The sequence below is a fragment of the Niveispirillum sp. SYP-B3756 genome (genome assembly GCF_009495745.1).
Classification (GTDB): Bacteria; Pseudomonadota; Alphaproteobacteria; order Azospirillales; family Azospirillaceae; genus Niveispirillum.
On record NZ_WIDQ01000005.1, the window covers coordinates 57672 to 113101 of the forward strand.

The 55430-nt window shown below is 65.8% G+C and carries 37 protein-coding genes (1 of these 37 only partly in view); 14 read left to right on the plus strand and 23 right to left on the minus strand.

Features of this window, described 5'->3' with window-relative positions:
• From GE253_RS12595 to GE253_RS12640, 10 genes are all read left to right on the plus strand, one after another.
• On the plus strand, window positions 1-779 hold the 3' portion of the coding sequence (locus GE253_RS12595) for a glyoxylate/hydroxypyruvate reductase A (protein WP_153204483.1). The gene continues 148 nt to the left of window position 1, outside the view; the window shows 779 of its 927 coding nt (coding positions 149-927); the start codon falls outside the window, past its left edge; its stop codon occupies window positions 777-779.
• Window positions 780-990: 211 nt separating this feature from the next.
• Window positions 991-1659 carry a haloacid dehalogenase type II gene (locus GE253_RS12600; RefSeq protein ID WP_153204484.1) on the plus strand — a complete coding sequence of 223 codons (669 nt, stop codon included), beginning with the start codon at window positions 991-993 and terminating at the stop codon, window positions 1657-1659.
• Between the two features lie 6 nt (window positions 1660-1665).
• Window positions 1666-2949, plus strand: a complete 1284-nt coding sequence (locus GE253_RS12605; protein WP_153204485.1) for an FAD-binding oxidoreductase — start codon at window positions 1666-1668, stop codon at window positions 2947-2949.
• 8 nt (window positions 2950-2957) lie between these two features.
• Window positions 2958-4487 (plus strand): ABC transporter substrate-binding protein, encoded by a 1530-nt coding sequence (locus tag GE253_RS12610; RefSeq protein ID WP_153204486.1) that lies wholly within the window; start codon window positions 2958-2960, stop codon window positions 4485-4487.
• A 4-nt stretch (window positions 4488-4491) separates the two neighbouring features.
• Window positions 4492-5478 (plus strand): ABC transporter permease, encoded by a 987-nt coding sequence (locus GE253_RS12615; protein WP_153204487.1) that lies wholly within the window; start codon window positions 4492-4494, stop codon window positions 5476-5478.
• The gene (locus GE253_RS12620) at window positions 5475-6338 is read left to right on the plus strand and encodes an ABC transporter permease (RefSeq protein WP_153204488.1); all 864 of its coding nucleotides are present in this window, start codon (window positions 5475-5477) and stop codon (window positions 6336-6338) included. Before GE253_RS12615 ends, GE253_RS12620 begins: the two co-directional genes overlap by 4 nt.
• Before the next feature lie 4 nt (window positions 6339-6342).
• On the plus strand, window positions 6343-8133 hold the full coding sequence (locus tag GE253_RS12625) for an ABC transporter ATP-binding protein (RefSeq protein ID WP_153204489.1): 1791 nt from the start codon (window positions 6343-6345) through the stop codon (window positions 8131-8133).
• Window positions 8130-8441, plus strand: a complete 312-nt coding sequence (locus GE253_RS12630; protein WP_247878632.1) for a (2Fe-2S)-binding protein — start codon at window positions 8130-8132, stop codon at window positions 8439-8441. The genes GE253_RS12625 and GE253_RS12630 overlap by 4 nt, the downstream gene beginning before the upstream one ends.
• The gene (locus GE253_RS12635) at window positions 8423-9814 is read left to right on the plus strand and encodes an NAD(P)/FAD-dependent oxidoreductase (RefSeq protein WP_153204491.1); all 1392 of its coding nucleotides are present in this window, start codon (window positions 8423-8425) and stop codon (window positions 9812-9814) included. The genes GE253_RS12630 and GE253_RS12635 overlap by 19 nt, the downstream gene beginning before the upstream one ends.
• 2 nt (window positions 9815-9816) lie before the next feature.
• Window positions 9817-10965 carry an FAD-binding oxidoreductase gene (locus GE253_RS12640; protein ID WP_153204492.1) on the plus strand — a complete coding sequence of 383 codons (1149 nt, stop codon included), beginning with the start codon at window positions 9817-9819 and terminating at the stop codon, window positions 10963-10965.
• Between the two features lie 105 nt (window positions 10966-11070).
• Here the strand turns inward: GE253_RS12640 and GE253_RS12645 are convergent, their stop codons facing one another.
• From GE253_RS12645 to GE253_RS12670, 6 genes are all read right to left on the minus strand, one after another.
• Window positions 11071-12483 carry an efflux transporter outer membrane subunit gene (locus GE253_RS12645; protein WP_153204493.1) on the minus strand — a complete coding sequence of 471 codons (1413 nt, stop codon included), beginning with the start codon at window positions 12481-12483 and terminating at the stop codon, window positions 11071-11073.
• Window positions 12480-15575 (minus strand): multidrug efflux RND transporter permease subunit, encoded by a 3096-nt coding sequence (locus GE253_RS12650; protein ID WP_153204494.1) that lies wholly within the window; start codon window positions 15573-15575, stop codon window positions 12480-12482. The genes GE253_RS12645 and GE253_RS12650 overlap by 4 nt, the downstream gene beginning before the upstream one ends.
• A complete protein-coding gene (locus tag GE253_RS12655) occupies window positions 15572-18727 on the minus strand; it encodes an MdtB/MuxB family multidrug efflux RND transporter permease subunit (RefSeq protein WP_153204495.1) in 3156 nt (1051 codons plus the stop codon). The genes GE253_RS12650 and GE253_RS12655 overlap by 4 nt, the downstream gene beginning before the upstream one ends.
• Complete coding sequence (locus GE253_RS12660; protein WP_153204496.1) at window positions 18724-19896, minus strand: MdtA/MuxA family multidrug efflux RND transporter periplasmic adaptor subunit; 1173 nt, start codon at window positions 19894-19896, stop codon at window positions 18724-18726. Before GE253_RS12660 ends, GE253_RS12655 begins: the two co-directional genes overlap by 4 nt.
• A 153-nt stretch (window positions 19897-20049) precedes the next feature.
• Window positions 20050-21792: an ABC transporter ATP-binding protein gene (locus GE253_RS12665; protein WP_153204497.1), complete on the minus strand. Its 1743-nt coding sequence runs from the start codon at window positions 21790-21792 to the stop codon at window positions 20050-20052.
• A gap of 1 nt (window position 21793) precedes the next feature.
• Window positions 21794-23359, minus strand: coding sequence for a DUF1302 family protein (locus GE253_RS12670; RefSeq protein WP_173012619.1), 1566 nt, complete (start codon window positions 23357-23359; stop codon window positions 21794-21796).
• A 141-nt stretch (window positions 23360-23500) separates the two neighbouring features.
• On the opposite strand from GE253_RS12670, the gene GE253_RS12675 reads away from it, so the two are divergent.
• Window positions 23501-24856 carry a DUF1329 domain-containing protein gene (locus tag GE253_RS12675; RefSeq protein ID WP_173012620.1) on the plus strand — a complete coding sequence of 452 codons (1356 nt, stop codon included), beginning with the start codon at window positions 23501-23503 and terminating at the stop codon, window positions 24854-24856.
• A 180-nt stretch (window positions 24857-25036) separates the two neighbouring features.
• On the opposite strand, the gene GE253_RS12680 is transcribed toward GE253_RS12675, so the two are convergent.
• Genes GE253_RS12680 through GE253_RS12695 form a run of 4 tightly spaced genes read right to left on the minus strand, consistent with a single transcriptional unit; the run spans window position 25037 to window position 28307 of the window.
• Window positions 25037-25972 (minus strand): hypothetical protein, encoded by a 936-nt coding sequence (locus GE253_RS12680; RefSeq protein ID WP_153204500.1) that lies wholly within the window; start codon window positions 25970-25972, stop codon window positions 25037-25039.
• Entirely contained in the window at window positions 25969-27018 is a 1050-nt protein-coding gene (locus tag GE253_RS12685; RefSeq protein ID WP_153204501.1) for a polysaccharide deacetylase family protein, read from the minus strand. The genes GE253_RS12680 and GE253_RS12685 overlap by 4 nt, the downstream gene beginning before the upstream one ends.
• A 21-nt stretch (window positions 27019-27039) precedes the next feature.
• On the minus strand, window positions 27040-27729 hold the full coding sequence (locus tag GE253_RS12690; protein WP_153204502.1) for a hypothetical protein: 690 nt from the start codon (window positions 27727-27729) through the stop codon (window positions 27040-27042).
• A 41-nt stretch (window positions 27730-27770) separates the two neighbouring features.
• The gene (locus tag GE253_RS12695) at window positions 27771-28307 is read right to left on the minus strand and encodes an RNA polymerase sigma factor (protein ID WP_348770842.1); all 537 of its coding nucleotides are present in this window, start codon (window positions 28305-28307) and stop codon (window positions 27771-27773) included.
• A 268-nt stretch (window positions 28308-28575) separates the two neighbouring features.
• On the opposite strand from GE253_RS12695, the gene GE253_RS12700 reads away from it, so the two are divergent.
• Genes GE253_RS12700 through GE253_RS12710 form a run of 3 tightly spaced genes read left to right on the plus strand, consistent with a single transcriptional unit; the run spans window position 28576 to window position 32752 of the window.
• Entirely contained in the window at window positions 28576-29001 is a 426-nt protein-coding gene (locus tag GE253_RS12700; RefSeq protein ID WP_244559575.1) for a c-type cytochrome, read from the plus strand.
• Entirely contained in the window at window positions 28998-30230 is a 1233-nt protein-coding gene (locus GE253_RS12705) for a DmsE family decaheme c-type cytochrome (RefSeq protein WP_211101436.1), read from the plus strand. The genes GE253_RS12700 and GE253_RS12705 overlap by 4 nt, the downstream gene beginning before the upstream one ends.
• A complete protein-coding gene (locus GE253_RS12710) occupies window positions 30227-32752 on the plus strand; it encodes an MtrB/PioB family outer membrane beta-barrel protein (protein ID WP_153204503.1) in 2526 nt (841 codons plus the stop codon). Before GE253_RS12705 ends, GE253_RS12710 begins: the two co-directional genes overlap by 4 nt.
• Before the next feature lie 21 nt (window positions 32753-32773).
• Here GE253_RS12710 and GE253_RS12715 read toward each other — a convergent pair whose 3' ends face one another.
• From GE253_RS12715 to GE253_RS26510, 13 genes are all read right to left on the minus strand, one after another.
• Entirely contained in the window at window positions 32774-40765 is a 7992-nt protein-coding gene (locus tag GE253_RS12715) for a hypothetical protein (protein WP_153204504.1), read from the minus strand.
• Window positions 40762-42042: a hypothetical protein gene (locus GE253_RS12720; protein ID WP_153204505.1), complete on the minus strand. Its 1281-nt coding sequence runs from the start codon at window positions 42040-42042 to the stop codon at window positions 40762-40764. Before GE253_RS12720 ends, GE253_RS12715 begins: the two co-directional genes overlap by 4 nt.
• Window positions 42039-42491, minus strand: coding sequence for a hypothetical protein (locus GE253_RS12725; protein WP_153204506.1), 453 nt, complete (start codon window positions 42489-42491; stop codon window positions 42039-42041). Before GE253_RS12725 ends, GE253_RS12720 begins: the two co-directional genes overlap by 4 nt.
• Entirely contained in the window at window positions 42488-44605 is a 2118-nt protein-coding gene (locus GE253_RS12730) for a hypothetical protein (protein WP_153204507.1), read from the minus strand. The genes GE253_RS12725 and GE253_RS12730 overlap by 4 nt, the downstream gene beginning before the upstream one ends.
• A complete protein-coding gene (locus GE253_RS12735; RefSeq protein WP_153204508.1) occupies window positions 44598-46283 on the minus strand; it encodes a hypothetical protein in 1686 nt (561 codons plus the stop codon). The genes GE253_RS12730 and GE253_RS12735 overlap by 8 nt, the downstream gene beginning before the upstream one ends.
• A 7-nt stretch (window positions 46284-46290) precedes the next feature.
• Window positions 46291-47313, minus strand: a complete 1023-nt coding sequence (locus GE253_RS12740) for an AAA family ATPase (RefSeq protein ID WP_153204509.1) — start codon at window positions 47311-47313, stop codon at window positions 46291-46293.
• 1 nt (window position 47314) lies between these two features.
• Window positions 47315-48253 carry a hypothetical protein gene (locus GE253_RS12745; RefSeq protein WP_153204510.1) on the minus strand — a complete coding sequence of 313 codons (939 nt, stop codon included), beginning with the start codon at window positions 48251-48253 and terminating at the stop codon, window positions 47315-47317.
• A complete protein-coding gene (locus GE253_RS12750) occupies window positions 48250-50844 on the minus strand; it encodes a VWA domain-containing protein (protein ID WP_153204511.1) in 2595 nt (864 codons plus the stop codon). Before GE253_RS12750 ends, GE253_RS12745 begins: the two co-directional genes overlap by 4 nt.
• Entirely contained in the window at window positions 50841-52454 is a 1614-nt protein-coding gene (locus GE253_RS12755) for a VWA domain-containing protein (RefSeq protein ID WP_153204512.1), read from the minus strand. Before GE253_RS12755 ends, GE253_RS12750 begins: the two co-directional genes overlap by 4 nt.
• Entirely contained in the window at window positions 52451-53389 is a 939-nt protein-coding gene (locus tag GE253_RS12760) for a DUF58 domain-containing protein (RefSeq protein ID WP_153204513.1), read from the minus strand. Before GE253_RS12760 ends, GE253_RS12755 begins: the two co-directional genes overlap by 4 nt.
• Before the next feature lie 5 nt (window positions 53390-53394).
• Entirely contained in the window at window positions 53395-54618 is a 1224-nt protein-coding gene (locus GE253_RS12765; protein WP_153204514.1) for an AAA family ATPase, read from the minus strand.
• Window positions 54619-54622: 4 nt separating this feature from the next.
• The gene (locus GE253_RS12770; RefSeq protein ID WP_153204515.1) at window positions 54623-54907 is read right to left on the minus strand and encodes a hypothetical protein; all 285 of its coding nucleotides are present in this window, start codon (window positions 54905-54907) and stop codon (window positions 54623-54625) included.
• On the minus strand, window positions 54871-55430 hold a 560-nt coding region (locus tag GE253_RS26510; RefSeq protein ID WP_211101437.1), incomplete at its 5' end, for a hypothetical protein. The genes GE253_RS26510 and GE253_RS12770, both read right to left, overlap by 37 nt.

Sequence of the window (55430 nt, forward strand, 5' to 3'; positions counted from 1 at the left end):
CCGACCTGCTGGCCAGCCTGCCCAATCTGGAAGTGTTGTTCTCTACCGGGGCCGGGGTGGACCAGTTGGATCTGACCCAGGTGCCAGACCATATCCAGGTGGTCCGGATGGTGGAACCGGGCATCACCGAAGGCATGGTGGAATATGCCAGTTTCGCCACCCTGGCCCTGCACCGCCATATGCTGCATTATCGCAAAGCTCAGGCGGAGGCGCGATGGGCGCCGATCAAACTGGTGCCGGCTAAAGATCGGCGCATCGGTGTGATGGGGCTGGGCAATCTGGGTCGGGCGGTGCTAACCCGGCTAGGCAGCTACGGCTTTGCGCTGTCGGGCTGGTCGCGTTCACCCCAGCAGGTGGATGGTGTCACCTGCCATGCCGGGGCGGAGGCGATGCCGGCCTTTCTGGCGGGCTGCGATATCCTGATCTGTCTGCTGCCGCTGACAGCGGAGACACACGGCATTTTGTGCCGCAAAACCTTCGATCTGCTGCCCGATGGTGCCGCGCTGGTGAATGTTGGCCGGGGTGGTCATCTGGTGGAATCCGACCTGCTGGCAGCCTTGGATGCCGGAAAACTCTCCGGTGCGGTGCTGGATGTGACGGAACCGGAGCCGCTGCCAAACGATCATCCCTTCTGGCGGCACCCCGCTATCCTGTTGACACCGCATGTCGCCAGCATGACCCAGCCGGAAAGTGCGGCTCGTGTCCTGATGGGCAATATAAGGCAGCATCGCCAGGGTCTGGCGATGCTGGGAACTGTGACGCGCGGGCGCGGATATTAAGGAAAAGGTGATGCGGCAGACTGTGCCGCAGACCCTGCTGAAAAGGCGGATAAATACCCATCCGCCCTCCCCAATCGGGGGGAAGTTCCGCCCCTCCCATGCGCTAATTGCCTTGTCGCGGACGCCGTTTCAACGAGTGATCCGCCGGACCGATCCAAACCGCGAGCGGCCCTGAACCCGGCCATTCGCCCGATGTGAAGGACAGACAGCCATGGCCCCCTTCCGGCCCAAATTCATTACCTTTGACTGCTACGGCACGCTGACCCGCTTTCGCATGTCCGAGATGGCGCGGGAGATCTTCCCCGATCGTATCAAGCCAGAGGATATGGACCGGTTCTGCAAGGATTTCACAGCCTATCGGCTGGATGAGGTGTTGGGCGCCTGGAAGCCCTACCGCGACGTGCTTCACAATGCCGTGGAGCGTACCTGCAAGCGCTGGAAGATCGAATTCCGTCCAGAAGAAGCGGCGCGCTTTTACGAGGCGGTGCCGACCTGGGGGCCACATGCCGACGTGCCGGCCGGTCTGGCCAAGGTGGCCAAGGAAATCCCGCTGGTGATCCTGTCCAATGCCGCCAATGAGCAGATCCACCAGAACGTCGCCATGCTGGGCGCGCCGTTCCACGCCGTCTATACGGCCGAACAGGCACAAGCCTACAAGCCGCGCCTGCAAGCGTTTGAATATATGCTGGATCAGCTGGGGGCCGACCCGAAGGACATCATGCATGTCTCTTCCAGCTTCCGCTATGACCAGAACTCCGCCACCGATCTGGGCTTCGGTGCCCGCGTCTTCGTGGCACGCGGGCATGAGCCGACCAACCCGAATTATCGGGATTTCGAAATCCCGCATATCGGCATCCTGCCGGCTCTGGTGGGGTTGTAACCCATCATGGCGGACCGGAAGACCCTCTCCTATTGGCTGGATACGGCACCCGGCTTCACCGGCGGGGCAACCGGTCCGGTGGAAGGCCGGGTGGAAGTCGCCGTCATCGGCGGCGGCTTCACCGGCCTGTCCGCCGCCCTGGCCCTGCGCAAACGCGGGGCCAGCGTGGCGGTGCTGGAAGCCGGCCGTATCGCGGGGGAGGCTTCCGGCCGCAATGGCGGCCAGTGCAACGCCGGCACGGCGCATGACTTTGCCGGTCTAGTCGCCCGTTTCGGGCGGGAGACGGCAGCGCTTTATTACAATGCCCATGTGCAGGCCGTCAGCGATGTGGAACAACTGGCCAGGGAAGAAGGCATCGATTGTGCTTTCCGCCGGGTCGGACGGCTGAAGCTGGCGGCCAAGCCGGAACATTATACCAAGCTGAAAAAGGCTTATGAAAGCCTGGCCACCATCGACCCGCAGGTAACCCTGGTGCCGCGGGCAGCCCTGGCGGCAGAGATCGCTGGCGACACCTTCCATGGCGGCCTGCTGCAAAGCACCAGTGCGCAGCTGCATGTCGGCAAATTTGGCGTCGGGCTGGCAGAGGCGGCCAGCCGCCGGGGGGCGTTGATATATGAACAGGCCGCCGTCACCGGCCTGTCACCCCAGGGCAAGGGCTGGCTGGTCACCACCCCGCGCGGCACGCTGACGGCCGGGCAGGTGCTGGTGGCCACCGGCGGCGCCAGCCCGCAGGGGCCGTTCGGCTGGTTCCGCCGCCGCATCATCTCCGTCGGCAGTTTCGTCATCGCCACCGAACCGCTGCCGCCGCAACTGGTGGACACGCTGTTCCCCGGCCGACGCAATTATGTGACCAGCAAAAATATCGGCAATTACTTCCGTCTGGCCCCGGATAACCGGCTGATCTTTGGCGGGCGGGCGCGCTTTGCCATCTCTGATCCTTTGTCGGACCAGAAAAGCGGCCGCATCCTGGAAGCCACCATGCGCCAGTTGTTCCCCGACTTGCGCGATACACGCGTGGATTATTGCTGGGGCGGCATGGTGGATTTGACAGCCGACCGGTTGCCACGCGCGGGGGAACAGGACGGGCTGTTCTACGCCATGGGCTATAGCGGTCATGGCGTACAGATGTCCGTCCATATGGGCGAACGCATGGCCCGCGTAATGGCGGGGGAGCGCGCCGCCAACCCCTGGGCGGGGCTGGATTGGCCGGCAGTACCGGGCCATCTGGGCAAACCCTGGTTCCTGCCGCTGGTCGGTCTTTACTACCGTATTCAGGACATCCTGCATTGAGGGGTTCCATGGGCCTTTCGCGGCGAACGCTGCTGACAGCCGGCATGGCAGCCAGTGCCCTGCCCCTGCTGCCAGCCTGGTCACAAGCAGCAGCGGCCCCCCGCACTGGCGGCCGCATCCGGGTGGCTGGCATGTCCAGTTCCACCGCCGACACGACGGACCCGGCCAAGGGGGCCCTATCCACCGATTATATCCGCCATCACATGCTCTATTCCGGGCTGACGGAATATGGCGCCGACCTGCGGCCCCGGCTGGCCCTGGCCGAGGCAATGGAAAGCAGCGACCAGATCAGCTGGCGGGTAAAGCTGCGCGACGGCGTGCGCTTTCATGATGGCAAACGGCTGAATGCCGAGGATGTGGTGTTCAGCCTGACCCGCCATCTGGACCCGGCCGGTGGCTCCAAGGTGCGGCCGATCGCCAGCCAGTTCGCCGAGATAAGGGCCACCGGCCCGCTGGACCTGACCATCACCCTGACCGGCCCCAATGTCGATCTGCCCGCCATGCTGGCGCAGTCACATTTCCTGATCATCGCCGCCGGGGCGAAGGATTTCAGCCGCCCCAACGGGACCGGCCCCTATCGGATCAAAAGCTTCGTGCCGGGTGTCAGCACCATCGTCACCCGCAATGAGGATTTCTGGAAGCCCGGCAAACCCTATCTGGACGAGATCGAGCTGATCGGCATCCCGGATGAAGTATCGCGCGTCAACGCGCTGCTGTCCGGCGATGTGCAGATGGTCATCGCGGTCAATCCCCGCTCCATCCACCGCATCCGGGAGAGCGGTGCGCATGAGATGCTGGAGACACCCAGCGGGCTCTATACCAACCTGATCATGCGGGTTGATGGCGGCATTACCGGCAACCCTGATTTCATGCTGGGCATGAAATATCTGTTCGACCGGGAACTGGTGAAGCGCGCCCTGTTCCGTGGCTCCGCCATTATCGCCAATGACCACCCGATCCCGCCCTTCCACCCGTTCTTCCGGGCCGACCTGCCGCAGCGGAGCTTTGACCTGGACCGGGCCAGATATCATTTTGCCAAGGCCGGTCTGGGCCCGGCACGCCTGCCCGTCTATGCTTCCACGGCGGCGGAAGGCTCAGTCGATATGGGCTCAGCTCTGCAGGAATATGGGGCCAGGGCCGGGCTGAACCTGGCCATCAACCGGATGCCGGCGGATGGTTACTGGTCCACCCACTGGATGAAACATCCGCTGAGCTTCGGCAACACCAACCCGCGTGCCACGGCCGATCTGGTGTTCAGCCAGTTTTACAAATCCACCGCCGCCTGGAACGAGACGGGCTGGAAGAATGAGCGGTTCGACCGGCTGCTGCTGGAAGCCCGCGCCACGGCAAACGAACCGCTGCGCGCCCAGATTTACGGGGAGATGCAGGAGATTGTCAGCAATCACTGCGGCACTGCCATCCCCGTCTTCATCAATCTGTCGGATGGCTATGACAAGCGGCTGAAGGGGCTCTACCCCGTGCCGGTCGGCGGCTTCATGGGCTATGCCTTTGCTGAACATGTCTGGTGGGAGGGTTGAACCGATGGCTGCATCCCCGACATCCTCTGAAAGCGGTAACGCCTTCCTGTTGCTCCTGCTGGCCAAGCGGGTGGCATCCGGCCTGTTGACCCTGTTCCTGGTGTCCCTGGTGGTGTTCATCATCAGCGGGCTGTTGCCCGGCGATGCGGCGCAGGAAATGCTGGGGCAGAGTGCGACACCCGAAGCGGTGGCAGCGCTCCGCCAGCAGATGGGGCTGGACCAGCCGGCCGCGCTCCGGTTCCTGCGCTGGCTGGCCGGGCTGCTGGGGGGTGACCCCGGCTTCTCCATGGTTGCCAACATGCCGGTGGCGGACATCATCGCCAGCCGCCTGCCCAATTCCTTGATCCTGGCCGCCCTGTCCACCCTGGTGGCCGTGCCGCTGGCCCTGACCATCGGCATCACCTCGGCCATGCGCCAGGGCGGGCGGCTGGACCGGGCATTGAACACGACCACGCTTGCCATGGTGGCGCTGCCGGAATTCCTGATCGCCACCATTGCGGTGCTGTTCTTCGCGGTGGAACTGCGCTGGCTGCCCTCCATCGCGCTGGTGCCGGCCCAGGGCAGTTTCCTGGACCTGCTGCGGGCATTGGCCATGCCCATCCTGTCGCTGTCCATCATCGTGGTGGCACAGATGGCGCGAATGACGCGGGCCGCCATCATCGCCCAGTTGGGCCTGCCCTATGTGGAGATGGCGCGGCTGAAAGGCGTATCACCAGCGCGGCTGGTGCTGGTGCATGTGCTGCCCAATGCCATTGCCCCCATCGTCAATGCCATGGCGCTTTCGCTCTCCTACCTGCTGGGCGGGGCGGTGATTGTGGAGACGATCTTCAATTATCCAGGCCTGGCCAGCCTGATGGTCAATGCCGTCACCAGCCGCGACATGCCGCTGTTGCAGGCCTGCGCCATGATCTTCTGCTGTGCCTATCTGTCACTGGTTCTGATTGCCGATACCGTCGCCATTCTGGCCAACCCGAGGCTGCGCAACCGATGAGCGTCACCGTGGATGAGATAAAGGCCGGGAAGGCCGTATCCCCCGGATGGGTGGCACAATTGCCGCTGTCCGGCAAGCTGGGGCTGGGGCTGGTGATCTTCTGGATCGCCACCGCCATTGCCGGCCCCTGGCTGGCCCCCTATGATCCCGGTGCCTTCACGCATCAGGATGTCTTTGCCAGCTTTGGTGCCGCGCATTGGCTGGGCAGTGATTATCTGGGCCGCGATGTGCTGAGCCGTGTGCTCTCCGGTGCGCGCTATTCCGTGGGGCTGGCCGCCGCCGCCGCCATCGCCGCCAGTTGCACCGGCACCGGGCTGGCCCTGATCGCGGCCCTGGCGCCGCGCTGGCTGGATGAGCTGTTGAGCCGGTTCATCGATACGCTGATTTCCATCCCATCCAAGATTTTTGCCCTGGTGCTGGTGGCAGCGGTCGGGTCTTCGCTGCTGCTGCTGTTCCTGATTGCCGCCTTTATCTATATCCCCGGTGCCTACCGTATCGCCCGGTCCCAGGCCGTCAATCTGGCGCAGATGGATTATGTGCAGGTGGCCCGCACGCGCGGCGAAAAGGCGGCCTATATCGCCATCCGGGAAATATTGCCCAACATGCTGCACCCGATGCTGGCGGATTTCGGCCTGCGCTTTGTCTTCATCGTGCTGATGCTGTCCGGCCTGTCCTTCCTGGGGCTGGGGGTGCAGCCGCCCGATGCCGATCTGGGATCGCTGGTGCGGGAAAATATCTCCGGCCTGGGTGAGGCAGCCCCCGCCATCCTGGTGCCGGCGCTGGCCATCGCCACCCTGACCGTCGGTGTCAATCTGCTGATCGACGCGCTGCCCCGGCGGCACGGATCGAAGGAGGGTTAGCGCCATGGAACCGCATGTGGAGGTCAAGGGTCTGCGCGTCACCGCCGGGGGCAAGGATGACAGCGCCATCACCATTGTGGAGGGGGTGGATTTCACCATCCCGCGTGGCGGCGTGCTGGCCCTGATCGGGGAAAGCGGATCGGGCAAGACCACCATCGCCCTGACCCTGATGGGCTATGCCCGCAGCGGCTGCCGCATTGCTGGCGGCCGCATAAGGCTGGGCGAGACCGACATCATGGCTTTGGATGAAGAGGGCCTGACCACGCTGCGCGGTGATCGGGTGGCCTATATCGCGCAAAGTGCCGCCGCCTCCTTCAACCCCTCCAAGCGCATCATGGATCAGGTGGTGGAACCAGCCCTGATCCACGGGCGGATGGACCGCAAGAGCGCGGAAGCCAAGGCCGTTTCCCTGTTCAGGGCGCTGGCCCTGCCCCAGCCGGACAGCATCGGCAGCCGCTATCCGCACCAGCTTTCCGGCGGGCAGTTGCAACGGCTGATGGCGGCCATGGCGCTGATCACCGGGCCGGAACTGGTGATCCTGGATGAACCGACGACCGCCCTGGACGTGACCACGCAGATTGAGGTGCTGCGCGCCTTCAAGCACGCCGTGGCCAGCCAGGGGGCCACCGCCATCTATGTGTCGCATGATCTGGCCGTGGTGGCGCAGATGGCCGACCATATCCTGGTGTTAAACAAGGGAAGGGTGCGCGAAGCTGGCGCCGCCACCCAGATACTGCAAAGCCCGGCGGATGAGTATACCCGCACCCTGATGGCAGCCGCCCGCCCTGCCCCCAAGCCGGCCCCGGTAGCCGCCCCGACCAAGGCGCCCTTGCTGGAAATCAAGGGCCTGTTCGCCGGCTATGGCAAGGTGGATAGTGGGGGCCGGCCGGAAATCCCCGTGCTGCGCGATATCAGCTTGTCCATCGCCAAGGGTGCCACCCTGGGGGTGATCGGCGAAAGCGGGTCCGGCAAATCCACCCTGGCCCGCGCGGTCGCGGGCCTGATCCGGCCTGCCAGCGGGGCGGTGAATTTCGATGGGCAACGCCTGCCCGGCGGGTTGGAACAGCGCAGCCGCGACCAGTTCCGCCGCATCCAGCTTGTGTTCCAGAATGCTGACACAGCCCTGAACCCCGCCCATAGCGTGGCCGACATCCTGGGCCGGCCCCTGCGCTTCTATCACGGGCTGAAAGGTGCGGCGCAGCGCCAGCGCGTGGCCGAACTGCTGGATTTGATCCGCCTGCCCGCCAGCTTGGCCGACCGCGCCTGCAGCGGCCTGTCCGGCGGGCAGAAACAGCGCATCAACCTGGCCCGCGCGCTTGCCGCCAAACCCGACCTGATCCTGTGTGATGAGGTGACATCGGCCCTGGATACGGTGGTGGGGGCGGCCATCCTGGATTTGCTGGCCGAGCTGCGCCGGGAGCTGGGTTTGGCCTATATGTTCATCAGCCATGATATCGGCACGGTGCGCGCCATCTGTGATGACATCATGGTGCTGTATGGCGGCACGGCGGTGGAGATGGGGCCGCGTTCCGCCTATCAGGCCCCGCCCTTCCATCCCTATACCGATCTGCTGGTGGGCTCCGTGCCGGAATTGCGGGCGGGATGGCTGGAGGAACAGGCGGCAAGGCCCGCCCCGCCCGCCATCGGGCCGGCGCTGGAAGGGGCCGATCTCTGCCGGTTCCTGCCGCGTTGCACGGTGCGTATTGACGGGCTATGCACCCATTTCACCCCGCCGCGCCAGCACTTGGCCGGCGGCAGCGACATTCTGTGCCATCACCCGGAGGCGGTGAATTGACCCAAGGACGTTTCGTGCGGCTGGCCGAACAGGGCCGCGCGCCGCTGACCCTTTATGTGGACGGCCAGCCCGTCACGGCGATGGAGGGCGACACGCTGATGGTAGCCATGCTGGCCACCGGTCGGGTGCTGCGCACATCGGAATTTGGCGATGGCAAACGCGCCGGTTTCTGCCTGATGGCTGCCTGTCAGGATTGCTGGGTCTGGACGGAGGATGGCGGCCGCCTGCGAGCCTGCTCCACCCCGGCCAGCGCCGGTTTGCGTATCTCCACCAACCAGCCGGGGGCATCATGGCCGACCGCGAAATAAACCCCCGCGTTGTGGTGGTGGGAGCCGGCCCTGCCGGCGTGCGCGCCGCCCAAACCCTGCTGGCAGCAGGCATCCGCCCGGTGGTGATTGACGAGGCCGCCCGCGCCGGCGGCCAGATTTATCGCCGCCAGCCGGCCAATTTCCGCCGCAACCATCAGGCGCTTTATGGCACGGAGGCGGCGCGCGCCCAAGCGGTGCATGATGGTTTCGATGCCATCGCATCGGCGGTGGATTATCGGCCCGACACGCTGGTCTGGAACATTGCCGATGGGCAGGTCTGGACCGCCTCGGAAAAGGGCTATGCCACCGTGGCCTATGACGCGCTGATCCTGTGTACCGGGGCCACCGATCGGCTGATGCCGGTCAACGGCTGGCATTATGCTGGTACCTATAGCCTGGGCGCGGCACAGGTGGCGCTGAAGGCGCAAGCCTGCGCCATTGGGGCCAATGTACTGTTCATGGGCAGTGGGCCGCTGCTTTACCTGGTGGCCAGCCAATATGTGAAGGCGGGCGCCAAGGTTGCCGCCGTGCTGGACACCTCCCCCTTCAGCAATCGGTTACGCGCGGCGGTGGATTTGATCGCCCAGCCCGCCATCCTGGCCGATGGCGTGGCACTGACCCGTGCCCTGGCCAAGGCCGGCGTGCCGGTGCTGACCGGGGTGACGCCGCTGGAAATTACTGGCGATACCGATGGTGGCGTCAATGGTGCGCGCGTGCGGCTGGCCGATGGCACAGAACGGCATTTCGCCGCCGACGCCGTAGCCCTGGGCTATCACCTGCGCCCGGAGACCCAGTTGGCCGATCTGGCCCGCTGCGACTTCGCCTTTGATGCCAAGACACGCCAATGGCTGCCCAGACGCGACCCGGATGGGCGGGCCAGCGTGGCCGGGGTCTATCTGGCCGGCGATGGTGCCCGCATCCTGGGCGCACGCTCAGCCGAGGTCAGCGGCAGGCTGGCTGCCTTGGCGGCCCTGGCCGATCTGGGCCGCCCGGTGGACCCGCTGACACTGACCCATCTGCGCCGTCAGGTAGCGTCTTACGCCCGCTTCGCCCGTGGCCTTGCCACCGCCTTCCCCTGGCCGCACGAACAGGCGGCCAACCTGCCGGACGAGGCCATTGTATGCCGTTGCGAGGCCGTAACGGCGGGCGATCTGCGCCGGGTGGTGAATGAAACCGGGGCGAAAGAGGCCAACCGAGCTAAGGCCTTCAGCCGGGTCGGCATGGGCCGCTGCCAGGGCCGCTATTGCGGCCATGCCGGGGCGGAGGTGATTGCCGCCTGCGCCAATATCCCGGTGGAACAGGTGGGCCGCCTGCGCGGGCAGGCCCCGGTAAAGCCGTTGCCGGTCGCCATCGCACCGGAAGGGGAGGAGTGATCATGGCGAACCCGGTTTCCGTCAGCGATGTGCTGATCATCGGCGGCGGCCTGATGGGCGCGTCTGCCGCCCTGTTCCTGCGCCAGCGTGGCCGTTCCGTCACCCTGCTGGAAAGCGATCTGGTGGGGCGGCAAGCCAGCGGCACCAATTTCGGCAATGTGCGCCGCCAGGGCCGCCCCCTCCACCAATTGCCCCTGGCCAACCGCGCCCTTGCCATCTGGCGCCGGGCCAATGAGTTGCTGAGCGCGGATGTGGAATATCTGCAATCCGGCCATATCCGCGTCTGTTATCGGGAGCGGCCGGAAAACATCGCCAAGATGGAGGAATATGCGGCCGAGGCCCGGCATGTCGGGCTGGATCTGGAATTGCTGACCGGCAATGCGCTGCGCGACCGGTTTCCCTTTTTCGGGCCGGATGTGCTGGCCGGTTCCTATTCTGCCATGGATGGCCATGCCAACCCGCGCCTGACCGCACCGGCCTTCGCTCGCGCCGCGCAACGGGCCGGCGCGCAGGTGTTTGAGAATACCCGCATCATCCATGCCGCCAAGCAGGGCACGGATTTTGTGGTGACGGCGGAGGATGGCCGCACCTTCCAGGCACCTGTGTTGCTGATCACCGCCGGGGCCTGGGGCAACAAGCTGTCCCAGCAATTCGGGGAGCCGGTGCCCATCACCCCGCGCGGCCCGAATATGAGCGTGACGGAGCCCGTCCCCTATGCCATCGCTCCCGCTGTGGGCGTGATGACCCCGGTGGAGGAGGAGACGGTCTATTTCCGCCAGGTGGCGCGTGGCAATATCATCCTGGGCGGCAGCACGCGCGGCCCGTCTTACCCCGACCAGTACCGCGCCTATGTGCTGCCGCAGAACACCATGAAGCAGCTAAAACAAATCCGCCGGTTGGCCCCTGCACTGGCCAACCTGAACATCATCCGCGTCTGGTCAGGGATTGAGGGCTATCTGCCCGACAGTTTGCCGGTGATGGGCCCATCGGCCACCACCAGCGGCCTGTTCTACGCCTTCGGCTTTTCCGGTTCCGGCTTCCAGATCGGGCCGGGCGTGGGGGAGACGATGGCCGAACTGATCGATACCGGAACGACGTCGATAGACCTCTCTCATTACGATATCGCAAGGTTCCAGAAGGTGGAGAGCTGAGGTTTCAACAGCACAGATGATCCACCAGTCGATGGCTGGTGCCGGCGGCTTCGCCCGCGAACCGCAAAGCCGGCCGACATCTGTTTGAACTTGTATGGACGGCCCTTACCGCGCCGCCTGCCAGCCCCCGCCCAGCGCCTCTAACAATGCCACCGTCGCCGTCAGCCGGTTCTGGCGGACGGTGAGGGCGGATTGGCGGGCGGACAGGGCGGCCGTCTGGGCGGTGATCACCTCGCTATAGCCCACCGTACCCGCCTTATACTGGTTCAGCACGATGCGTTCGGCCTCCGTCGCCGCCGCGACGGCCTGATCGCGGGCATCGATCTGGCCTTGCAGGGCATTCAGGCTGGAAAGCTGGTCTTCCACCGCCTGCAGGCTGGTCAGCACCGTCTGGCGATAGCCGGCCACCTGCTGGTCATAGGCGGCGATGGCCTGGGCTTTGGCGGCGTCGCGGGCGCCGCCATCGAACAGGTTTTCCGCCAGTTGCGGCCCCACCGACCAGACGAAGTTGGAGGCGCGCAGCAGATCGCCCAGGGCCGAGGCGGTGAAACCGCTGCTGGCACTCAACGTGACATTGGGGAAATAGGCGGCACTGGCCACACCGATTTTCGCATTGGCCGCCGCCATCCTTCGTTCCGCCGCCACAATATCCGGCCGGCGTTCCAGCAGGCTGGCCGGCAGGGCCGCCGGGACCGCCGGCACCTGGGTCGGCAGATCGGCCACGGGCAGGGAGAAATCGGCCGGCGGCTTGCCCACCAGCACGGCGATGGCATGTTCCAGGGCTGCCCGCTGGGATGTCAGCGCGATGGCATTGGCCCGCGCGCTGTCATATTGCGCCTGGGCCTGGGCCACATCGGCCGAAGAGCCCAGATCGGATGCACGGCGATTGCGGGCGATTTCCAGGGAGCGCTGATAGGCGGCCACCGTGGCCGCCAACAGCTTGGACTGGCTGTCCAACGACCGCAGCTGGAAATAGGCGGTGGCCAGCGCCGTCTGGGCCGACAGGCGGGCCGCTGCCAGTTCGGCCGCACTGGCCTGGGCCGTTGCCCCCGCCTGTTCGGAAGCGCGGCGGACCGAGCCCCAGATATCCGGGGCCCAGCTTGCCCCCAGCGTCAGGCTGCGGCTGTTGCGGTAACTGGTTGTCTCCCGCCCGGTCAGCGTGCTGCTGCTGTTGCTGCGCGCCCGGCTGGCCGCGGCACTGGCGCTGACCGTGGGGAAGAAGGCGGCATCGGCGGAATCCACCGCGGCCAGCGCTTGGCGATAGGCTGCCTCTGCAGCGGCAAGGTTCTGGTTGCCCACCTCCACCTGCCGCATCAGCCCGTCCAGTTCGGCGTTGGCGAACAGCGCCCACCATTGGTCCTGCGCCACGCCGGCAGGATTGGCCTGCCGCCAGCCATCGGGCTGTTCCTTGAACTGGCTGGACAGCTGGGCCTGCGGCTTCTGGTAATCCGGCCCGGCGGTGCAGGCCGCCAGCGGAAGGATCAGGCCCAGGGAGAGGATCAGGGGATGGGGTTTCATGCGCCGGTCTCCGGTGCCGTCACGTGGGGTATCGGGCGGTCGTCACGCCGTCCCCGCAGCCGGTCGAGGTAAAGATAAACAATGGGGGTGGTGAAAAGCGTCAGAAGCTGGCTGATCACCAGCCCGCCCATGATGGCAATGCCCAGCGGCTGGCGCAGTTCGGCCCCGTCGCCGGACCCGATGGCCAGCGGCACGGCCCCCAGCAAAGCCACCATGGTGGTCATCAGGATGGGGCGGAAGCGCAGCAGGCTGGCCTGCCGGATCGCCTGCTTCGCCGTCAGCCCCTGATGGCGCTGCGCATCCAGGGCGAAATCGATCATCATGATGGCGTTCTTTTTCACGATACCGATCAACAGGATGACGCCGATCAGGGCGATCAGGCTGAATTCGGTATCAAAGGCCATCAGGGCCAGCACCGCCCCCACCCCCGCCGATGGCAGGGTGGAAAGGATGGTGATGGGGTGGATATAGCTTTCATAGAGCATCCCCAGCACCACATAGACCGCCACCATCGCCGCCAGGATCAGCAAGGGCTGGTTGGACAGCGAGGATTGGAACGCCTGGGCCGTGCCCTGGAAGCCGCCATGCACGCTGGCCGGCATCCCGATATCGGCCGCCGCCCGGTCAATCACCTGCACCGCATCGGAGAGCGATTTACCCGGCGGCAGGTTGAAGGAGATGGTGGATGCTGCGAAATGGCCCTGGTGGTTGACGGCCAACGGCGTGGTGCCGAAACCATGGCTGGCAATGGCCGACAGCGGGATCATGGTGCTGGGCTGGCCCGCCGCAGCGGTCTTGGCGATGAAAATCTGGTCCAGGGTGGAGGGTTCCTGCCAGAAGCGCGGGGCCAGTTGCATCACCACATGATACTGGTTCAGCGGGTTATAGATGGTGGATACCTGCCGCTGCCCGAACGCATCATAGAGCGTATTGTCAATCTGGCTCATGGTGATGCCCAGGCGGGCGGCGGCATCGCGGTCGATGACCAGCGCCACCTCCTGCCCGCCGGTCTGCTGGTCGGAATTGACATCCGCCAGTTCCGGGGACTTGCGCAGCGCCTCCGTCAGCCGGGGCGTCCAGGTGCGCAGATCGTCCAGATCGTCGGCAAAGAGCGTATATTGATACTGAGCATTGCCGGGGCGGCCGCCGACGCGGAAATCCTGTGCGGCCTGCAAGAACAGGCTGGCGCCCGGCACCGGGGCCAGCTTGCCGCGCAGCCGGGCGATCACCTGATCGGCGGACATCTTGCGTTCCGCCAGCGGCTTCAGGGAGATGAACATATTGGCGGAATTCAACTGGCCGCCGCCGGTGAAGCCCACCACGGTTTCCACCGCCGGATCATCCTTCACGATGGCAACGAAGCGGCGCAGCTTGTCCTGCATCGCCTGGAAGGAGATGGTCTGGTCGGCCTGCACCATACCCATGATGCGGCCCGTATCCTGCTGGGGGAAGAACCCCTTGGGGATGGCGCCGAACAGATAGACATTCAGCGCCACCGTGCCCAGCAGGGCCAGCAGCACCAGACGCGGATGGGCCAGCGCCCGGTCCAGCCCATGGCCGTACCAGCCTTGCAACCGGTCAAAAAAGCCGCCCTGGCCGCGTTCATGCGCGGCGCGCGGTGACAGAAGATAGGCGCACATCATCGGCGTGGCGGTCAGGGAGACCACCAACGACACCATGATGGCGGCAGACAGGGTGACGGCAAATTCATTGAACAGCCGCCCCACGATCCCACCCATCAGCAGGATGGGGATGAAGACCGCCACCAACGACACGCTCATGGAGACAACGGTGAACGCCACCTCCCGCGCGCCCAGCAGGGCCGCCTGGAAGCGGCCCATGCCGGCCTCCACATGGCGGGTGACATTTTCCAGCACCACGATGGCATCATCGACCACGAAACCGGTGGCGATGGTCAGCGCCATCAGGGACAGGTTATCCAGGCTGTACCCCATCAGGTACATCACGCCAAAGGTGCCGCAGAGCGAGACCACGGTGGCAACACCGGGGATGAAGGTGGCGCGGATATCGCGCAAAAACGCGAACACCACCAGGATCACCAGCCCCACGGCGATGGCCAGCGTATGTTCCACATCCTTCAGCGAGGCGCGGATGGTGGTGGTGCGGTCCATCGCCACGGCCAGATCAATATCGCCGGGGATCATCTGCCGCAATTCGGGCAGCATGTCGCGCACCCGGTCCACGGTTTCGATGATATTGGCACCGGGCTGGCGGAACAGCACCATCATCACCGCCGGCTGGCCATTGGCCAGCCCCAGGTTGCGCAGATCTTCCACGCCCTGCGTCACCTCTGCCACATCGGTCAGCTTCACCGCCGCCCCGTTGCGATAGGCGATCAGCAGGTCGCGGTAATCGTCGGCCTTGCGGGCCTGATCATTGGTCAGCACCTGGAAGCGCTGGCCATCCTGTTCAATCGCCCCCTTGGGCGTATTGGCATTGGCCGCCGACAGGGCGCTGCGCACCTGTTCCAGGCCGATGCCATATTTGAACAGGGCATTGGGGTTCACATCCACCCGCACCGCCGGCAGCGAACTGCCGCCGATATTGACCTGCCCGATACCCTTCACCTGCGACAGTTTCTGTTGCAGCACCGTGGCCGCCTGATCATAGACCTGACCCGCCGTCATGCTGGCCGAGGTCATGCGCAGGATCATCACCGGCGCGTCGGCCGGGTTGACCTTGCGATATGTCGGATTGCTGCGCAGGCTGGTGGGCAGGTCGGCGCGGGCGGCGTTGATCGCCGCCTGCACATCGCGCGCCGCCCCGTCAATATCCCGGTCCAGGCCGAATTGCAGGATGACGCGGGTGGAGCCGGTGGAACTGGAGGAGGTCATCTCCGTCACATCGGCGATCTGGCCCAGATGGCGTTCCAGCGGCGTGGCCACGCTGGTGGCCATCGTCTCCGGGCTGGCGCCGGGCATGGAAGCCTGGACGGAGATGGTGGGGAAATCCACCTGCGGCAGCGGCGCCACCGGCAGGGAGAAGTAAGAAAGTATCCCCGCGAGCGCGATGCCGATGGTCAGCAGGGTGGTGGCGACCGGCCGGCGGATGAAGGGTTCCACCAAGCTCATGACGCGACCTCCCCTTCCGCCGCCGTGGCCGGCTTGGTGCCGCGCAGACGGCGGGACAGGCTGTCAAAGGCCAGATAGATCACCGGGGTGGTGAACAGGGTCAACACCTGGCTGACGATCAGGCCGCCGACGATGGAAATACCCAGCGGCTGGCGCAGTTCCGACCCCATGCCTGTGCCCAGCATCAGCGGCAGCGCCCCCAGCAAGGCCGCCATCGTCGTCATCATGATGGGGCGGAAGCGCAGGAGACAGGCCTGATAGATCGCCTCCGCCGGGGCCATGCCCTGGTTGCGCTCCGCATCCAGGGCGAAGTCGATCATCATGATGGCGTTTTTCTTGACGATGCCGATCAGCAGCACGATGCCGATAATGCCGATCACCCCCAGATCGCTGCCGGCCAGCATCAAGGCCAACAGCGCCCCGATGCCCGCCGATGGCAGGGTAGAGAGGATCGTCACCGGATGCACGAAGCTCTCATACAGCACGCCCAGCACGATATACATCGTCACCACGGCGGCCAGCACCAGGAACAGCTCATTGGCCAGCGAGGCGCGGAAGGCGAGCGCCGCCCCCTGGAAGCTGGTGACGGTGCCGCTGGGCACACCCAACTCGGCCTCCGCCTTCTCAATCGCGTCCACCGCCTGACCCAGGGCGACCCCGGGGGCGGTGTTGAAGGAAATGGTATTGGCGGGGAACTGGCCCAGATGGCTGATCAGCAGGGGCGCCACGGTTTCCTTCACCGTGGCGAAGCTGGAGAGCGGCACCTGACCGCCGGTGCTGGAGGTCAGCCGGATGCTGTCCAGCGCCTCCACCGACCCGTGCAAAGCCGGATCGGCCTGAAGGATAACCCGGTACTGGTTGGACTGGGTGAAGATGGTGGAGATGATGCGCTGGCCGAAGGCGTTATAAAGGGCCGCATCGACATTGGCCGCCGTGATGCCGTAGCGCGCGGCACTGGCCCGGTCGATGGTGATATAGACGGCCAGCCCCTGATCCTGGGCATTGCTGCCCACATCAGCCAGTTCCGGCAGGGTGGAAAGCTTTTCCACCAGCTTGGGCGTCCAGGCCGCCAGCGCGGCCGGATCGGCATTTTGCAGCACGAACTGATATTGCGCGCGCGAAACGGTGCTTTCCACCGTCAGATCCTGCACCGGCTGCATATAAAGGCTGATGCCCGGTACGGCGGACGTCGCCTCGGTCAGCCGGCGGATGATGGCGCTGATATCGGCGCTGCGTTCTTCCTTGGGCTTCAGGTTGATCTGCATCCGGCCGGTATTCATGGACGCGTTGGTGCCATCCACCCCGATGAAGGAGGAGAGGCTTTCCACATCCGGATCTTTCAGCACGATATCCGCCAGCTTCTGCTGGCGTTCCGCCATGGCGGTGAAGGATGTCGTCTGGTCGGCCTGGGTAATGGCCTGGATCAGGCCGGTATCCTGCAGGGGGAAGAAGCCCTTGGGGATGGTGATATAGAGAAAGGCCGTCAGACCCAGCGTGCCCAGCGCCACCAGCAGGGTCAGCCGCGCATGGCGAAGCACCCAGCGCAGGCAGACGGCATAAAGGTCCAGCACCCGGTCGAACCAGCCCTTGGGCTTGGCCGCCTCCTGCTCCCCCTTCTTATGCGGGCGCAGAAGCACGGCGCACAGCATCGGCACCAGAGTCAGGGAAACGAAGGCCGAAATCAGGATGGTGACGGCCAGGGTGATGGCAAATTCCCGGAACAGCCGACCCACCACATCGCCCATGAACAGCAGCGGGATCAGCACCGCGATCAGGGAGACGGTCAGCGACAGGATGGTGAAACCGATCTGGGCGGAACCTTTCAGCGCCGCCTGCAGCGGTGTCTCCCCCTCCTCCAGATAACGCGCGATATTCTCGATCATCACGATGGCGTCATCGACCACGAAGCCGGTGGCGATGGTCAGCGCCATCAGGGAGAGGTTGTTGATGGAGAATCCGGCCAGATACATCACCGCAAAGGTGCCGACCAGCGACAGCGGCACCGACAGGCTGGGGATGATGGTGGCCGGCACATTGCGCAGGAAGACGAAGATCACCGCCACCACCAGCGCCACCGCCAGCCCCAGTTCCACCTGCACATCGGCGACCGAGGCGCGGATGGTGACGGTGCGGTCGGTCAGCACCGTCAGTTCCAGCGACCCCGGCAGGGAGGCCTTCAGTTCCGGCAGCAGCTTCTTGATATTATCCACCACCTCAATGACATTGGCGCCGGGCTGACGCTGCACATTGACGATGATGGCCGGTTCCTTGTCCTTCCAGGCGGCAAGGTAGGTGTTTTCCGCCCCATCCGTCACCTGCGCCACGTCGGACAGGCGGATGGGCGCGTTGTTGCGATAGGCCACGACCAGATGCCGGTATTCATCGGCACTTTTAAGCTGGTCATTGGCATTGATGGTGTAGGAACGCGACGGCCCGTCAAACGTGCCCTTGGCAATATTGACATTGGCGGCGGCAATGGCGGTGCGCATATCCTCCAGCGTCAGGCCATAGGCGGCCAGCGCGTGCATGTTGGCCTGGATGCGCACGGCCGGGCGCTGGCCCCCGCCCAAGCTGACCAGCCCGACGCCGGGCAGTTGGGAGATTTTGCGCGCCAGCCGGCTATCCACCAGATCGGCCACCTGCGGCAGTGGCATGGTGGCCGAGGTGATGGCCAGCGTGATGATCGGCGCATCGGCCGGATTCACCTTGGCATAAATGGGCGGGGCCGGCAGATCGTTCGGCAACAGGTTGGAGGCGGCATTGATGGCGGCCTGCACCTCCTGTTCGGCCACATCCAGGCTGGTTTCCAGCCCGAACTGCAAGGTGATGACCGAGGCCCCGCCGGAACTGGCCGAGGACATCTGTTTCAAACCCGGCATCTGGCCGAACTGGCGTTCCAGGGGGGCGGTGACCGAGGAGGTCATCACATCCGGGCTGGCACCGGGATACAGCGTCTGTACCTGGATGGTGGGGTAATCCACCTCTGGCAAGGCGGAAATGGGCAACATGCGATAGGCGACAATGCCCACCAGCAGGATGGCCACCATCAGCAGGGTCGTCGCCACCGGCCGCAGGATGAAAATCCGCGACGGGTTGACACCGCCACCCGTCCCGCTGGCCGACCCGCCGGATTCAACCGGGGTGTCTGTCATTTGCCAGCCCCCTGGGCCTTGTCCTGACCAGTCGGTCTGTCGCCCGCCACCTTGGCCACCATGCCGTCACGCAGCTTGTCGGTACCGTCGGTCACCACCTTTTCCCCCGGTTCCAGCCCGGCGGTGATGGCGACCTGCTGGCCAAAGGCGGCACCAGGGGTCACCGGCCGGACGGAAACCTTGTTTTCCCCATCCAGCACATAGACGAATGGCCCCTTGGCCCCCTGCAACAGGGCGGCCGAGGGGATCAGCGTGGCATCGGCCCGCGTCTCCACCCGCATTTCCACATTGACGAACTGGTTGGGGAACAAGGCCTCGTCCCCATTATCGAAGCTGGCGCGCAGCTTCACCGTGCCGGTGCTGGTATCGATGGCATTGTCCAGCGTGGTCAGCCGGCCTTCAGCCAGCTTGGCCTTGCCGGCCCGGTCATAGGCGGTGACGGCCAGCGTGGCACCCTGGCGCAACTGCACCCGCACCGCCGGCAACTGATCTTCCGGCAGGGTGAAGATGATGCTCATCGGCTGCATCTGGGTGATGGTGACGATGCCATTGGCATCACCCGTAGTAACATAATTGCCGGGGTCGACCACCCGCAGGCCGACCCGGCCGGAGACGGGGGCGGTGATGCGGGCATAAGTCAGGTTCAGCCTGGCCGTATTGATCTGGGCCATGTCGCTGGCGACCGTGCCCTCATATTGCTGCACCAGGGCTTCCTGGGCGGTCAGTTGCTGGCGGGCGATGCTGTCCTGCTGCACCAGCACGCGGTAACGCTCCAGATCCAGCTTGGCATTTTTCAGCAGCGCCTGATCGCGCTGCAACTGGCCCTGATACTGGCTGAGCGACAATTCATAGGGACGGGGATCGATCTGGGCCAGGAAGTCGCCCTGCTTCACCGTCTGGCCTTCCTGAAATCCCACCTCCACCAGTTGGCCGGAAAGCTGCGGGCGGACGGTGATGCGCGACAGCGGTGTGACGGTGCCCAGCCCCCGCACGGTGACCGGAAGTTCCCCCTTGGTCACCGGGGCGGCGACCACGGAAGGCACCATGCCGCCACGGCCGCGCCCGATATCCGCCGCCGGCGGGCGGTGCAGGATGACCCAGCCCAGAAGCCCCACCACCGCAACGCCGCCCAACACCCAGGCACCAAGCCGGAGCCGCCCATTCACCATCTTGATCACCGGTTTTAAACAATCTTATGAGATTTCATACGCGGCCAAGTCTTTCACCCTGCATTACTTTTATTTAACATGGGTAGTGGCGGCCCTCCCCCATCCCACGGTGATGGTGGCGTAAAGGCAGGGAAAGCGTATTTCAGGCAGCGATCATTGCTGGCCTTGCCATAAGGTTGCATAGATGCCTTGCTTGGCCAGCAAGGCATCATGCGTGCCCTGTTCGACCAGACGCCCCTGATCCAGCACCAGGATCAGGTCGGCATCCTTCACCGAATGCAGCCGATGGGCGACAACCAGCGTCGTGCGGCCCTGGGCGAACCCGTCGAGAAAGCCCTGCACCGCCCGTTCTGTCAGCGAATCCAGCGAGGCGGTGGCCTCATCCAGCAGCAGGATGGGGGCATCCTTCAAAATGGCGCGGGCCAGCGCCAACCGCTGGCGCTGGCCGCCCGACAGCCGGGCCCCGCCCTCCCCTACCGCCGTGTCATAGCCATCGGGCAGACTGGCGATAAATTCATCCAGCAGGGCGGCGTGGGCAGCCATCCGCACCGCGTCCCGGCTGGCACCGGGGCAGCCATAGGCGATGTTGGCATGGATCGTATCGTCAAAGACGCCGCTTTCCTGGCTGACCAGGGTGACATGCTGGCGCAGCGAGGACAGGGTGACACCCCTGATATCCTGTCCATCGATCAGGATACGGCCGGCATCCGGGTCATGGAAACGCGGGATCAGGTTCAGCAGGGTGGATTTGCCCGCCCCCGACCGGCCCACCAGCCCCACCTTGGCCCCCGGCGGGATATCCAGGCTGAGGCCGGTCAGCGTCGCCGGGCCGTCCCCATAGCCAAAATCCACGCGCTCGAAGCAGATCGCCCCCTGCGGCCGGGGCAGGTCAACCGCGTCGGCCGCCTCCGCGATCACCGGGGCGGTGTCGGCCAGATCGAACAGCCGGGCCAGGGCGGCATCGGCATTGCGCCGGGCCACCATTGCGGCGGCCAGCCGGCGCAGCACCAGGGAGATGGCGACAAAGCCGCTGGTGAAGGCCACCAGCGTGCCCGCCCCCGGCCCGGCACCGGACAGGCCCGCCCCGCCCAGCAGGATCAGCGCCGCCAGCCCGATGCCGCCAATCAGCTCCATCAAGGGGGTGGAGAGCGCATGGACATGGATTTCACCGGCATAGGCATTGGTGGTGCGGTCCATGGCGGCCCAGGCACGCGCCACCTCCGGCCCCTCCATGCGGTAGGTCTTCACCTGCCGGATGCCCTGCAGCAACTGGCCAAGCCGGGCGGCCATGCGGACGATTTCCGCATTCAGCGTGGCGGAATGGGCGGCGGCACGCCGGCCCAACTGACGGATCGGCAAGGCGCCCAGCGCCAGCGCCAGAAATGTCATCAGGCTCAACCGCCAATCGACCCAGAACATCCAGCCGACCAGGGCCAGCATGGTGACCAGATCGCGCCCCACCGCCCCCAGCCCCGGCCCCAGCATATTCTGCACCAGCAGCGTATCCCGCTGCACCTGGGCAACAATGCCGGTGGAGACACGGGCCTGAAGATAGGCCAGATCGGCCCCGATCAGCCGCGCCACCACCTGTTTCTGCAAGGTGGAGACGGCGCGCGTGCCGGCCACGGAGAGCGATATCATCTGCCCATAGCCGCCAACACCACGCAGCGCGGCGAACAGCACCGCCGCCCCCGCCAGCAGCGCCAGTTCCCCGCCGGAGACGCTGGCAGCAAAGGCACGGTCGACCACGCGTTTCAGCAATTCGGTCTGGGCCAGGGTACCGGCCGTCACCAGCCCGGTGCCCAGCACCCAGACCAGCAGACGCCCCCGCGACTGCTGCCAGATATCGGCGAACAGCCGCCCCCATAGCCGCATGGCCGCCCTTGTATCCGGCATCTCAGAAAGTCCGCGCCAGGGTGACGGCCAGATAATCCCGGTCGGCCAGCCATTGCCGGGCGGGGGAGCCGATGAAATGAGTCAGGCTGATGCTGGCCTTCCAGACAGAACGATAGGTGGCGGTGACGCCCAGGAACAGGTCGCCCGCCCCTTCATTCTGCACCCGGTAGCTGAGGCTGTACCCGCTGAGATTATAGCCCAGCCCGATGGGCACGGTCAGGTCCAGGTTGGGCAGCACCCGGAAATAGCGGGGTTCGAACAGCACACGCAGCTTGGATGCCACCGGCTTCCATTGCGGGCTGACCAGTGTGGGCTGATGGTCCAACACGGCATCCAGGGTCGCTTCCGCATTCAGGTCGGCGCTGTCCCACAGCGCCGTGCGGCCGAACGGGGTGGTCAGCGATAATTGCCCATGCAGGGTCTGCCCCGTGACAAAGGCATTATCGCCGGCCGTATCGGCATAGCTGGAACTGGCCAGATAGAGCGGCATATGGCGGCGATAGGCCAGTTCACCGGACACCATGCCCTCACCGGCAGCGGCGCTGAAACTGGCGCCATAAAGCTGGATACCGCCGGGATAGACCAGTTGATAGCGCCCGACGCTGCTGCCGGTGGCGCCGGGGCGGACCCAACTGCGATATTGCGGGTCCATGGCGTTGTAGCGCAGGGCATAGAGCCCGTAATCCACCCCATCGAACTGAATATGCAGGGAGGCACCATATTGCCCCCTGGCCGAGGGCGTGACATCCGGGCCACGGGAGAGAGAACGGCCGGGCGCGATATAAAGCCGGTCGCCACCCGCCCCCAGTTGATCCAGATAGCTGAAATAGGTGCCGCTGCCCGACAGCCGCGCCGGCCGCCATTCCAACTGATGATAAAAGGACAAGGACAGATCGGCCGCCGGCTGCAGGGTCAGGGCGACCTGCCCCACCGGGCGATAGGCATCGCTGCTATAGGCACTTTGCGTGCCGATGGGACGGGTATAATCGACCGGGGCCTGGGAGGCAGCGATGGAATTGGCGTCATAAAACAGGCTCTCCCCCCAGAGTAGAACCTGCCGCCCGGCACGCAGGGTCAGCGGCATGTCGGCCAGGGTGACGCTGCCATAGGCGAAGGCTTCACGCAGTTCGGCATGGCGGCCGTAAAGGTCGGCCACGGCGGGGGCAAAGCGGCCGGGGGCGGCGGTCGACGCATTGCCGGCGGGCAGTTGGGCGGCATCCGTACCCTGGCGGTAAACCCGGTCATACCAGGCCATGGCGCTGGCATGAATACCCCAATCCGCCTTAGCCATATCCAGGGCGGAGACCAGATCCAGTCGGTTGGAGATCAGGCCCGGTTTGAAATTGCGGTCGCCATCATCCCAGTTCAAATCCGCCAGCAGGGCCGCATCCTGGCCGTTGAGGCGGCTGGCCAGCGTATAGCGCAGCATATTGTCCCAGCGGATGGTCAGCCCATCCTTGGCATAAAGCTCCGCCGCCACGGCGGATGAAGGGGGCAGCAGAACCGCGCCGGCCAGCAGCAGCGGCTTGATCCGGCATGATAAAGACGGGCGGAAATGAGTTGCCACTTGTGTCACTTCCCACCCTGGGTAATGATCGCCCCGCCCTGTGGCCCGACGCCGCCGCCGGGCCGCATGGGCAGAACCGGCAAAAGCAACGGGCCGTTGCGGCCTACACGCCGGAGAACAGGGCGTCCGGTGCCGAACCCTATGCGAATATTCGCTGTCCTGTCCATTATCCTGCTGGCCAGCTTTTCCTCTGGCACTGTTTGGGCACAAGTGTCCGAACAAGAAGCAGGGGCGCTGAAAACCACGCTGACGCCCGTGGGGGCGGAACGGGCTGGCAACAAGGATGGCAGCATCCCCGCCTGGACCGGCGGGCTGGTCGATCCCGCCTATGCCGTGACCAGCGGCCCCCGGCGCGATCCGTTTGCCGGCGAGAAGCCGCTGTTTTCCATCACCGCCGCCAATTGGCAGGACCATGCCGACAAGCTGCCGGAAGGGGCCAAACAATTGTTCCGGACCCATCCCGGCTACCGGATGGATATCTACCCCAGCCACCGCACGGCGGCGGCCCCGCAGGCGGTCTATGACAATATTTTCCGCAATGCCACCAGCGCCCGCCCGGCGGCCGGCGGCATCCAATATGGGGTGGAAGGTGCCATTGGTGGCATCCCCTTCCCCATCCCGAAGGACGGCTTCCAGGCGGTGTGGAACCATCTGCTGGCCTATTGGGGACCAGCGCGGGAAGTGACGGTCAGCACCTATGTGGTGCCGGCGGGCGGGGCGGTGGAACTGACCAGCGCCTATCGGGAGATTGCGGATTTCCCCTATTACTATCCCGGTGCCAAGCCGGCCGATCTGGACGGCTATTACTTCAAAAGCATCCGGCTGGCGACGGCCCCGGCCTCGCGTATCGGGGAGGGATATCTCTACTGGCAGTCGTTGGATATCAAACGGCGGGAACTGGCGGCCTGGCGGCTGTTGCCGGGGGAAAAGCGGGTGCGCAAGGCCCCGCCCATTTCCTATGACGTGCCGGACCCCAATGCCGCCGGCTATATGACGCAGAATGAATATTACATCTTTTTCGGCGCGCTGGACCATTACAGCTTCAAGCTGGTCGGCAAGGCGGAGATGTATATTCCCTATAATAACAACCGGCTTTACACGTTGCCGCTGTCCGGCCTGCTGGGCAAGGACCACCCCAACCCGGATGCGCTGCGGTACGAGCTGCACCGGGTCTGGGTGGTGGAAGGCACGCTGGCCCAAGGCGCGCATGATGTGGTGCCGCGCCGCCGGCTTTATCTGGATGAAGACACCTGGATGGCTGTCTATGCCGATGGCTGGGACGAAAATGGCAAGCTGTGGAAATTCGGTCAGGCGACCATGTATCTGATGCCGGACGTGCCGGCGGTCGTGATAGGCAGCCAGTTCGTGCATGATTTTGAACTGGGCGGTTATGCCTTCACCTTCGCCTTCAACGAGGCCCCGCAGCATTACCAACTGACCGCCCCCCATCCCGCGACATATTTCAGCCCGGAGGCGCTGGCCGCCCGGTCGCGGTGAGAATTCATTCAGAAATTTCCCTTTCATTTTCAATATAATAACCGTCATTCCCGCGAAGGCGGGAATCCAAAATCCGTGCTGTCGTATGGAGTCCCGCCTTCGCGGGAATGACGGTGGTGAAGGGGCAAAGTTTCGAAAAACATTATAACCTTCAGGACAGACACTGAGCGCGGGCCTGTCTTAAAAATTCTCATAATCAGCAAAGCAAATGCGCATTCCCTGGGGCGGCATCGGCTGTCCCGGCTTGGGGGCGGCGGTCAGGAACCAGCCCTCTGGCGGGGGGCCCAGCACGGCGCGCAACTGGTCATGCAACGGGTCGCGCCGGTCGACCATGAAGCGGATGGAGCCGGCGCCGATGCTGCGGCCGAAGCGGCGCAGTTCGGCCAGCAGGGCCGGCAGTTCCGCCGGGGTGACGGGTTCCATCCCCCCCACCTTCAGCACCCCGCCGGGGGAAAGCAGCAGAAGACGGCCCCGGATGGTGACGACATGCGCCCCCATGGCCCGCCGGCTGGCCAGATAATCCCCATCATGCCGTACCCGCCAGAAGGATGGCTGCCCGGCAGCATCCATCGCCGGTGCCGCCACCATCGCCGGCGGCAGGTCGGCCGCCGCAACCCCAGCCAGGGCCAGCGGGGCCCAAAGCCGGCGGCGCAGCCTCGCCCCCAGCCCGCCCGCTGGCCCCAGCGGGATTTCAAATGGATCAATCCGGCCGATCTCCTGATGGCCCAGGCGGCGTTTCAGCAAGGCCCCGCTCATCGGGTTGCAGAAGCCAAAGGTCAGGTCGCCGCCATCGCGCCAGATTTCATCCATCAAGGCTTCATAGAGCATGGGCGTGGCCCGCCCGTTGCGCAGGCCCTTGGCGATGAAGATGTCGCATAATTGCCAGCCGCTGAGCACCTGTGCCGCAGCCTCAATGCGGAAATGGATGGCACCGATACAGCCAACGGGCTGGCCTTGCTCATACAGCACATAGCCCTTGCCCGGCCCCGCCGGGCCGCCGGGGCCATATTTGCGCTGCCAGCGTGCCGGGTCCAGCCGCTGGCCCGTCACGCCATTGATGACGGCGACCATATGCGGGATGGTGGAAGGGGTCAGGGGGGCGATGCTCAGGCTCATGCCGCGTAAGCCTCGTGCCCATAGCCACCGGCGGCCACGATGGCGCGCTGTGCCCTGGCACTGATGAAGGGGTTCACGCCCAGCCGGTTGATCAGGCGGGGATCGCCAACATCCTCGGCGCGGGCATAATCGGTCAGCCCCTGGCGGCGATAGCCCGCCTGTTCGGCCAGATCGGCCAAAGCCGGGCTGTAATCCCCATCCGGCCAGGCGAAATCATGCACCGGCTGGCCCGTCACCCCCTCCAGCCAGCTTTTGCCCAAGGTCAGTTCGGCGGCCGCCTCTGCCGTGGACAGGGTGGAGAAGTTGCAATGGCTGACCCCATGGCCCCCCAGCCGCACCAGCGGATGGCGGCCCAGCCGGGCCAGTTCCCCTTCATCCAGCAGGCGCCAGTAATCCGCCAGGTCCGCCGGCAGGTGGGTCTGTGATACGCCATTGCGGCGATGTCGTTCCAGGACGGACAGCAATTCGGCCAGGAAGGCCGGCGGGCTTGTCTTGCACAGGCGTTTCAGCGGCACGCCATCGCGTTGGCGCCGCCATTGCCGGGCACTGTCCTGCACGAAAACATCCCCCGCCACCGTCAGCGGGCCGGGATATTCCCACGCCGTCAGGTCCAGCCGATCAGCCCATAGAAAGGGTTCATGCTCCCCACCCGGCAGGAAGTCCCGCGCATGGGCCAGTTCCCGCACCGCCCGGATGGCGGTGACATATAGCGTCGCCGGCACCCCGGCCGCCGACAGCACTGGCAGCGCATGGGTGAGGAAATTGCGATAGCCATCATCAAAGGTGACGGCCACGCGCGGACCCGCCGCATCCGGCCGGTCAAACAGATCATCCAGCGGCACGAAGCGCAGGCCGGGCGTGGCAGCCAGCATGGCCAGATCGGCGGCCAGCCGGGCGGCAGAGACAAAGCGCGTGTTGAAACGCCGGTCGCCGGTGCGGGTGACACCGTGATAGATCAACACCCGCCTGGCATTGGCCGGCATCGGCCGCGACCGCCAGCCGCGCAGTTCAAAGCGCAGGTTCACCAGCCGGGATTTCAGCATCATCTTCCCTTTCGGGTGAAAGGATCAGGCCGTCAGCCCGATATAGGCCATGCTGGCCAGCCGCTGCATGATGGCGGCCGACATGTCGCCCGCCATCACCATGGACAGCCGGTCATCCTGCCAGACACAGATGCGCAGATCGGCCCGTTTGAACTGATCAAACCGCACCGTACCGTCGGATTGACGCAGATAAATGGTGACCAGTTTGCCCTGCGCATCCCGATAGGCGATGCTGGCCGCATCCTCCTCCAGATGCACACCGGCCAGCGTATAGCCGGCCCGGCTCAGGTCCGGCACCTTCACCTTCAACTCCATGATCCGGCTCAACGCCTCATTATAGGGCGTCAGGTCCGCCGGCGTGCCGGGCAGGCTGGCGGTGCGGGCATCCAGCGCCAGCGCCACCACATCGCCCGGCACCGCACCGGGCCGCAGCCAAAGGGCCCCGCCACCGGCCAGAACCAGGGCCACAACAGCGGCGGCGGCAAACCGGCGCCAGTCGCCCCAACCCTGGCGGGCGGCGGGAATGGCGTTTGCCCGGTCGATCAGGTGCTGTGGCACCGGCCGGTCGATCAGGGGGCCGTAAAGCTGTTTCATCATCGCCTTCTGGGCGCGATAGTCGGCGACGCGGGCGGCCAATACGGCATCCGCCTGGATCATCGCTTCCACCGTGCGCGCACGGTGGGGCGGCAGCTCGCCATCGATAAGGGCGTGCAACTCTTCCTCCGTGATCGGTGGATCTATGGGTCGATGCTCGCTCACGTCTTGTCTTTCGGTGCCACGGGCAGCGGTATGACCTCCGCGCCTTCTCCTTGTAAAACCGACCGCAACCGCTCACGTGCCCGGGCCAGACGGGACATCACGGTACCGATCGGGATTTTCAATTCCTCCGCTATCTCGCGGTAACTTAGTTCCTCCACACTCACCAACAACAATATTTCACGGTGTTCGGGCGCCAAACGATTGACCGCCGCGATAAAATCCCGCGCCGCGCCGGTATCGACCGGCGGGGCGCTCAACTCCACCGCATCGACCAGTTCGGTAATATCCTGCTCCGTGCCCCGCGTGCGGCCCTTGCGGATCTCATCGGTATAGAGATTGCGCAGGATACGACGCAGCCAAGCCGACAGCAGCGGCATTTCCCGTAACTGCGCCGATTGGCGCAGTGCCCGTTCGATGCAATCCTGCACCAGATCGTCAGCCTGGGCGACATTGCCCGCCAGCGTCATGGCATAACGCCGCAACGCCGGAAGCTGCGCGATCAGCGCATTGGCAAACTGTTTGGGGCGTGTCACGGCTACCGGCTCTCCGACACGGATCGGGTACGGGGTTGGGGGGGTACGACGTACCGTCGCCGCATCAGCATATAATCACCATCCACCGGCTCCCAGGGCTGAATGCCCCGGAAAGTCACGCCTCACCCTCTCAGACGGATAGGGTGGCGGGCTTATTCCCGGGCGCTTCGATTTTCGCGCGAAAATCTTTCAAAAGTTTTTTCCGATGGTCGGGAATAAACCGCACCGCCCATCCGTCAGAGGTCCGGACCCAATGGGGAGAAGCCGGATGTTTGTGGGGAAGACGATGATGAAGGCCGCTGGAACGCTGGCCATGCTGCTGGCGCTGGGGACAGCCGGTGCGGCGCAGGCTGCCGGTGATGCCGCCGCTGGCGAACAGGTCTTCAAGCGCTGCGCCGCCTGCCACACGGTGGAAGCGGGCAAGAACAAGGTGGGGCCCACCCTGTTCGGTGTTGTCGGCCGCGCGGCCGGCTCGGTGGATGGCTACAGCTATTCCCCCGCCGTGAAGGCCGCCGCCGCCAAGGGGCTGGTCTGGTCGGAAGAAACCTTGACCGCGTACCTGCAGAACCCGCGCAAATATCTGGATGATTATGCCGGCGATGCCTCGCTGGCCAACAAGATGCCCTTCATGCTGCCCGATGCGCAGCAGCGCGCCGATGTGGTGGCCTATCTGAAAAGCCTGGGCGGTAAATGATGATCGGCCGCCTGCTCCCCGCTTTGCTGCTGGCCTTTGGTCTGGGTGTTGCCGCCCAGGCCGAAACCGTCGGCACGACACCCGATCCCGCAGCACTGCGGGCCGAAATGGCGCGCATCCATGCCGGCAAGGTCGATGACAAGGCCATGCTGCGCATTGATGCCGATATTGCGGCCCTGCATAGCGGCATGGGGGTGACCCTGCCGGGTGCGGGGGCAGGCCACGACGCCGAAACCGCCAAGCCGGCGACGGAAAAGGCGCCGGCGACCTGGAAATGGCTGGATGGCATGGCCGCGTCGCAGGAACGCGCCGGCCAGACGGAGAGCAAGGCGGCGGCGGTGACCCAGGTTGCCGCCGCCGATCCCGTTCCAGCAGCGGCCCCGGCGACCGATCGCAGCTTTGTCGGGCAGGAGACCTGCACGGCCTGCCACCAGCAGGAAAGCATGAACTGGGCCCATACGGTCCATGCCAAGGTCTTCAACCTGAACCCGCAGAATGACCGGCAGGCGCAGAATTGCGAGGCCTGTCACGGCCCCGGCTCGGCCCATGTGGAAGACCCGTCGGACCTGACCAAGATCATCGCCTTTTCCAAGAAAAGCAAAACCCCGCTGCCGGAACAGAACGGCCAGTGCCTGACCTGCCATGAAGGCGGCCAGCGGATTTTCTGGCATCAGAGCATCCATGACAGCAATCAGGTCGGCTGTTCGGACTGCCATAACCCGATGACCAATTTCGGTTCGCGCGGGTTGACGGCCAAGGAAAGCATCAACGAGACCTGTTTGCAGTGCCACAAGGCACAGCACGCCGAATTCTCCCGCCGGTCGCATATGCCGCTGCTGGAAGGCAAGCTGTCCTGCACCGACTGCCACAACCCGCACGGCTCCAACACCGCCCCGCTGTTGAAGGCCGACAGCGTGAATGAGGTCTGTTACACCTGCCACGCCGAAAAGCGCGGGCCGTTCCTGTTCGAACATGCCCCGGTGCGTGAAAGCTGCCTGAACTGCCATTCGCCGCACGGGTCGAATTTCGAGGCGCTGCTGACCGCCCCGCGCCCGGTGCTGTGCCAGCAGTGCCATTCCCAGTCCAGCCATCCCGGTGCCCTGCTGACGGCGGGCAACATGGCCGGTGGCGCCATGCCGGACCCCAGGCTGCTGGCCACCTCCTGCTCCACCTGCCACACCAACGTGCATGGCTCGAACTCTCCCTCCGGCTCCAGGTTCGAACGATGAGGAAGCGGCTGACATCTTCCCCCGCCCGCTGGCTGCTGGCAGCGGCCCTGCTGGACATGATGGATCTGGCTGGCGCCGCCCAGGCGCTGGCCGACAGCTCGGCCACCGGCTATGGCGGCCCCGGCAATGTGCTGAACCCGCAGGGCCAGCTTTACAACCGGGGGCGTGACGTTAACGGCCTGTCCGTGCTGGATGATGTGACGCGCACGCCCACCGGCCTGATGTACCCGCTGCCCTTCCTGACACCGGAAATGAAGCAGAGCGAGGCCAACCCCGACTGGTGGCTGCTGCGTTGGACGGAAGCCGGCTATATCGGCACCTTCGGCAAGAACAAGGGGGCGGCAGCGCTGAAGGAATATGGCGCCTGGAACAGCGGGCCGGTGCTGACCAGCATCGGTTTTGCGGCGGAAAACCGCAAAACCGCCCTGCATGTCTCAGCCCTGGGCCAGAATGTCGGGCGGGAGGATCAGTATTATCAGCTGGAGGTCGGGCGCTATGGCGTGTTCAACACGCTGTGGTATTTCGATTCCATTGCCCACACCTATTCCACAACGGCCAAATCATTGTGGGATGGGGTGGGCAGCAACCGGCTGACCCTGAAACCGGGCCTGACACCCGGCAAATCCACCGCCGCCCAGGTCAATAATGTGGCGGCTGCCGCCGATGCGCTGACCTTGAAAATCACCCGCGAGAAGGCGGGCAACGCGCTGTCCTATACGGTGGATGAGAATACCGAGCTGTTCATGCGGGGCTCGGTGGAAATGCGTAACGGCACCCAGCCGATCAGCGCCACCTTTGGCTATCCGTTCCAGAACGGGGCCACCCAGATCGTCCAGCCGATCGATTACCAGACCTATGACATCACCGCCGGGGTTCGGTACAAGGAAAAGAATTTCCTGGCCAATTTCGCCTATGCCGGTTCCTTCTTCCATAATCAGAACCGGGAACTGGTCTGGGACAATCCGGGGCTGAATTCCATCAATGCGCCCGGCATGTATATCCCGCCGGTGGGCCAGCTCAGCCTGCCGCCGGATAATTATGCCCATAGTTTCAAGGGCGATGCGGCGCTGGTCCTCTCGCCTTCCTCCCGCCTGACGGGCAGCCTGTCTTATACGATGATGCGGCAGGATGATGACCTGCTGGCCCCGACCATCGGTAGCGGCATCATTGCCAGCGGGCGGGACAGCATCAATCTGGACCAGTGGAACAGCACCGGCGCCCTGTCGCAGCCCTCTGCGAATGCCGCCATCAATGTGCTGAATTACATGGTGCAATATCAGTACACTGTCTCCCCCGATCTGGGCCTGTCGCTGGAAGCACGCGGCCGGAACGAGGAGAACCGCACCAATTACGTCGCCTTCAACCCGCAGACGGGCCAATATGGCTATATCGCCATTGATGGTGGGCTGGCCCCCTTCATCCCGTCGCAAAGCGGTATCTATCGCCCCAATCAGGCCGGCAGCCGGGTGCAGATCCGGAACATGCCGTTCGCCAATGATCGTCTGACCCTGAAGGCCAAGGCCGATTACCGGCTGGACAAGCATCTGAAGCTGGACGTCTCCTACACCAACGATGCCGTCAACCATTCGGTGCGGGAGGTGACGGACAGCAACGATCATATTGGCCGCCTGCAGGTTTCCACCACCGGCTATGAATGGGGCACGGCGCGCCTGTCCTATGAATATGCACGGCGGACGGGCAGCGATTATGTCTCCAACCCCTATGGCGGTTCCTACTCCACCTCCCTGCCGGGTTACATCCCGGCAAGCTCTGCCGGGGACGTAGCCTGGGTGCTGTCGGACCTGCGGAAATTCGACATGGCCGACCGCACCCAGCATGTGGTGCGCGGCCAGAGCAACTATATCCTGAGCCCCCGCAGCGACCTGCAGGTGACCGGCAGCCTGAAGCTGACCGGTTATGATGCCGCCTATGGCCTGCGCTCCACCCGCGCCTGGGATGCCAGCACGGCCTATAGCTACCAGATGTCGGCGGCGACCAAGTTCACCAGCTTCCTGACCTATCAGAACCAGAACCGCGACGTGGCCAACATCAATGCCAGCGGCCAGGGCGCGACGGGGGAGGCCGGCGGCCGGGCCTATCCGCTGGCCAATAGCTGGAAAGAGACGGTGGGATCGGACATCTACACGGCCGGGCTGAACGGCCTGCATAGTTGGGGCGATTTCACCCTGAACCTGGATTATGTCTTCGCCCATGCCAAGACGGCGATGAATTACCGCTTCGCCAGCACCGAGGCATTTTTTAATGTGATGAGTGCCGCGCAGGCCGGCAGCGGCTTCCCCGCCATCACCTATAACAGCCATATGGTGAAGGCGGAGCTGCGGCACCAGTTGACCGAAACCGTCTCCTACCGCGTGTTTTACCGCTTCAACCAGGAACGGGTGGTGGATTTCCACTATACCGGCCTGCAGGCGGGAACGACGGGGGACAATACCTATCTCGGCGTCCGGCCGGAGAATTATGCGGCGCAGACGGTGGGGTTTTTCGTACAGTACACGTTCTGAAGCGGGGCGATCCCCCGCCCCTTATGGGGGCGGGGTTTGGGGGGAAACGGTCACCCGCAGCGCGGCAACCATATCGATTTCCATAATATCCTGGCTGCCGATCACCATCAATGTACGGCCAGCCCGGACCACCCCCCGCACCGAGCCCACAAAGTCCAGATCCTGCCTGACCGGCTGGGCGGAGAAGCCCGACGACAGGGCCAGATGATTACGCTCCAGCCCGATCAGCAGGTTGGGGTTGGCGTTCCCGTGTAAGGTGCGCAGTTCGGTATATTCACGCCAGCCGGAAATATCGACCGGTTCCGCCAGGGTAAGCGCCCCGTTGGGCGCCTGCGGATCGAACAATGTCCAGCCGGCGCGATCACCCTGCTTCCAGCCCAGCCGCAAGGTACTGCCCGGCCCCGGCTCCAGCGCCTGGGCCTCCAGGTCATCGGGCAGCAATTGCGGCAGGGGCAGCGGCGTTGGCACCTCATCCTCCAGCCCGACCAACGCACTGCGCCCCAGGTAGGAGACCCGGCCCTCCCGGTCGGCAACCAGCACACTGGGAGCCGCCGTGGGCGGCAGGTCGGCAAAGGCTGGCAGATAAAGACCCGCCGGTTCAGCCGCCGCATCAAAGGCAATGACACCCGCCAGGGTCGGCACCAGATATTCGACCGCCCCGGCCTTGTCCCGCCGGGGGACCGGCAGACCGGTGGCAACCTCATCCGTGAAGCGCCCCTCCTTAAGGGTGCGGCTGCCGATACGCTGGCGGCGATCCACCGCCTGCATGGTCAGCCCATCGGCATCCTGCTCGTACTGCCAGAGCCCGTCCGTCCCCAGATCGTCGCGGCAGCCGGCCCCGCCATCAACCGCCTGCAGCGCGGCATTCAGCGCCAGGGTCCGCCGTTCGGCAAATTCCAGGCACAGGCGGCGGTCATTATCAGCGCCGCGCGCCACGGCGATGCGGCGCACCGCGCGATGATCGATGCGATCATTGGCCGGGCGCTGCAAATCGTTCAGCCCCTTGCCCGCCGACCGGTACCAGCCGGCCCCCTCTGTCAGCACCTCCAGCCCCTGGGGGGTGAAGGCGCGGATCTGGGCGATCATGTCCAGTGACAGCCGGCCGCTGGAAAGGCTGACCGGATCATCCCGATAAGTGGCGGCCAATTGACCGGGCTTGCCATCGACATGGCCGGTCAATTGCCATTGCCAATGATTATCCCCCGTCGCCGCCACAAGCACCGGGTCGGCAAAGGGATCCTTATCCGCCGGCTGGAAAGCGGGCCGGGTGGCAGCCGGGTTCAGGGTGCCGTGATAGACCTGCGCCGTATTGGCATTGCACCGGACCCAGCTTTCCCCATCGGCCCCGGTTTCCAGATCGCTGACCCGGCAATCATTGGCGGGGCTGGGCAGGATGACCAGTTGATCGGGGTCGAGCCCCAGACTGCCATCGGATAACTGCTGGAACGGCACAAAGCCGGCCGCCGTGGCCGCCCAGGGCTGTCCCTTCACCAGGGTCATACGGTCCACCGTATCCAGGGCCAGCCGCTTGCCCTTCCAGGCAAGATCGGCCCAGCGGTCATTATTGCCAAGGTGCTGGAACCGCAAGCCGCCGCGCTGTTCCTGAACCAGCCGCAGCCGCGCGCCAGCATAGGGGACGGACTGGTCGGCGCTCTGCCGCAGGGCAGCCTTCTCCGCCTCCCCGGCGATCGGTTGCCAGGCACTACCATCATCGTGCATCACCGCGTCATCGGTGATCCAGTACAGTCCGCCGGGAATATCCAGCCCCGCCTCCCGCAGCGGACGTTCCAGGCAGAAAAGCCGGGCATCACGAGACATACCGGGGACTGTCAGGCGCAGGCCGGTCCGCAATTCCAACCCCACACCGGGATGATGCATCACGGGGCCATCCTCCCACAAGGTGGCGGCCCGGCCCTGGCAGATCACCATGTCGCGGATACGATCATGGGGCAGGCGCCCCCCGCTGATCATCGCCGGCAACACCGGCGCCTTACCGCCCGAAGCCACATAATCCCCGGTCACACGGCCCGCGGCATCGCGCTGCCAGTGCCACCAGGGCGCCCTGGCACGAACCGTGATGTCTGCCATATCCGCTGCGACGCAGTTCTTATAGGTGGTTCCATCGAACTGAACACAGCGACCAGCGGAACGGGCCGCCAATAAATCGGCACTGTCCACCGGCTCCCCCATGCGCAGCACGGGGCTGAGCGGTCCGCTGCCGCCGGCCCGCATGTCCAGCAGCCGGCTGATCGTGTCGAAGCCGAGATCATTCTGATAAAGGGTGTGAACCTCCAGCCCCGCGTCGGTGCCCAGGAAAAGATCGTTGCCCCGGATATGGACGGTATTCACCCGGTCAAAGGGAAAACCGTTTTCCAGGGTGATCGGCTGCCAGACCGACCCGCCGGACAGATCATCCAGACGCAATTCCGTCACCACCCGCCCGGCAATCACGGCCATGCGCAAACGGGGATGGTCGATCAATTGCCGGTTCAGCTGCGGATTGGCGCCATCGGCCAGCGGCACGAAACCCTGTGCCGCGGCGTCCCAGCCAAAGGTACCGCCATTGCCCCGCGCCAGCAGCATCCGGACCCCCGGTTTGGGCCGCATTGACCAGATGGTGTCGATGGCCGGATCGATCGGCTTATGGGCTGCCTGTCCGGTGCGGACCGCCTCCATCGTGCCGACGGTCAGCCCCGCCCCATCCACCACCACCAAGCTGTTGCTGTCGATCCAGCCGGCGGCGCGGATCAGATCATCGTTGAAGGCAAGGCCCTGGCCCGTGGTAACCAGGGACGGTCCCTGCACCATCACCCCCTGCGGGGTGGCGCGCCAGCGCCAGCGCGGGGAGCTGGCAAGCTCCCGCGTCAACAGGTCGGCCGCCGTTGCCGGCTGCCACCTGCCGGCCATGCGGCGGTACCAGGAAGCGCCATCGGCCATGAACAGGTCACCCCCGTCGCGGCCAAACAGGCGCCCGGCAGAGGGCAGACGACCCGACCAGCCGGGATCTGCCCCCGCCAGACCATCGGCCGGCAGGATGCCCAGGGAGGTCTGCACCTGCACCTTTCCATCCGCCAGCGCCACACCGGCGCGCCGGTCCCAGCCGAAACCAGCCGCACCATCGGCCCCCTGCGGCTGCCCCGCCACGCGCAGGCTGGTTTCAACCCGTGCCTGACGCAGTTGTTCGGTCCAGGTGGCATCTCCCTGGCTGATCAGGTGGCGACCATCATCCGCAACCATCGCGCCGCCGGTCAGGGGCACCCCACCCCGGTCAAACAGGAAGCGGCCATGCGCGGCGGCAACCGGGGCCGGCATGTCCTGCGGCTGGAAGCGGTTTTGCGGGTCGGTCAAGGACAGGCTTCTTCCCTGGAAGCTGAGAATGCCGTAGCGGCTGGCCAGCCGTGTCATCCCCCCGGTATCGGCCACGGCCATGCCGGGACCGGCGAAGATGAACCGTCCGTCCCGTACCAGCTGTTCCGGTGTCAGCGAGGCCAGACCCGTCATCCCGACAAGCTGGAAATGCCGGCTGGCGCGTTCCCATTTCAGCCAGCCGGCATCCAGGGCCGGCAGGGGCTGCGGCTGGGGCGGAATGGTGATGCCCAGCGGCACCATTCCCCCGGCCGTGCGCCCCTGCATGGTGCTGCCATCCGCCTGCAACCCAAGAATGGGATTAATTGCCGGAACACCATCCAGGCGCGGGCCGATCCGGTTGCGCCAGGACGGCCAGACATCATTCACGCTGGCAGAGGCGACCGGCAGCGCATTGGTTGTGGTCAATGGCTCCAGCCCCGACGCCCCCATCCGGGTTTCCAGAATCCGGCCATCGGCCAGACGGATGGTCAGGCTGATCGGCAACTGATCATCAATGCTGAGAATGGGTGAATTGCCCGGCAACGCCAGCGACAGGTCCGATCGCAGGCAGGCATCTGGCTTTGTTCCGGGACAATTGCCCGCCACCAGCCGGGTGAGCATGGGGCCGGCGCGTAACCACCATTGGTCGGTACGCGTAATCCGGAACAGTTCCTGCACCTTTGTCAGATCGATATCCGAGGCCAGTGGCGGCTCCAGCCAAATTTCACCATGCACCTGGGTGCGCAGCCGCCGGTCGCTGCCCAGCATGGCCGCGCTGCTGCCGTTCGCAACTGTCAGCGCCTGAATGCCCACGGTCTTTGGCAGTTTGAAAAAGGTAGCGGCATCTTTCAACGCGCCCTTTTCAAACATCTGATTGGCACCGCGCAGCCAGATATTGCCGTTGCCATCGACGCCAAGGCCCGCCACGCCGGTCGCCTGCGCCACCAGGGTGCCGGCAGCATCAAGCGCCACCACCTGCCCAGCGGCATCGCGCAGCCACAAGACCGTCCCTTGCCGCCGTGTCTCCACCACCGGCCCCAAGGCCCCCAGTGCGCCGGGGGCTTGGCGTTCGCTGCGGGTATCAACATCATGCAGCCGCCAGCCGCGCGCTGTCTGGAACAGAACCAGGGGGCCATTCTCAAAGGCCGCCGTCACCGTGGCCGGGTCCAGCGGCATGGCCGGTTTCGTCGTCAGGCGGCAGGTGCCGTCAGACTGGCAGGCCTGAACGGACCCATCCGGCAGAAGCCGGACAACCCGGCCATCATCGGCCAGCATGGTGGGCTGTCCCGCCACGGGCACCACCGCATCAAACAGGTTCTGCACGGGGATCGGGCTGGCGCCATCATCGGGCAGGGTGGCACGCGCCACCCACCAGCGTTTGCCGCCATCCTCCTCCACCACCAGCCTCCGCCCGCGCAGCACCAGCGTGCGGCTGGCGTCGGACTGGGGCAGCAGGATGTCGGGGGCAAACCGCCCGGTGGCGGGGTCGAACCGCTTGATCCGGTCCCCCATCAAGAATACCCAGCGCCCGCCATAGGACATGGCATCCAGCATCCCGTCCGCCGACTGGCCGAACGGGGCGACCGACGGAAGACGGAGTTCGGCCAGCGTGGCGGTCTTATCAGCGCCATTCCAATTGCCGAGATAAGTGCGACCGTCCGGCAGTCGGGCTGTCACCGCCTGACCATCCCCATCGGGTTCCAGGTTCAGGTCACGCAGGCCCCGCAGCGGCCCGGCCTCCGATCGCATTTCGACGCGCGACCAGGCATGATCGGCCAGTTGATAAAGCAGCAGCCCCTCTGGCACGGCGAAGGCCAGCCGGTCCCCCAGGTTGAAGACGCGCAGCAAGCTGTCGGTTGCCGGCATACCGGCCGTTGCCGCCAGCAATTGGGTCTGCTGCCCCTTCGCCCATTCGATCACCGCACCATCAGCGGCAATCCAGACCAGCCGGCCGGCTGTTTCATCAATGGCAACGCTGCGGAATTCCCGCCAATCCTCCGGCAGGGCCACCGCTTGCGTGCTGCAACTCTGCGGCCGGGAAATCTTGTCCAGCGGCACAAGCTGGACATGGCCCGCCCCGTTCCCCGCCACCAGGACAAGGTGATCATCGACCACATGGATGGCGGTGATGGCGCGCGACAGCGGGCGCACCGGATACCAGCTCCGCGCCATCTCATTATAAAGACGCAATCCATCATCGGTCAGCGCCATCAGCCAGCCATCGCCGATCATGCGGGCATCCAGCAGGTGCTGGGCCCGGCCACCGGCAGACGGATTGCGGAACAGGCACTGGTCCGCCTCCGGTTTTTGCGGCGAGGTCTTGCTGTGGAGCCGCAGATGCCGGGCCCCATCCTTCTCCCGCACCGTCAGGATGTTACTTCCCAGGGTTGCGGACAGTACACGCCCCCCATCTGGCGCAATTGCGCCGCCATCCAGATGGAGCCGGCCATCCGACAAGGTCAGCGGGCTCCAACCCATCTGATCGACAATCTCCACCGGGGCATCACCGGGGAACGACCAACGATAGATTACAGTGCGCAATGACAGGTCATACATATCCACGCTGGAACGGCCGGCCAGGAAAAGGCGCGGGCCATACACCAGCACATCGCTGGGGGCCGCCGCCTTCAGCTGAATCCGCTGGGCACCGATCAGTGCGGTTCCATCCGATGCCCCTGGCTTGACCTCGCCCAGGCGTCCCTGATCCGTGGTGAACAGCAGCCGGTTGCCACGCCCCGCCAGACTGTTGACATTGCCCTGGTCAATGCCGGTGCCCATCGGCCCCACCCAGCGCCGCTGCACATGATCATAGCCGATGATACCGGTGCCTGTGGCAAAGGCCGTTACATCTTCCACAGTGGCCACATCGCGCAAGGACAGGCGATCCAGTGCCGGGATGGCGGCACCGGTCAGCGGCTTGTCCCTGTCCACATCCAGATGACGCAGGCTGCCCGTGCCATCGATGACGGCTATGCCGCCGCCGGCCCAGGCGCGGGCCTGACGGATGGGGCTGGCAACCGCCGGGCTGGTCCCCGAGGACATGGAGGCCTGATTGCCGCCCAATGCGGACAGATCGACGGCCTGTGCCGTCACCTGCCCCCCGGCCGAGACCAGTCCGAATATCCGCTCGCCTGACACCAGGGTCCGGGTACGGCCATCGGTCAACCAATCCGGCAGCAATTGCACATTGATATCGGTATAGAGCCTCCGACGGACATCATGCAGCAGGGCCTGGCGCGGCCCGGTCAACAGGATGCGGTCGCCGGCAGCATAGGCGGCATTGAAAAGCTGGGGATCGCCGGCGGTGCCCCCAGGCTGAAACAGCGTCTGTGGATTGCCGTCCGGGGGCAAGGCGTAGAGTTCCCCATCATCCGTCAGCGCCATCATCTGCCGGTCAGCGCCAACAAGCTGCACCACCTGCTTGCCCGGCAGCCCCCAGTTCTGCTTCACTGCCCGCCGGGTCACCTGGGCGACACCCCCGGTATAGGCATAGAAAACACTCCCCTGTTCGCGCCGTGCCGCCAGCACCGGCCGATCATCCAGACGCGTCCAGTTATGCCGGGCCATGTCATAGACGAAAACGCCCTTGCGCCCCGCCACCAGCAGGGAACGGCCCTGGATATCGGCAAAGAACAGGCTGGCCATATCCAGATCGGCATAACGGTTGCGTTCATCCATCAGGATCACCGGTTTGGCCGCCGGCCCGTCCAGCGTCTGCACGCGCAGGCACCCTTCACCGCCGATCTGGCAGGGATGCTTTTCCAGCACCAGAAGCCGCCCATCCTCCAGCACCAGCAGATCGCTGACCGTGGCCGCCAGGATGGGAGAGCGCACGGCGCGGGGTTGCCCGCCGTCAGGGTCAAGGAAGGTCAGCCCCTTCTCCCCGCCAATGGCGAAACGGTCCTTCCACCAGACGGCGACATTGATCTGGCCCGACGGCATTGAGGGTGCGGCGCCACCCAGCGGCAGCCAGTAACGCTGTTTCAGATCATAAAGGCCGCCGCCCTGGGCCTTGGTTCCCATGAACAGCCATTGGCCATCGGTTGACAGGGAAGCTGTGGTGGCCGCCCCTGCCTCCACCGGGCGGCCATCGCTGCCCATGAAGCGGCTGTCGCCGATCAGCGCCTGCCAATGGCTGTTCAGGCGGCGCGCCAGGGCGCCTTTTTCGCTCAGCGCCCATAGCGATGCGGGATCAGCGCAGGCTGCCGCCGACACCGCATCGCCACCGCAGCCGGCGCGCAATTGTACGATGTCACTGCCCAGCGAGGGCAATTGTTCCACCGGGCGTTCGCGTGACCAGAGACCGGTCGCCTTATTCAGATGATGCAGGGCGCCGCCGGTCTGGCTGACGGTCAGGGTTTCCAGCCCCGGATGCCAGGCGGCGGTGATCAGGGTTTTTGCCGGCAGGTCACGGCGCAGATTGTCCAGAATGCGTTCATCCGCGACCGGGGCCACGACAACCGGGTCCAGCCAGCCCAGCCGCCGCACCACAACCATGCCGGCATAGGCCACAAGGCCCAGCACCACCACCAGCAGCGCAACCATCATGAAGAAGGGCAGGTCCGCACGGGCCCGCAGCGGCAGGCGGCGGACGGCGGCCGCCACCTCCCGGTCCCGCGCGCGCTGCCAGGTCTGGATACGGGACAGGAACGGCTGGTCAGTCATGGCGTGGCCTCCGCGGCCCCGGCGACCCAGGCCAGACGATGGGTCCGGCCGGTCAGATGATCATGGTCGCCCGGCGTCAGCAAAGACGGGTCGGGCAAGGGTGGGTCAGACAGGTGCGCGGCCAGTTGCCAGTGCGGCAGGTCCGGTGCCTCCGCCAGCCAGGCGTCGGCAAAGGCGGCAACCGGGGCCGGCAGTCCTGCCGCACGGCCAAAGGCCAGGGCTGACAGGCTTTCCAACGTGGCATGGGCCAGTTCCTCCTCCCCCGTCTCCACAGCGGCGAACAGGGCGATCAGCACCGACAGCCGGCCGCAGGCAGGCGGGCCGGCTTCGGGTGCGGACAGTTCCCGACCAAAGCCCCGCAGGCCCCGTTCCGCCATGGTGCGGATCAGGTCCAGCAGGCCGCAGCGTTCCATGATGGCCGCCGCCACCGGCCGCAGCAGGGAGAGGTCACCCGCCTTGCCGGATGCCAGCCGGCCCCGCAGTGCCGTCACCAGAACCTGCACCTCCCCGGCCAGGGTGGCGGGTGCCAGCAGGTCACCCGGAACCGGCGTGGCGGTCAGAGCAGTCAGGTGATCGGCCATCAGCAGGGTCAGTTGTTCCATGGCCGCGCGAACCGCGCGCGCATCGCCCTGATCCTGCTGAATGCGCAGCAATGTTTCCAGCAGATCGGCCAGGATGGTGAGGCGCGCGGCAGTGCTGCCATCCGCACGCAGGCGCATGGCCATGCATAATTGCGTCAACGCCAGCAGACGGGACAGCGGCAGGCGCGCTTGCGGCTGCTCCAGCACCATCTGTCGGGCCTGTTCTGCCAGCATTTCCAGCTGGTGCGGGCGCAAGCGCGTCCGCACGGTCAGCCTGTGCCACCGGTCAATCATCCGACGCCCGACCGGATTGGCCAACAGGTAGCGTGCCGCCAAGCCATGGGCGCCCTGCAGCAGCGGTCGCCTGGAAAGGAAGCCCGCCAGAGCCACCCCCAGCAGCAATAGGATGACCGGCCATACCACCAGCGACTGGGGAAAGCCCCAGGTCCAGAGATAGCCCTTCAACGGCAGATAAAGCCGGTCATGCAGCCAATAGGCTGCGTATCCGGGCCCCGTCTCGTCAAACCAATGCCGGCGGGTGCCCACCATCAGCAGAACCAGCGCAGCCGACAGGCCCAGCGTGACCAGCCAGCGCCGTGCCAGCCTGCGACCCAAACCCTGTTCCGCCGCCGGCAGCGTGGCCCGGCGGAAGCGGGATGGCGTTGTTCCGGCCAGGGCTGTGATCTCTCCCATCATGGCCGCCCCCTGTTCGGATCTTTGAGCAGCTCGCTCACAGCGAACATGATCGCCTCCGCATAATGCGGGAAGATCAGGGCCAGGATGCCCAGAGTCAGCAGGAGCAGCAGAAAGCCCGTGAGGATCGGGTGGACCTGTACCCACAGGGAAACGATCAGGATGCGCAGGCGGATGGCCGGCCAGCCCCAGACGATCCGCCGGGCCGTGCGCTGCATGGCCAGCCGTTCCACCAACTGCCGCTGCCGCAGTTCCAGCAGCAGGGCACGGTTGCGCCGCAGCCGGTTTCTCCAGCCAATCAGATCGGCGCTGGCCGCCTGCTGCATCCGGACGGCGTCCGCCAGCCGGGCCGCCGTCACGCCCGGCACCGGCGCTTTCGCCTCTGCCGCCGCCAGGGCCTTGTCATGATCGTCCAGGCGCTGCCGGAACGACATCCCGTCGCCCGTGCTCATCGCCCTGCCCTCATTTCAAGCAGCCTGTCCTGAAGCCGGCGGTGGGTTTCCTTCAGCCGGGCCACGCGTTCGGTAACGGAATCCTCCAGCTTGGCCAGGGTGGCGTCGGAGGCCTTGATGGCCTCGTAAACCTGTTCCTCCAGTTGTTGGCGCACCTGCTTGAAACTGTCGCTTTCGCTGTGCAGTTCGGCCTTGACCTGTTCCAGCGCATGGGCACGCTGGGTCAGTTCGGCCGTCGCCCGCTCGATATCGTCGATATCCCGGTAAAGCTTGTCGAAACTATCCAATGCGGCGGCGGTGCGGGCGGCGGTTTGCCCCGCCTCCTGCGCCAACTGATCCAGCAGGTCTCCCAACTGCCCGCCCAGATGCGCCTGTGTTCGCGCGGCGGCATCGGTGAAGAGGCCGATGGCCGCCGTTTCCTCTGCCGCCACGCGTTCGGCCAGGGTCGCCCGGCCCGCCTTGGTGGCCAGATCGTCGATCAGGCTTTCCAACTCCAGGCGGTGCCGCAGTTCCAGATTGCGGTTCAGCCAGCCAATCCGCTGGCGCAGGGGCACAAAGGCCGCCCCATCCAGCACCTCCACCACGATGGCGCCCGCCGGGTTGGGGCGGAACAGGTAATAGGGCTCCTGGGGAATGGCCTGGGCGCCACGGTCGCCATGGAACCAACTGGACAGGGTCTGGCGCAGATAGCTGTCAATATCCGCCTGATCCCAGCTATGCAGCGGCGGAAACAGGGTCTGCTGTTCCGGCACGAAGACCAGGCTGCCCGGCCGCGCCGCATCATAGAAACGGGCGAAGAAGGGATCGACCCGGAATAGCATCGGCCCGGCCTGCCGCTGTTCCCGCCAGAAATATTCCGGCAGGAAGGAGGAAGGGGCCGTCTCTTCCGGCTGGATCAGCAGGTAATGGACGCCATCATCCGCACCCGTGGCCTGGAAGCCATAGCGGATGCGGCCATCATCAATATCCTGCAAGGGAAAACGCCGCAGCGCATCGGCCAGGGCTGGCAAGTCCCGGTCGGCAAAGCGCATCAGAACGGGTTGCGGCCGGGTGAGCCCGGCGAGATAGGCGGAGAGTTCGGTATAATAGGCGATCTTTTCCTGCACCCGCAGCAGGTCCATTTCTGCACCCACCCCCGGATAATCAGCCCGCAATTCCAGCTCATAACCCACCAGCGGTTCAACCGCCCGCACCCGTTCCGCCAGCTTTTCCACCATGGCGTCAGAATTGACGAGGCTGTGGATGCGCACCAGTTCCGCCGAAGCCGACGACGGGCTGGCCGCCGGCCACAGCGCCGTCTTGTCCCGATAGCGCAGCCGGTTCAGCGGATAGAGATCAACCTCCCGCCGGCCATCCTGAACGGTGACGGTGATGGCCAGCGCCGGTTCCCCGCGCGCCACCTCCATCTGGGGAAGAAGGGCCGGCCGGATTTTCTGGAAAGCGGCCAGGGCCTGCGGATCAGGCGCCGTGCCGGGCGGCAGGAAGATGCCGAACCCATCGGCCTCATAGCCTTCCAGCACGATGGCGGCCGACAGGAAGCCGCTGCCCAGCAGCCCCTGGAAAGAGGAAACCCGCGCCTCGTCATCGCGCAGATGGAACAGGAAGAATCCATCCTCGGCACCTTCCGCCGTGCGCGCCGCAGCGATGCGCACGGCGGTGGCATGGGTGTTCAACTGGTCGAACTGGCGCCAGGCTTCCGCCTCATCCCCGGCGGGCAGCAGCAGCAGCACTTCTCCATCCAGAGGGCTGACCGGTTCGCCGCGCCGATGCATTGCGCTGTCCAACAACAGCGTCGGGGTGAAGAGGAACGGATCCTTGAAGATATCGGCATCCGGATCAAGATGCGCCACCTCGTCATCATAGGGGCCCATGATGGCGGTCAGACGCTGGCGCATCCGGTCGAACATCTCCTCCCGCCGCTTGCGCTTCTCCGGCGATCCGATCTGGACCGAGGGATCAGGCACCAGAATGCGCAGATAGCCGCCGCCTTCGAATTGCAGGCGCAGCCGAGCCTCCCGGGCCGTATCGGCGAAGCCCGCCTCAACCAGTGCGGCCAGAACCTGCAACGCTTCCGTAGCGGTCAGCGAAGGCAGGAGAAAACAGCGTTCAGCCACCAAAGATGGCCTCCTGAAGATGAGTGAGCCAAAGTCCGATCAGGCCACCGGCCAGCCGGTGCATATCCACCCCGCCGGCGGCAGGGTCGCCATCCGGCACAGGGGCACCCGGTGGGGGCAGGTTGTCCGCGAGGTGACGCAGGGGCCCCGCCTCAAATGACAGGGCCCAGCCATCCAGGTCAGCCACCCGCTGCGGCACCCAGAGGATGCTTGCCGACTGCCGCCGGCCGGTCATCAGCCGCAGCGTCTGCCCCGCCATCATGACGGCCGACCGCGCCTCCCCGCTGTCAAGGCCGGCTGCCGGGCGGGGCAGCATCAGCATGACATGCACGAAGCCGTAATCCTTCAGATCCAGCCGTCCGGCTTCATTGTCCCGGCCGGCGCCCGCCGGCATCCGGGCCAGCGCACATGCCGCCCAGCGCGCACCCGCGCGCAGGGTTTCCACCGCGTCGTCGCCCTCCCCCACCGGCGGCTCCAGCCCCGGCGGATAGGCCCGGCGCCGATCCAGCAGACCCGGCAGCCAGTCCAACGCCCAGACGAAGCGCAGCCGTTCTTCCGGTGTCAGATTGGCGCTTTGTGGCAGGGACAGAGCCTGCGGCAGGCTGGCTGCCCCGTGGGCCAGCCCGCCCATCCGGTCGCCATCCAGCCAGATGAAATCGCTGAGCCGCAGACCGCCCCCCTGCAACAGCGGGGCAAGCCGTGCCACCATGTCAATCCAGGCGACCTTGGCCAGCCTTGCCGCCGTGTCACGCGCACCCAGCGGCATGGCCCCCACCAGCAGCACGTCACGGCGGTTCTGTTGAAAGGGCGGCCGGTGGCGCACCATGAAACCGCTATTCACCAGCCGATCCAACATCATCAGCGGCTCATTGGTATATTCGCTGACCAGCATGTCGTTCAGATCGTCCATGCTGCGGGACATCCGGATGCCAGTCACACCGCCTTCGCGGGGGCGGACCCCGCCGGACTGCATGTCGGATCGGCGAAGCTGCTGGGCGCGGGTCCGCTGCACCTGCATCGGCCCCAGCACCGGTTCCAGACGGGTCAGCAGGGCCACCGTCTCTGGATCGGCCTCCGACAGGCCACGCCCGGCCGCACCAGCCCCCAGCCCGCGCGACAGGGCCGCCGCATCAATCCCGCGATGCTGCCAGAAGAAGGCCGGCGGCCCGCCGATCCCCATTGTCAGGTCGCTCATCGCCGCTTCCAGCGCGCTTTCATAGTCGGCCAGAAAGCTCTCCCCATCCGGCATCAGCGCGTGCCCGTCGCCGCCGAACAGGCAGCAGCGATCGATGCGCTTTTGCGCCGCCAGCAGCAATGGCAGCACCACGCGGTCCAGCATGACAAAGGGAATGGCGGGGGCCACCACCGTGGTGGGTGAACGCCGCCGATCCCGCCCGCCCTGCGGTTCAGCATCCGGCAAGGCCCCGCGTGCCAGCCTGTCGATCACCCGCGACCAGTCGATCAGCCCGCCCCGGCGGGTGCCGATGGGCGGCGGGCCGCCATCCTGCAACAGAGCGCGCGCCAGCCGGCCGGCCATGCGCGGCGTGATGCCGGCGTGGCGGTCGTGCAGATAATCCACCAGCACCGGCAGCAGGGCCGCCACCGATGCGGGCAGTTCCGCCGCAGCCGCTTGCAGGACCGGCTGCCAGACCGGGGGGGCGAGGATCGTTATCTGCATCCCCTGCTCACTCCACCGGATAGGGCAGCTTTTCCATTTTCTGGATCACCATCGGATCGACGGAATCCAGCAGGTGTTTCCAGAACAGGGCCAGTTCGGGGCGGCCGATGGTCAGCGGCTTGTCGGTCTCCGCCCCTTCCTCCACTGCGCGCAGCAACCGGTGCATGGTCATCATATAGCTGAACTTCACCAGCCGGCGGTTGGACACTGCACTGGCATTATATTGCCGCGCCGTCTTCACCAGATGGGAGAGGTTGCCCAGCAGGGTCTGGTTATCGCGCTTGATCGTGTCGGCCCGCGTCAGGCCACGAATTTCCCGCCGCAGGTCGGCCAGCTTGTCCAGCAGACTGGTGAGGTTGGGCGTCTGGTGCGTGCCATAAGTTTCCAGCCAGCCGCGCTGGATCAGATCGCCAATCTCCTCCGGCGTGTCGCGTACATTCTCTACCCAGCTTCGAATGACGAAACGGTCATAGATGGCGCGCAATTCCCCACCGCGCGGCACATCATTGGTGGCGGCGAACATGCAGTGCATGGCGACCGGGCGCACACTGCCCCGGTCATGGAACACGCGCTCATTCATGAAGGACAGGATCGAGTTCAAGATGGCGCTGGACGCGTTGAAGATTTCGTCCAGGAACACGACCTTGGCATTCTGCATCATGCCTTCTTCCAGGCGGATCATGCCCCGGCGTTCATGCAAGGCCGCGATATCGTAATGGCCGAACAGTTCCCCCGGCTCGGTGAACGGGGTCAGCAGATATTCGAAATAGCTGTCATGACGGCTGGCCGCATCATTTTCATCCAGCACCCCGATGGCACCGCAAAAGGCCCGGATCAGGCGTGACTTGGCCGTGCCCGGCGGCCCCACCAGCAATAAAGGCTCCCCACAGGCCACCGCCAGGATCAGTGCCCGGACATGCACATCCATGCCGATAAAGCGGGCCTTCAGCAGGCTTTCCACACTCAACAGCAGTTTCAGCGTGTTCTTATGATTTGCGACCAGGGACTTCAGACTATCGGGACCGAGCATTTCAACCGCCAATCGAAGCAGGGGAATTGGGAATGGGCGACAGGGAGGCAGAAAGGGGTGGTGGAACGGCTGCCAGGGACGCCGCCAGCTCCGGGCCGAACCGTGCCGGCAAATCAGGCAGATGGGTCAGCAAACGACGCAAGACCCACCAATCCCAAAAACCCGCCCAGTCCGGCGTGGTCGGGATCAGCGCCGTGATCATCTGTTCAAGCCGCCGGGCCCGCCTTGTCGAGGGGAACCAATGCTGCGGCCACCACCAGCGGCGCGGACGCGGCCCCACGGCCGCCAGCAGCAGCCAACAGGTCTCCGGTGCCAGACGCGGCACCGGCATCTGGCCAGGGATGATCAGATAATTTTCGCGCAGGAAACCCTGTATCAGGGCCGCCACGGCATGGCGGAAATCCAGATCGTCCCAGGCCAGACCCGCCACCAGCCCCCAGGCGGGCGGGGGCATGTAATATCCGTCAACCTGCTTGCGCCTTGGCCGTAACCAGCGGGGCAGGTGCCGGGACAGAACCGTGTCGGCGACGCCCGCCCAGCGATCGGCAAACGCCGCCTGTACCGTCAGCAACTGGCCCATTTCCGCCGGGCGCAGTTCGGTGTAGCGCAGCCGGACATCAAGCATCCCCCATTGCGCGCGCAGCCGCTTCTCATCCACGGCCGGGGGGCGCATCAGCCGGTCCAGATCGGCAACCGGCAGCGGCGGGCCTGTATCCCGCATCTCGGCCCACAACCGATCAACCTTCTCCCGCAGGGAGGCCAGTGGCCCCCATGGCGAATATCGCCGCCTGTCCGGCAAGGGGGGCGGGCTCAGCAGCCGGTTCAACATCGCCAGCACAGGCGGCCGCAGCCCCACGGCCACCCGCTGGAACAGCAGGCCATCGCGGGGCAGACCGGGAACCGGTGGCAAAGACCGGGCATCGGAAACGGCATCGGTCACGGCAACCACCTCCACAGGGCGATCAGGGCAAGATAAAGGGCGGTCGCCAGCACCAGCAGCCAGGGCCACAATGGCAGCGCCGCCGGCGGACGCGGCACCGCACCGCCCAGGATGAAGGCGGACGGGTCGTAACTGCCCCCGCTGGCCGCCGCCAGGGCGGTCAGCAGGGCGGTATCGACGCCATAGCTCCATTGTTCCGACCCGACGGCGGGGGCGCCATCAGCCATCGTGCCCAGACGGATGGGGATACGCTGTTCGCGGTCCAGCGCATCGGGCCCGGTTTCACGCAGCACCAGCATGGCCGCCCCGCTCACCGGGGCGGCGGGCAGACGCAGGCGGAAACGGCCCCAGGCGGCGGGGTCCTGCTCGCTTCGCAAGGGCTGATCGCCATTGGCCGTCCGCAGCGAGGCGGAGACCTGCTCCACCAGCGGCACGCGACCATCCCGCACGGTCAGCGACAGCAGCAGGGTCGGGATACCATCCTGTTCCACCAGATCAAAGACATAGCGGTCACGCTGTGGCCAGGCGACCAGATGTTCCATCCAGCCTTTCACGCTGCGGGCACCCGCACCCGACGCCCAGGCGGCAGGCACATTGGTGGTGAAAACACCCGCCATCCCCGTGCCGCTGTCCAGAAAGGCCAGCACGGGATCAACCGGATGCGGGCGGGTGGCCGCCAGTTCCACCCCATCGCGCACGAAAGTCACCGCATTGCCGTCCAGATCGCCCGGCGGGTCCGGCAGCAGGCCAGAACCCGGCAACAGCAGGTCCGGACGGTAATTTCCGGGTTCAAAATGTTTGGAGCGCTTTTCCGGTTGCATGAAGCCCAGATGCAGCCCGCCGATGGCACCGGGTTCGTTGATGAAATGCATCTCCCCCATCCGCGCCATCTCGCGGTTGACAGAATTTTCGGTCTGACCGATGGCGAAGATGGTGGTCATGCAGCCGGGCAGACGGGCCCCCAGGCTGAACCCCCCGTCACTGATGAAGAACAGGCCGCATTGCTGGGCATTCTTCACCGCCAGCCGCTCCAAGGCGCTGTTGGGGTTCGTGCCGCCACCACAGGAAAGCGAACCCAGCTTCGCCCGTGCCTCTGCCTTGCCGGCGGCGCTCATCGTGACGTTCCGCAGCAGGTCGCTGTAACCACTGGCAAAGCTGGTGATAGTGAGACTGTCGCGCGGGCGCAGCTGATCCACAATATGGGCCCCCAGCTGCTGCGCCAGACGCAGCGGAAGGCCACACATGGAACCCGACGTATCCACCATGATCACGACCTGACGGCCCGGTGGTTCCACCAGCATTTCCCGCGGTTTGGATGTCACCGGCAGCAAGGGATCCAGCGCCGTTTCCTCGTACCCCATCAAGACCGTCGGGTCCTCGTCCCGGCCCCTGTGCGGACCGTTGGCGAGAAACAGGCCGGCCCCATTTTCCTTCACCGCCGCCGCAACGCGTTCGGCCTGGCCAGGCGCCAGACGGTTGGCCGGAACACCATCAATGACCACCACATCGATGTCGTTCAGGGCGAAGGGCTGCCCGTCGCCGTAGCGTTCAACCTGATAGCTGTCGCTGGGCAGGGCCGCCAGCCAACCGGCCGGCCCCAGCGCGGCGATCCGCGTCGGCGTATCGACAAGCGTATAGGCACGGCGACGCTGCGATGCTCCCCCCTCTGCGGGGGTGAGATCGATATCCAGGAACTGCAAGCCGCGATCCGCGAAGATGACGGGCAGGGAGACGGCCCCGCTGGCGCCGGCCGGCACCTCCGCCTCGGCCTCCACCGGGGTGCCTTCCCCGTTCAACTGCACCCGCAGTTTAAAGCGCCCTGCCCTGTCCAGCGGATTGGCAACCACCAGCCGCAGCCGGGTTTCCACCCCCGCCGCCACACGCGGCGGCAAGTGGCTGGCCATCAACCCGATGCCGGGCGATGGGCTGGCAACGGGCAGGACATGAACCGGAATGCCCAGGTGGCCGGCTTCCCCCGCCGCTTCCAGCGCGTCGCCGCGCGTCTGCAACCCGTCGGATGCCAGCAGGATGGCCCCGCCGCCAGCATCGCGCACCTTGCGCGCCGCCGCCCGGATGCCAGCGGCCAGATCGCTGTTTCCCTCCGCCGGCCCTTTCTGGCCCGCCAGTCCCGGCAAGGCCCCCGCCAGGGAGGCAAGCGGCAAGCCCGGATGGACCGCGACACTGCCATCGGCGACAAACAGCACACTGGCACTGTCGCGCGGATCGGCCGTGCGCGATGCCTCGCCCACCCGGTCGGCGACACGCGCCAGGGTGGTTGGCAATTGCTCGGGCGTGCGCCGGGCGCTGGCGGAACTGTCGACCAGCACCGCCAGATGCCGCCCCTCCCGCCCGGCTTCCCGGCTGAACCAGAGACCGGTAGCCGACAAGGCCAGCAGCCAGCCGATGAGACCGGCCAGCACCGGCAGTGCCAGAACCCAGCGCCCCCGCCCACCCCGGCGGGCCTGCCAACATTGGATACCAGCCGCCAGAAAGGCGGCCAGGGCCGCCACCAGCGCCAGCGTCCCCGCCCAGCCGCCACCATCGCAGCCGATTCCCGCCCCGGACAACAGACCCGGCAGCAGACAGTTCATGCCACCCTCCAATACCGGGCGGCATAGGCACGTTCCAGGGCGAACAGCAGGGCGGCAGCGGCCACCAGCCAGGGCCAGACGGGGATACCCCCATCCTGGGCAGCGCGGGGCACCAGATCATCCAGGCTGCCGAAAGAGGCCGGCTCCCCCGTCATATCCCCCTCTGCCACCGCGGCATCAATCACCGTTCCCTTCGGCGTCAGCCAGCGGGCCGGGGCCGGGGCCGACCCTTCCGACATCAGCCAGCGCACACTGTTGAAGAACAGCAGCATGGATGCCTTTTCCACCGGCCCCTCCCCCGCCAGCGGCAGGCCAGGGATATAGGCGGTACGCGGCACGTCCCGCGCCGCAATCCAGACATGGCGAGCCGTATCGGCGGCGATGGGCGTAAAACCCACCGGCAGGCGGGCCGCATTCATGCCCGCCTGATCCAGCACATCAAAATTGACCCCGGCCAGGATCGGATGACGATCCGCGAACAGGGCCACGGGGGAGGCCGGTGAGCGGCGATAACCCGGACCGACCACCAGGGTCGGCTCCGGCCCGGCCTGTGCCGGATCATCTACCACCTTCAAGGTCGGGTTGACCGTGCTAAGCGCCCAGCCCAGCCGCATTGGCAGGGTTCGGTCGGCCAGGCGCCAATCCACGCGCGGCTGTCCGCCGGCATCCACCACCAGTTCCGCCAGATCATCCCCGTCATAGGCACCGGATGGCGACAAGGCCAGTCGATAGGTACCGGATTTGGCTGGTTCAAAGACAATGCGCCACGGGCCATAGGGGGACCATTCCGCCCGGCGTTCCAGAAGGGGGCTGCCATCGGGGCCAAGGATGGTCATCCTGGCATCGCCGGGCGGCGTCCCGGTGGCGGTGATGGCCACCGCTACCTCCCGCACCGCGCCGGAGAACGGGTCGCGCTGAATATCCACTGCGCTGATCCCGATATTATCGACCGGCTGGGCCACATCGATCCAGACCAGCGCCCGGTCGGTTCCAGCCGGAACGGAGGGGGCCGGCCGGTCGGTCACCACCACCACATGGCTGACCGCACAGCCACCGCTGGCCGGCAGCCGCAGTGCGGCGAGCGGCAGCGCCAGATTTGTACCCACCGGTTGCGGCGTCAGCCCCTTCAGCAGGGCCAGGGTGGCGTCGGCCGTACCATCATCCAGATGGTCGGTACGCTGCTGGTTGAAGCTGGAAAGCCGAAAACAGGGGGCATCATTGCCCGCCTGCGCCTGGGCCCGGCGGATCGCCTGTTCCACCGCCGCCCGCGCCAGATCCAGCCGGGTTCCCGATCCCTGCCGGGTCGCCATGCTGTAGGAACTGTCGACCAGCAGCCAGACACCCAGCCTTGTCCGGCTGATGCCCGTCACCCGCCACGCCTCCAGCAGGATGGCGGCCAATAACAAGGCGATGACCCCGCATTGCAGCCAGAAGGATACCGACCGCACCGGCATACTGGGTGCCCAGCGCCAGCGGGCCGTGACCGGTTCCGGCAGTTCCAGCAGGAAACGCGCCGCCGAAACGGTGACGGTACGGAACTGCGGCAACCGCATATAGAGCACGACCAGCCCCAGCAGACCGGCCAGAATGGCGATGGCGGCAATGATCATGCGCGCCTCGCAAACAGGCGGGCCAGGACGGGTTCCTGAAAAAAACGGTCGGTGAAGAAGGCGGCCCCGCCATCGGCCATCGGTTCCGCCGGCCAGCGCCATTGCACATGGTCGATCCCGCCGCGCCGCGCCGGTTCCCACAGGCCGCGCGTATGGGTGGAAACGCGCTGTTCCACCATCAGGGCCTGATCGGCATCGATATGACGGCGGACGGGACCGGCGGGCAGGCCCGGCCCGCTGGCCAGGGTCGGCCCCAGCAGCATAGCCCGTTCCGCCGGCCAGCTGTCCAGTTCCACCAGGATGACCCAGCGGGCCCCTTCCTGCGCCCGGGCCAGCAGCCGCTGCCAACGCCCCTGCGGATCATCGAAATAAAGATCGGTCAGCACGATCCACACGGCGGTCGGCGGCAACCGGCGCAGGATGGCCGCATCATCAAAATCATCCGTCGCCGGCCGGGTCGCCGCCCGTTCCAGGAAAGCCAGCGCACGCGCCGGCAGCCGACGGCCGCTGAATTCCTCCAGCGCATCCTCGGTGGCGAACAGCCGATGCAGCAGCACCCGGTCGCCAGAGGCCAGCGCCACCCCGGCGATGGCCCGTGCCAGCCAGAGGGCGATATCCAGCTTCCGCCCCGCTGCCGGCAGCCGCATACTTTCCCGCGTATCCACCGAAACCGCGATGGTCAGGCGCTGTTCGGCGGCATAGGTGCGGACCAGCGGTTCGGCCAGCGGCCCCAGCCGGGCAGAGGCCGCCCAGTCGATATGGCGGAAATCATCGCCCGGCAGATAGCGCCGATGCTCCCGGAACTCCAGGCTCTGCCCCTGGATACGCCGGAGATGCGCGCCCACCTGCCCCGCCGGCAGGCGCCGGCCGGCTTTCAGGCGATAGGCCTCCAGCAGCGTAGGGTCCAACGGGAAGGGGGGCAGGTGCGGCGCCATCAGGATCAACGTTCCGGCAGGGCCACGCCAGCGGCACGCAGGGATTGCCCGATCAGATCGCGGTATCCCGCCTCCGTCGGGGCGGTCAGCATCACCAGTTCGGCCAGCAGCGCATCATGCCGTTCATCCCGGCCCGGCGGCACGGGTTTGTAACGGCCCTGCGCCTTTTCCAGGAACCGGTGTTCCCAGTCGAACACCAGTTTCAGGCGGTGGCGCAGCACCGGCATGGCCACCCGGCCCAGTGCCGCGCCCGCATGATCCACCCCGCCCAGGAACAGACCGGCCCAGCCCTTGGCCCCCAGCATCATCGCCGTGGCCGCCCGGGGACCGGCGCCATAATCGACGAAGTGCCGGCTCCACTTCTCCAGCGTCTCCTGGGTGCGCTGATCAATGCCAACGGCTTCCGCCGCACGGTGGTTGGTGGCCAGCACGATATTGACGATATGATCCTTGACCACCGGCGGCGGGTCCAGCGCCCGGATGGCGCTGCCGATACGGTGGAAGAAGCGCAGCGCATCCTCCTCCCCCCAGCCTTTCCCGGCGGCCGTGGCCGCCGGCCCAGCGGGGGCGGCCGGCGGTCCGGTCACCTTGTCAATGATGGAACCCAGGGTACCGGCATTGGGAAACGGCATCCTGACCTTGAACATGAAGCGGTCGGCCTGCGCCTCCGGCAGGTCGAACACGCCTTCCTGGTCAATCGGGTTCTGGGTGGCCAGCACCATGAAGGGCGGCAACACCGACAAGGTATCCCCCATACCCGTAACCGGTACCGGCGGACGCAGCTTGTGCGTCTGGCCCAGCACTGTCACCTGCCCTTCCGCCATGGCTTCCAGCATGGCGGATTGCGTCTTGGGCGTGGCGCGGTTGATCTCGTCCGCCAGCAGCAGCCAGCGGAACAGCGGCCCCGGCTGGAAGGCAAACCGGCCCATGTCACCATCCACCGGCATCTTGGTGCCGGTAATGTCGGCCGGCATCAGGTCGGGCGTGAACTGGATGCGGCCCCAGCGCTTTTCGTCAAAGCCCAGATTGGCGCACAGATCCTTGATCAACTGGGTCTTGCCCAGGCCAGGATTGCCTTCCAGCAGCACATGCCCGCCAGTATAGAGCGCCACGATCAGCAGGCGGAGCACCTCCTCCAGCCCGAACATGGTGCGGCCCACCCCGTCCTGTACCGACTTCACATAGTCCAGATCATTCCGGTGCAGCACCGGCGTCCCCATATCAACCATGGACTTAGCGTCCCCCTCCCATCACATGCCCGACCCAGGCGGGCAGCGGCTGCTGCCCCGACTGGGGGGGCGGGTCGTTCCTGCGTGCCGGGGCCGGACTATCCGGTACCGGCGCATTGTCCGGTCGCCCCGCTGCGGCCGCACCACCACGCAATACCGGCAGGTCGATCGACAGCGCCTTGCCTGCCTCCTGCGTGCTGGGCAGCGCCATCGGGTCGAAGCGCTGCAAGGGCGGCATCGGCTCCCCATCCGTCACCCGCTCCCGGCCCATGCCGGGAACGCGTACCATCTCTGTCCCCTCTCCGCCGGGGCCCCCGACGGTGATCGAAACGATGCGGGCACCACTGCCCGCAGCATTCTGACCACCACCACTGCCCACCGCCACCGGCTGAACCTGACCGCCACCGGAGCCCTGGCCGCCACCAGAACCCTGGCCACCGCCGGAGCCCTGGCCGCCACCAGAACCCTGACCACCGCCAGAACCCTGGCCGCCACCGGAACCTTGACCACCGCCAGAACCCTGGCCGCCACCAGAACCTTGGCCACCGCCGGAGCCCTGGCCGCCACCAGAACCCTGGCCACCGCCGGAGCCCTGGCCGCCACCAGAACCCTGGCCACCGCCGGAGCCCTGGCCGCCACCAGAACCCTGGCCACCGCCGGAGCCCTGGCCACCACCGGAACCTTGACCACCGCCAGAACCCTGGCCACCACCGGAACCTTGACCACCGCCAGAACCCTGGCCACCACCGGAACCTTGACCACCGCCAGAACCCTGGCCACCACCGGAACCTTGACCACCGCCAGAACCCTGA

Coding starts and splice junctions, on each gene's coding strand:
- GE253_RS12600 (WP_153204484.1), top strand. CDS start 991: ATGGCCCCCTTCCGGCCCAAATTCATTACCTTTGACTGCTACGGCACG.
- GE253_RS12605 (WP_153204485.1), top strand. CDS start 1,666: ATGGCGGACCGGAAGACCCTCTCCTATTGGCTGGATACGGCACCCGGC.
- GE253_RS12610 (WP_153204486.1), top strand. CDS start 2,958: ATGGGCCTTTCGCGGCGAACGCTGCTGACAGCCGGCATGGCAGCCAGT.
- GE253_RS12615 (WP_153204487.1), top strand. CDS start 4,492: ATGGCTGCATCCCCGACATCCTCTGAAAGCGGTAACGCCTTCCTGTTG.
- GE253_RS12620 (WP_153204488.1), top strand. CDS start 5,475: ATGAGCGTCACCGTGGATGAGATAAAGGCCGGGAAGGCCGTATCCCCC.
- GE253_RS12625 (WP_153204489.1), top strand. CDS start 6,343: ATGGAACCGCATGTGGAGGTCAAGGGTCTGCGCGTCACCGCCGGGGGC.
- GE253_RS12635 (WP_153204491.1), top strand. CDS start 8,423: ATGGCCGACCGCGAAATAAACCCCCGCGTTGTGGTGGTGGGAGCCGGC.
- GE253_RS12640 (WP_153204492.1), top strand. CDS start 9,817: ATGGCGAACCCGGTTTCCGTCAGCGATGTGCTGATCATCGGCGGCGGC.
- GE253_RS12645 (WP_153204493.1), bottom strand. CDS start 12,483: ATGAAACCCCATCCCCTGATCCTCTCCCTGGGCCTGATCCTTCCGCTG.
- GE253_RS12650 (WP_153204494.1), bottom strand. CDS start 15,575: ATGAGCTTGGTGGAACCCTTCATCCGCCGGCCGGTCGCCACCACCCTG.
- GE253_RS12655 (WP_153204495.1), bottom strand. CDS start 18,727: ATGACAGACACCCCGGTTGAATCCGGCGGGTCGGCCAGCGGGACGGGT.
- GE253_RS12660 (WP_153204496.1), bottom strand. CDS start 19,896: ATGGTGAATGGGCGGCTCCGGCTTGGTGCCTGGGTGTTGGGCGGCGTT.
- GE253_RS12665 (WP_153204497.1), bottom strand. CDS start 21,792: ATGCCGGATACAAGGGCGGCCATGCGGCTATGGGGGCGGCTGTTCGCC.
- GE253_RS12675 (WP_173012620.1), top strand. CDS start 23,501: ATGCGAATATTCGCTGTCCTGTCCATTATCCTGCTGGCCAGCTTTTCC.
- GE253_RS12680 (WP_153204500.1), bottom strand. CDS start 25,972: ATGAGCCTGAGCATCGCCCCCCTGACCCCTTCCACCATCCCGCATATG.
- GE253_RS12685 (WP_153204501.1), bottom strand. CDS start 27,018: ATGATGCTGAAATCCCGGCTGGTGAACCTGCGCTTTGAACTGCGCGGC.
- GE253_RS12700 (WP_244559575.1), top strand. CDS start 28,576: ATGTTTGTGGGGAAGACGATGATGAAGGCCGCTGGAACGCTGGCCATG.
- GE253_RS12705 (WP_211101436.1), top strand. CDS start 28,998: ATGATGATCGGCCGCCTGCTCCCCGCTTTGCTGCTGGCCTTTGGTCTG.
- GE253_RS12710 (WP_153204503.1), top strand. CDS start 30,227: ATGAGGAAGCGGCTGACATCTTCCCCCGCCCGCTGGCTGCTGGCAGCG.
- GE253_RS12715 (WP_153204504.1), bottom strand. CDS start 40,765: ATGACTGACCAGCCGTTCCTGTCCCGTATCCAGACCTGGCAGCGCGCG.
- GE253_RS12720 (WP_153204505.1), bottom strand. CDS start 42,042: ATGATGGGAGAGATCACAGCCCTGGCCGGAACAACGCCATCCCGCTTC.
- GE253_RS12725 (WP_153204506.1), bottom strand. CDS start 42,491: ATGAGCACGGGCGACGGGATGTCGTTCCGGCAGCGCCTGGACGATCAT.
- GE253_RS12735 (WP_153204508.1), bottom strand. CDS start 46,283: ATGCAGATAACGATCCTCGCCCCCCCGGTCTGGCAGCCGGTCCTGCAA.
- GE253_RS12740 (WP_153204509.1), bottom strand. CDS start 47,313: ATGCTCGGTCCCGATAGTCTGAAGTCCCTGGTCGCAAATCATAAGAAC.
- GE253_RS12750 (WP_153204511.1), bottom strand. CDS start 50,844: ATGAACTGTCTGCTGCCGGGTCTGTTGTCCGGGGCGGGAATCGGCTGC.
- GE253_RS12755 (WP_153204512.1), bottom strand. CDS start 52,454: ATGATCATTGCCGCCATCGCCATTCTGGCCGGTCTGCTGGGGCTGGTC.
- GE253_RS12760 (WP_153204513.1), bottom strand. CDS start 53,389: ATGGCGCCGCACCTGCCCCCCTTCCCGTTGGACCCTACGCTGCTGGAG.
- GE253_RS12765 (WP_153204514.1), bottom strand. CDS start 54,618: ATGGTTGATATGGGGACGCCGGTGCTGCACCGGAATGATCTGGACTAT.
- GE253_RS12770 (WP_153204515.1), bottom strand. CDS start 54,907: ATGGTACGCGTTCCCGGCATGGGCCGGGAGCGGGTGACGGATGGGGAG.